Raw genomic sequence first — 57,671 nt, 5'->3', positions numbered from 1 at the left:
GTAGCGCTGCCGCTCCTTCAGCCAGGCGCCCGTGGTCCCCACCGACAGGGCGCCGTCCATGCGCGCCTTGAGCAGTTGCGCCGTGCGGTCGCTCAGGGGCGTGAGGTAGTCGCCGGTGAGCACGGTCAGCACCGTGAAGCCGAACCCGAGCAGCAGCAGGGCGCGCAGCGCCCGCCAGGGCCCCAGCCCGCTGGTGCGCAGGATCGTGTATTCCGAACTCTGGGCGAAACGCGCCATCACGAAGATGGTGCCGATCAGCACCGCGATCGGCAGCAGCTCGTACAGGTGGCTGGGCATGCGCAGGGCCACGTACAGCAGCGCCTGCGTCATGCGGTAAGGCTGGATGCCGCCCTTGCCCAGGTTGGGCAGTTCGTCGACGAAGTCGAAGAAGAAGAACAGCGCGAGGAAGCCGAGCGACACGAAGGCCACCGCCTGCACCACCTCGACGTAGATCAGCCGCCGGATCGTCTTCACGCGCCGCGCCCCCGCAGGCGGCGCAGCAGCGGCACGAAGCCCCAGTTGTTGTGCTGCTTGCCGAGCCACAGCAGCGCGGCGACGAAGGTCCCCCCGTGCAGCAGCAGCATGTAGGGCGCGAAGGGCACGCGGCCGGAGGCGATCCAGCTCTGGCCGAGGTTCAGCAGGTTGTAGTACACGACGAAGGCGAACAGGGCGAAGACGAGGTTGCCGCTGCGGCCCACCCGCGGGTTGACGCTGGAGACGGTGATGGCCAGCAGGATGAAGTTGAGCGCGGCCAGCGCGTTGCCGAGGCGCCAGGCCAGTTCGCCCTTGTTGCGCGGCGTGCGGTCGCGCACGAGTTCCAGCGTGGAGCGGGCCTTGGTGGGGCTTTCGTCCATGCTGGTGAGCGTGGTGCCCTTGACGCGGCTGCCGTGCAGCTCGAACTCGCTGATGCGCAGGCCCTCGCCGGCCAGCGAGTTCTCCAGCCGCTGGCCGTTGGACAGCAGCAGGAACTGGCTGTCGCCGATGGTCTCCACGCGGCCGCTGCGCGCGGACGTGACCGTCTCGCGGCCCTTTTCGCGGGTCGAGATGAAGATGTTGCGGCCCGACTTGTTGTCCGGCGTGTCCTTGTCCAGGAAGAACACGCGCTGGCCGCTGGCCGACTCCTGGAACTGGCCGGGCGCGACGCGCTCGAGGTCGCCGCGCTTGCCGTAGCGGTCCTTGAGTTCCTGCGTCTGCTGGTTGGCCCAGGGCCACACCACCAGCGACAGCAGCGCGATCACGGCCAGCACCGGCCAGGCGAAGCGGAACAGCGGCTTGACCAGCGAGGACAGGCCGCGGCCGGCGCTGAACCAGATCACCATCTCGCTGTCGCGGTACATGCGCGAGAGGGTGCCGACGATGGCGATGAACAGCGACAGCGTGAGGATGGTGGCGAGGTAACCGAGCACGGTGTAGCCCATCACCATCATCACTTCCTCGGGGTTCACGCTGCCGCGGTTGGCGAGGCTGAGGGTGCGGATCAGCGTCATCGTCACGATGATCGTGACCAGCACCACGAGCGAGGCGCCGAAACTGCGGGCCAGTTCCTTGCGAACGGTTGAATGGAATAACATCGGCGGCTGCGGGCGCGACACTCGCGTGGAACAACAACGGATTATGGACTTCGAACTCAAGACCCTGGACCTCGCGGGTGCGGCCGCGGAAAAGTGCGACGTGCTGGTGGTCCTCGTGCCCGAGAACTTCCAGGCCGGCAAGGACCCGGTTTCGGCCCTGGTGTCGGCCGCCCTGGCGGCCAAGGATCTCGAACCCAAGCCCGGCAAGCTGCTGCAGGCCTACCGCGCGCAGGGCATCGCGGCGCCGCGCGTGATCCTCGCCGGCGCGGGCGATGGCTCCGGCAAGCGGCTGCACAGCGCCGTGCAGGCTGCCGTCGCCTCGGTCAAGTCCTCGCCGGCCAGGCGCCTGGCGATCCTCGTGCCCCCGGGCAGCGGCGCCGACGGCGTGCGTGCCGCGGTCTGCGGCACGGCGGAAAGCAGCTATGTGTACATCACCACCAAGTCCAAGCCGGAGGCGCGCGAGTTGAAGAAGGTGGTGGTGTGCGTGGCCGACGCCGCCACCGATCGCGAAGCCTTCGTGCGCGCCCGTGCCGCGGCGGCCGGCATCGAATTCGCCCGCGAACTCGGCAACCTGCCGCCGAACTACGCCACCCCGACCCGCCTGGGCGAAGAGGCGACGAAGCTCGCCAAGGCGCACGGCTTCGGCGTCGAAGTGCTGGGCCCCAAGGAGGTCGCGCGCATCGGCATGGGCTCCTTCATGGGCGTGGCCAAGGGTTCGGCCGAGCCGCTGCGCTTCATCATCCTGCGCTACGAGGGCGGCGGCAAGGGCCAGGCGCCCATCGTGCTGGTGGGCAAGGGCATCACCTTCGACACCGGCGGCATCTCGATCAAGCCCTCGGCCGAGATGGACGAGATGAAGTTCGACATGGGCGGCGCGGCCAGCGTGCTCGGCACCTTCCGCGCCCTGGCCGAACTCAAGCCGCGCCTGAACGTGGTCGGCCTGATCCCGACCTGCGAGAACATGCCCGATGGCAGCGCGTACAAGCCCGGGGACATCCTCACGAGCCTCAGCGGCCAGACCATCGAAGTCCTGAACACCGACGCCGAGGGCCGGCTGATCCTGTGCGACGCGCTGACCTATGCGGAGCGCTTCAAGCCGCGCGCGGTGATCGACATCGCCACGCTCACCGGCGCCTGCGTGGTGGCCCTGGGCGGCGTGCGCAGCGGCCTGTTCGCCAGCGACGAGGACCTCGCGCAGCAACTGCAGCAGGCCGGCGAGGACGCCCTCGACCCGTGCTGGCGCCTGCCGCTGGACGAGGAATACGCCGAAGGCCTGAAGACCAACTTCGCCGACGTCGCCAACGTGGCGGGCCGCGCTGGCGGCGCCGTGGTGGCGGCCAAGTTCCTGCACCGCTTCACGCAGAACTATCCCTGGGCGCACCTGGACATCGCGGGTACCGCCTGGAAGGGCGGCAACAACAAGGGCTCGACCGGCCGGCCGGTCGGACTGCTGCTGGAATACCTGCTGGCGCAGTCCGCGACCGGCGCGCGCCCGGCCGGCAAGGACGCAGCCCCCGCCGCCAAGGGCAAGCCGTCGACCAAGGGCAAGAAGGGGCACGCCGCGGCGTGATCCCTGGCTCCTGCCCTCCAGCCCCTCGCCCCTGGGAATGACCGAGGTCGCCTTCCATTTCAACGTGCCGGACAAGCTCGCGTATGCCTGCCGGCTGGTGCGCAAGGCGACCGGCGCCGGTGCGCGCGTGGTGGTCACGGGCGAGCCGGAGCTGCTGCGCTGTCTCGATACCGAGCTGTGGACCTTCTCCCCGCTCGAATTCATCCCCCACGCCCATGCCGCTTCGGCGCCAGCGCAGGTGCTCGCCGCCTCGCCCGTGGTGCTGGCCGACGTGCCGCGCGGCACGCCGCACCAGGAGGTGCTGGTGAACCTGGGGGGGCCGGTGCCGGAGGGCTTCGAGCGATTCGAGCGCCTGATCGAGCTGGTGTCGCAGGACGAACCCGATCGCCTGCAGGCCCGCACGCGCTGGAAGCATTACTCCGATCGCGGCTATGCCATCACGCGGCACGACCTCGCCGGGCGGGAGGCGCGCTGATGGCCACGCGCATCCCCCCCAAGTTCGTGCCCACGCTGACCGAAGTGGTGCAGACCGGGCCCGCGCCGCTCGCTCCGGCGCTCGGCACGCTGCCCGCCCTGACGCAGGACCAGCTCGCCCAGCGCGTGCTGCAGCGGGTGGAACTGGCGCTCGACACGCGCCTGCGCGAGGCGATCGCCGCCGCGATCCTGGAGCACACCAGCGCGCTCACCCCCCTCTTGCGCGAGCGCGTGGAGAGCGTCGTGCGCGAAGTCGTGGCCGAAGCGCTCGCCGATGAAATGCAGGCACGTCAACGCGCGGCCGGCGCAAACGTTTGAGGTGAGGCAAGGTTTGCGTCGCGTGGGCGACGCGAAGCTAGCAATCCGCTGACGTCCTAGAGGTGTCCCTCTGGCCCGGGCCCGGGAATTGCGATATGGTCCGCGCCGTTGAGCGAACACAGTGGATCTCAACCATCACCCACACTGGAGGTTTCCATGCAATTCAAACTGAGATTGACGGTCGTCGTGGCGCTGGCTGCCGCATCCGGCATCGCGTCCGCGCAGGATCAGGTCGTCAAGATCGGTCACGTGGCGCCCATGTCGGGCCCGCAGGCCCACTATGGCAAGGACAACGAGAACGGCGTCCGCATGGCCATCGAGGATCTGAACACGCAGGGCGTCACGATCGGCGGCAAGAAGGTCAAGTTCGAGATCCAGGCCGAAGACGACGCCGCCGATCCGAAGCAGGGTACCGCCGCGGCCCAGAAGCTGTGCGACGCCAAGGTCGCCGGCGTGGTCGGCCACCTGAACTCGGGCACCACCATCCCCGCCTCGAAGGTCTACAACGACTGCGGCATCCCGCACGTCACCGGCGCGGCCACCAACCCCAACCTGACCAAGCCCGGCTACAACACCACGTACCGCATCATCGCCAACGACAACGCGCTGGGCGCGGCGCTGGCGCTGTATGCGGCCGACAAGCTCAAGCTCAAGACCGTCGCCATCATCGACGACCGCACGGCCTACGGCCAGGGCGTCGCCGAGGTGTTCAAGAAGACCGCCGAATCCAAGGGCATGAAGGTGGTGGAACAGCAGTTCACCAACGACAAGGCCACGGACTTCATGGCCATCCTGACCTCCATCAAGTCCAAGAACCCCGACGCGATCTTCTACGGCGGCATGGACGTCCAGGCCGGCCCGATGCTGCGCCAGATGGAGCAGCTGGGCCTGACCAAGGCGCGCTTCTTCGGCGGCGACGGCATCTGCACCGCCGAGATCGCCAAGCTGGCTGCCGGCGCCAAGACGCTGGACAACGTGGTCTGCGCCGAAGGCGGCGCCTCGCTGGACAAGATGCCCGGCGGCAAGGCCTGGAAGGACCGCTACGACAAGAAGTATCCGGGCCAGTTCCAGATCTACAGCCCGTACACGTACGACGCGACGTTCGTGCTGGTCGACGCGATGAAGCGCGCCAACTCCACGGACCCGAAGAAGTACATCCCGTTCCTGCAGAAGACGAACTACAAGGGCGTCACCGCCAACATCGTGTTCGAGAAGAACGGCGAGCTGAAGAACGCGGCCAGCACCCTGTACACGTACAAGGACGGCAAGAAGGCGGCGGTGCAGTAAGCACTGCGCACTTCGCGCGAAAGGCCGCCTCCGGGCGGCCTTTTTTCATGCGCATGCCGGCGCGCGGGAGTGCAAGCGCGGGTTCTGCTGATGCAGCGTAACGTGTTGTTTCGCCTCGGCTGGCCGCGCCGGACCGTGGGCCGTCGAACCGTGCTGATGGCACGCCGTCGCGCCGGCGCTTCAGTCCTGTAGGCGCCGGGGTTCTTTTCTTGTCGGTGCGCTCCTACAGGCCGCGCCAGCATTGGGTTTGCCGGGGGGTGGGCCTTCCTGTCGCGTTGAAGGCTTTTGGCGGAGGCGCTACCCTCCCAAGCTCTGTTGGCGTGCCAACAGTTGCTTACCTTTGGGGGATCACATGGAAGTTCTGGCGAAGCCGCCCACCGCTGAGCATCGAGACGGAGACTTGAGGCTGGTCTTGAAGGCGCTGTCTGCGTTCCGGCGCGGGGAGCAGGGGGTGTCCCTGCCCACCGAGTGGGACGGCCTGTTCGGCAAGATCGCGGCGGAGTTCAACGAGCTTTCGTCACAGACCTCCCGCACCCATCACAAGTTGCGCGCGGTCGCGAACGGTCCGCACAGCGGCTCGCGCGCGGGCCGCCGCGTGAACGACGACAAGCTCACCGGCTTCTGGCAGGAGAACGTCGCCAGCGTCAACCAGCTGCTGGACGAAGTGGAGCTCTCCGCCGACCGCACGCGCACGCTCCTGGGATCCCTGACGGAACTGAAGAAGGGCAACGTGCAGGCCGAACTGCCGCACGACTGGACCGGCCTGTTCGGCAAGGTGGCCGACTCCTTCAACGATGTCGTCTCCGAGAACGTGCGCATGTCGCAGGAACTCGCGCGCCTGTCGCGCGTGGTCGGCAAGGAAGGCAAGCTGAAGGAGCGCGCGGCCATGCCGGCGGCCGGCGGCTTCTGGCGCGACTCCGCCGAATCGATCAACTCGCTGATCTCCGACCTGGTGCACCCGACGTCCGAAGTGGCGCGCGTGATCGGCGCGGTGGCGCAGGGCGACCTGTCGAAGTCGATGGCGCTGGAGGCCGACGGCCGCGCGCTGGAAGGCGAATTCCTGCGCACCGCCATGACCATCAACAAGATGGTGCAGCAGCTGGGGACCTTCTCCGCCGAAGTGACGCGCGTGGCGCGCGAAGTGGGCACGGAAGGCAAGCTGGGCGGCCAGGCCGAAGTGCAGGGCGTGGCGGGTACGTGGAAAGACCTCACCGACTCGGTGAACTCCATGGCCGGCAACCTCACGGCGCAGGTGCGCAACATCGCGGAGGTGACCAAGGCGGTGGCCGCCGGTGACCTGTCCAAGAAGATCACCGTGGACGTGAAGGGCGAGATCCTGGAGTTGAAGAACACCATCAACACGATGGTGGACCAGCTGCGGTCCTTCGCCTCGGAAGTGACGCGGGTGGCGCGCGAAGTGGGTACCGAAGGCAAGCTGGGCGGCCAGGCCGACGTGCAGGGCGTGGCGGGTACCTGGAAGGACCTGACCGAGTCCGTGAACTTCATGGCCGGCAACCTGACCTCGCAGGTGCGCAACATCGCGGACGTGACCAAGGCGGTGGCCGCCGGTGACCTGTCCAAGAAGATCACCGTGGACGTGAAGGGCGAGATCCTGGAGCTGAAGAACACCATCAACACCATGGTGGACCAGCTGCGGTCCTTCGCCTCGGAAGTGACGCGCGTGGCGCGCGAAGTGGGTACCGAAGGCAAGCTGGGCGGCCAGGCCGACGTGCAGGGCGTGGCGGGCACCTGGAAGGACCTGACCGACTCCGTGAACTCGATGGCCGGCAACCTGACCGCTCAGGTGCGGAACATCGCGGACGTCACCAAGGCGGTGGCCGCCGGTGACCTCTCGAAGAAGATCACGGTGGACGTGAAGGGCGAGATCCTGGAGCTGAAGAACACCATCAACACGATGGTGGACCAGCTGCGATCGTTCGCCTCGGAAGTGACGCGGGTGGCGCGCGAAGTGGGTACCGAAGGCAAGCTGGGCGGCCAGGCCGACGTGCAAGGCGTGGCCGGCACCTGGAAGGACCTGACCGACTCGGTGAACTCCATGGCCGGCAACCTGACGGCGCAGGTGCGGAACATCGCGGAGGTGACGACCGCCGTGGCGGCTGGGGACCTCTCCAAGAAGATCACCGTGGACGTGAAGGGCGAGATCCTGGAGCTGAAGAACACCATCAACACGATGGTGGACCAGCTCTCCTCGTTCGCTTCGGAAGTGACGCGGGTGGCGCGCGAAGTGGGCACCGAAGGCAAGCTGGGCGGCCAGGCCGACGTGCAAGGCGTCGCGGGTACGTGGAAGGACCTGACCGAGTCGGTGAACTTCATGGCCGGCAACCTGACGTCCCAGGTGCGCAACATCGCCGACGTGACGAAGGCCGTGGCCGCCGGTGACCTGTCCAAGAAGATCACGGTGGACGTGAAGGGCGAGATCCTGGAACTGAAGAACACCATCAACACGATGGTGGACCAGCTCTCCTCGTTCGCTTCGGAGGTGACCCGGGTGGCCCGCGAAGTGGGCACCGAAGGCAAGCTGGGCGGCCAGGCCGACGTGCAGGGTGTGGCCGGCACCTGGAAGGACCTGACCGACTCGGTGAACTCGATGGCAGGCAACCTGACCGCCCAGGTGCGCAACATCGCGGACGTGACGAAGGCCGTGGCCGCCGGTGACCTGTCCAAGAAGATCACGGTGGACGTGAAGGGCGAGATCCTGGAGCTGAAGAACACCATCAACACGATGGTGGACCAGCTGCGCTCCTTCGCCTCGGAAGTGACGCGGGTGGCCCGCGAAGTGGGTACCGAAGGCAAGCTGGGCGGCCAGGCGGACGTGCAGGGCGTGGCCGGCACGTGGAAGGACCTCACCGACAACGTGAACTTCATGGCCGGCAACCTGACCTCTCAGGTGCGCAACATCGCCGACGTGACGAAGGCGGTGGCCGCCGGTGACCTGTCCAAGAAGATCACCGTGGACGTGAAGGGCGAGATCCTGGAGCTGAAGAACACCATCAACACGATGGTGGACCAGCTGCGTTCGTTCGCTTCCGAAGTGACGCGGGTGGCGCGCGAAGTGGGTACCGAGGGCAAGCTGGGGGGCCAGGCCGACGTGCAGGGCGTGGCGGGTACCTGGAAGGACCTGACCGATTCCGTGAACTCCATGGCCGGCAACCTGACGGCGCAGGTGCGGAACATCGCCGAGGTGACGACCGCCGTGGCGGCCGGCGACCTGTCCAAGAAGATCACGGTGGACGTGAAGGGCGAGATCCTGGAGCTGAAGAACACCATCAACACGATGGTGGACCAGCTGCGGTCCTTCGCCTCGGAAGTGACGCGCGTGGCGCGGGAAGTGGGCACCGAAGGCAAGCTGGGCGGCCAGGCCTACGTGCAGGGCGTGGCCGGCACCTGGAAGGACCTCACCGACAACGTGAACTTCATGGCGGGCAACCTCACGTCCCAAGTGCGGAACATCGCCGACGTGACCAAGGCCGTGGCCGCCGGCGACCTCTCCAAGAAGATCACCGTGGACGTGAAGGGCGAGATCCTGGAGCTGAAGAACACCATCAACACGATGGTGGACCAGCTCTCTTCCTTCGCCTCGGAAGTGACCCGGGTGGCGCGCGAAGTGGGCACCGAAGGCAAGCTGGGTGGCCAGGCCTACGTGCAGGGCGTGGCAGGCACCTGGAAGGACCTCACCGACAACGTGAACTTCATGGCCGGCAACCTGACCTCGCAGGTGCGCGGCATCGCCAAGGTGGTGACCGCCGTGGCCAACGGCGACCTCGAACAGAAGCTGACCGTGGAAGCCAAGGGCGAGATCGCCTCGCTGGCCGATACGATCAACTCGATGACCGACACGCTCGCGACCTTCGCCGACCAGGTGACCACCGTGGCGCGCGAAGTGGGCGTGGAAGGCAAGCTGGGCGGCCAGGCCAAGGTGCCGGGCGCCGCGGGCACCTGGAAGGGCCTGACGGAGAACGTGAACCAGCTGGCCGCCAACCTCACCACGCAGGTGCGAGCGATCGCCGAAGTGGCCACCGCCGTGACGCAGGGTGACCTGACGCGCTCCATCACCGTGGAAGCGCAGGGCGAAGTGGCCGCGCTGAAGGACACGATCAACGAGATGATCCGCAACCTGCGCGATACCACGCAGGTGAACACGGAGCAGGACTGGCTGAAGACCAACCTGGCCAAGTTCTCGCGCATGCTGCAGGGCCAGCGCGACCTCGTGGCCGTGGGCCACCTGATCCTGTCCGAGCTGGCGCCCGTGGTGGGCGCGCAGCAGGCCGAGTTCTACGTGCTGCGCTACTCGCAGGAGCAGCCCAAGCTGCGCCTGATGGCCTCCTATGCCTCCGACGGCCACGGCGCCTACGGCAAGGAAGTCGACCTGGGGCAGGGCCTGGTCGGCCAGTGCGCCTTCGACAAGAAGAAGATCCTGCTGACCTCCAGCTTCCCCGAGGCACTGAAGATCGCTTCGGGCCTGACGGAGACCACGCCGCTGAACGTGCTGGTGCTGCCGATCATCTTCGAGGGCCAGGTGCGGGGCGTGATCGAACTCGCGTCGGTCGAGCGCTTCAACCCGACCCACCAGGCCTTCCTCGACCAGCTGACGGAATCGATCGGCATCGTGATCAACACGATCGAGGCCAACATGCGGACCGAAGACCTGCTGGCGCAGTCCCAGTCGCTGGCGCAGGAACTCCAGTCGCGCCAGGAAGAACTGCAGCAGACCAACGAGGAACTGCAGGAGAAGGCCCGGCTGCTCGCCCACCAGAACCAGGAGGTGGAGCGCAAGAACGCGGAAGTGGAGCAGGCGCGCCAGGCCCTGGAGGAAAAGGCCAAGCAGCTCGCGCTGACCTCCAAGTACAAGTCCGAGTTCCTGGCCAACATGTCGCACGAGCTGCGCACGCCGCTGAACTCGCTGCTGATCCTGTCCGACCAGCTGTGCAAGAACCCGGAAGGCAACCTCACGCCCAAGCAGGTGGAGTTCGCCAAGACGATCCACTCGTCCGGCAATGACCTGCTGATGCTGATCAACGACATCCTGGACCTGTCCAAGATCGAGTCCGGCACGGTGGTGGTGGACGTCAACGAGCTGCGCCTGTCCGACCTTCAGCTTTACGTGGAGCGCACCTTCCGCCACGTGGCCGAGGCGAAGAACGTGGACTTCACCGTCCGCACCGGCCTGAACCTGCCGGGCTCCATGGTCACGGACGCCAAGCGCCTGCAGCAGATCCTGAAGAACCTGCTGTCGAACGCCTTCAAGTTCACCCACCAGGGCCATGTCACGCTGACGGTGGACGAAGTGTTCGCGGGCTGGAGCTCCGACAACGAGGACCTGAACCGCGCGCAGCAGGTGCTGGCCTTCTCGGTCTCCGACACCGGCATCGGCATCTCGCCGGACAAGCAGCAGATCATCTTCGAGGCCTTCCAGCAGGCCGACGGCTCGACGAGCCGCAAGTACGGCGGCACGGGCCTGGGACTGGCCATCAGCCGCGAGCTGTCGAAGCTGCTGGGCGGCGAGATCCGCCTCGTCTCCGCGCCGGGGCAGGGCTCGACCTTCACGCTGTACCTGCCGCTGGTCTACATGGCCACGCGCACGGCGCGGCGGGTGTCGAGCGACTTCCGCGGCGACACGACGATCACCCCGGTGCCCAAGCGCCTGCCGAGCAGCCAGCCGCAGAACTCGCAGCCGGCGCCGCTGGCCGAGGAACTGCAGCCGGACGTGGTGGAAGTGCCCGTCGAGCCCGAGGAGGTATTCGCCGCCGACAACGTGGCCAACGACGACCGCGACAGCATCCACCAGGGCGACCAGGTGCTGCTGATCGTGGAGAACGACCTGGCCTTCGCGCGCTTCCTGCTGGATGCCGCCCGCGCCAAGGGCTTCAAGGGCCTGGTGACCACGGTCGGCGCCGGCGCGCTGACGCTGGCGAACCACCACAAGCCCTCCGCGGTGACGCTCGACATGCACCTGCCCGACATGGCCGGCTGGCGCGTGCTCGATCGCATCAAGCACGACCTGTCGCTGCGGCACGTGCCCGTTTGCGTGATCTCCACCGACGACAGCAAGGACCGGGCCTTCAAGTCCGGCGCGCTCGCCTTCCTGGAAAAGCCGATCCGCTCCAAGGAGGTGCTCGATGGCATGCTGGAGAAGCTCTACACGTATGTCGCGCGCAGCGAGAAGAACCTGCTGCTGGCGCTCGACGACGAGGAGGTGCGCAACGAACTGCTGGCCCAGATCGAGGGCGAGCAGATCGACGTGACGGTGGTCGCCAGCACGCAGCAGATGCTGCAGGCGCTCGACGAGGGCCGCTTCGACGCGATCGTGCTGGAAGACGGCTTCGGCGGCGGCGATCCGCGCGACCTGCGCCGCGCCCTCTCGGCCCAGGACAGCATCGGGCCCCTGCCGCTGGTCCTGTACCGCGGCGACAGCGGTGTGCACCATGCGTGGCACTCCGACGAGAGCCTGATCGTGCACGAGGTGAGCGGCGAGGCGCGCCTGTTCGACGCGGCGCTGATCGCGCTGCACAAGAGCCTGGCGCGGCTGCCGGAGGTCAAGCGCAACGTGATCGACAACGTCTACGAGTCCGCCAAGCCGCTGGCCGGCAAGCGCGTGCTCATCGTGGACGACGACATGCGCAACATCTTCGCCCTGGCCACCGTGCTGGAAGAGCACGGCATGGACATCGTCTGGGCCGACAACGGCCGCGAGGCCATCAACCGCGTGGCCAACGACCCGGGCATCCAGGTGGTGCTGATGGACATCATGATGCCGGAGATGGACGGCATGGCGACCATGAAGGAGATCCGCAAGCTCCCGCAGGGCCGCAATCTGCCTATGATCGCGGTCACCGCCAAGGCGATGAAGGGCGACCGCGAGAAGTGCATCGAGGCCGGCGCCTGGGACTACCTGGCCAAGCCGGTCAACACGCCGGACCTGCTGGCGGTGCTGCGGGCCTGGCTGCAACAGTGACCCTGGGGACAGACCACGGCCAAGCGTGCTCTGTCCCCGACTGATTGGACCGTTGGGAGTACCGGTGACGACGAACACTGCGAGTGCGCAGGAGGCCTCCGACAAGGTCAACATCCTGGTGGTGGACGACCTGCCGGAGAAGCACGTCGTGTTCAGCACGATCCTGGAGGAGCTCGACCAGAACATCGTGAATGCCCGGTCCGGGCAGGAGGCCCTGAAGTACATCCTCGAGATGGAGTTCGCGGTCATCCTGCTGGACGTGAACATGCCCGACATCGACGGCCTGGAGACGGCCAGCCTGATCCGGCAGTACAAGAAGTCCGCCCAGACCCCGATCGTGTTCATCACGGCCTACGTGGATGAACTGCAGGCCCGGCGCGGCTACGCGCTGGGCGCGGTCGACTACATCCCGTCGCCCGTGGTGCCGGAAGTGCTGCGCTCCAAGGTGCGGGTGTTCGTCGAGCTGTTCCGCATGAACCGCCAGCTGCAGAAGCAGGCGGCGCAACGCGAGGAGCTGGCGCGCTCGGAAGCCGCCCGCACGGCGGCGGAGGAGGCCATCCACCGGGCCGACTACCTGGCCGAGGCGAGCCAGGTGCTCTCGCGGTCGCTGAACATCGACGACACGATCGCGGCGATCCTGAACCTCGCCGTGCCCATGCTGGGCGACCGCGCGATCCTGGGCATCCCCGACAAGGACGGCGGCGTGCGCCGGCTGGAAATGCATCCGGCGCCGCGGGCGGACGATCCGGAGGTGTTCACGCCCGAACTGCGCGCCGCCGCCGACCAGGTGATCCGCGACAAGCAGTTCCGCCTGTGGAAGAAGGAGGGCCGCGCGGCCGCGATCTGCCCGCTCACGGCGGGCGACGAGATCCGCGGCGCCATCGCGCTGCTGGGCGACTCGGCCCAGTTCGATTCCGGCCATGTGTCGCTGATCCGCGAGTTCGCGAGCCGTGCCTCCATCGCGATGGAGAACGCGCGACTGTACTCCGCGGTGCAGGAGGCCGACCGGCGCAAGAACGAGTTCCTGGCGATGCTCGCCCACGAGCTGCGCAACCCGCTGGCGCCGATCCGCAACGCGGTGCACATCCTGGCCGCGGCGGAAGCGCTGCCGCCCAAGCTGGCCTGGGCGCGCGACGTGATCGGCCGGCAGGCGGACCACATGACGCGGCTCATCGAAGACCTGCTGGATGTCTCGCGCATCGTGCAGGGCAAGGTGACCGTCAAGCCGGAAAGGCTGCAGCTGGCCACGCTGATCGAGCGTTCGGTGGAGGCCAGCTCGCCGCGGCTGGGCCAGCGCGAACAGGTGCTGGACGTGATGCTGCCCAAGGAGGCGATCGAGATCGAGGGCGACGGCGTGCGCCTGTCGCAGGTGCTGTCCAACCTGGTCAACAACGCCAGCAAGTTCTCGCCGGTCAGGAGCCGCATCCGGCTGGAGGCGAGCTACTCCGAGGGCGAACTGCAGATCGCGGTGAAGGACGAGGGCGCGGGCATCGCGCCGGAGTTCCTGCCGCACATGTTCGAGCTGTTCGCGCAGGCGGACCAGTCGCTGGACCGCTCGCAGGGCGGCCTGGGCATCGGCCTCACGCTGGTCAAGCACCTGGTGGAGCTGCACGGCGGCCGCGTGTGGGCCACCAGCGAGGGGCTGGGGAAGGGCGCGCAGGTCTACCTGGCCCTGCCCGCGAAGCCCGCCACCGAACCCGCGCAGCCGCTGCCTTCGGTCACGCACAAGCCGGTGCAGAGTCGCGCGGGGGTCTCGCGGATCCTCGTGGTGGACGACCTGGCCGCCTCGGCCGAGACGCTCATGACGCTGCTGGAGATGGAAGGCTTCGAGGTGCGGGTGGCGCACGAAGGCCAGACCGCGCTGGAGATCGCGCGCGAGTTCAAGCCGCATGTCGTGCTGCTGGACATCGGCCTGCCGGGCATGAACGGCTTCGAGGTCGCGCATGGCCTGCGCAACCAGCCCGAGTCCCAGGATGCGCTGCTGATCGCGCTGACCGGCTACGGCGAGGCCGAAAGCCGCTCGCGCTCGGCCCAGGCCGGCTTCGACTTCCACATGGTCAAGCCCGCGGACGTGAACCTGCTGCTGACGATGCTGGCCGACCCCGACGAGGCCCGCAGCAAGGTGGCGGCGACGGCCTGAGGGCCCGCGCGTGCCTGCTACAATCGCGGGCTCTGCTGGAGAGGTGGATGAGCGGTTTAAGTCGCACGCCTGGAAAGCGTGTGAGGGTTAACAGCCCTCCGCGGGTTCGAATCCCGCCCTCTCCGCCAGACAAAGAAGGAAAACCCGCCCCCGGCGGGTTTTTTTGTTTCTCCATGACCTCCGGGGCGGCTGCGTGAAGAACATCGAGATTGTCGGCAGCGAAGACAACGCGGCGAGCGAGCTGTTCGCGGCCACGGAGGAGGAGTTCGCCGTGTTCTTCCGCCCGGGCGAGAACATCGTCTTCCTGGAGCGGCTGGCCCAGCACGTCCCCAAGGTGCAGCTGTACGCCACCCTTGCGCGCGTGCTCGCGCGGCCCGTCGTGCCCGGGCCGGGCATCGCCACCCACGGCGTGCTGTTCTACGAGAAGCGCCCCGGGGAGGGCAGCCTGCTCTGAGCCCGCCTCACTTTGCCCCGAGATTCCAGACCGAGAGCGCCAGCACGACGAAGCCGACCACGGCCAGGCCTGCGTGCCCGAGCATCAGGCCCATCGGCAGCTCGCGCTTCTCCCAGTGGTAGCGCAGGTTCAGGACAAGCCCGCCCAGCACGGCGACGAGCAGCAGGGCCAGGCCGCCCCAGCCGCCGCCGGGCATTCCGCTGGTCAGCCCGGCGTACAGGATCAGCGTCAGGCCCGAGGCCGCCAGGAGGCCGTGCACCATCGCGATGAAGCTGGGCGGGTGGGGGCGGCCGCTGAAGCGCATGCCGGCCATCAGCAGCCCGCCGAGCGCGGTGACGGCCAGCAGCAGGATCGCGGTGCGAAGCATGGTCTGTGCATCCATTTCGGCTCTCCTTGGGTTGCCTGACAGATGCCGTGAGCGGGAGCCCCGTTCCCCCGCCGGTCAGGCCGGACCCTCGGCGGGCGCTGACCCGCCGAGGGAGCGAACTGTCTAACTGTCTAAACCGTAATTGGACAATAAGACAGTTAGATTAGACATATCTGTAACCATCGAGACAGTCGTCTACGCAGAGGGGATCAGGTGGGCGTCGCCGATGTTTCTCCGAAGTAAACGGCGGCGGGGTGCGGCCTTTTTCACGTGCCGCGCGTTGCCGTCTGGCAACCTTTGTCCAAAACATGTTTGACTAACTGTTGACCTGTGTCTACAGTTGTGTCTGAACTGTCCAGGAAGGGTTGTCTTGCTCACCAGCAAGGAGATCATCGAGAGAACCGGCATCTCGCGGGCCACTCTCAACAACTACATCGCCAGCGGCCTCATCGCCAGGCCGCGGGTGTTGCCGCCCGGGCCGGAGCACGGAGCGGCGCCGCGCATCGGCTACTTCCCGGACGAAACCATCGAGCGCATCGAGACCATCCAGCGCCTCAAGCGCGAGGGCTGGAGCATCATGCGCATCGCCAAGCACTTCACCGGCCGGCCCGAGACCGCCGCGCCGGCGTCCGCCGCGTCCACGGCCGAAGCGCCCGCGGACGGGGCGGCCGAGCGCACCCGCATCGAAGCCCCCGCCGCGCCTGCGCCGACCTCGACCGTGCCGGCGCCAGCGCCCGCGGCCGCGCGCAACCTCGGCGCCGCGGGCCTGGCACTCACCCCCGCCGATGCCGGCCAGCCGGCGTACCTGGTGAACGAGGGTTTCGGCGTCCTGTGGATGAACGAGCCGGCCGCGAGCTCCGCGCTGTCCCCGATGGCGCACCGCCCGGCGGCGGGAAATGTGTTCCGGCACCTGCTGGCCCTGGACGAGGCGCGCGGGCGCGACGCGCTGCTGCGCTTCCACCTGGAGGCCGCGCGCTCGCGCGGACTGCCGGCCGCGCAACTCCTCGACGGCCTGGATGCGGACGCCTCCGCCTCCATGCAGGCCCTCTACCGCCAGATCCCCCGGCCGGCGGCGCTGCCGCTGGTGGCGCAGTCGGTGCTGCCCGCCGCGGGAACGATGCCGGCCCGCCGCATCCACGCCGTGCACTTCCACGAGGGCGTGCTGTTCGCGGTGGGCGAAGCGCCGGACGAACCTGCTGGCGCGGCGCCGCACACGAAGGCCGCACCCCCGAGCCTCACGCCGGTGGCGGTGCTCGTCGCCGTGCTGCAGGACGCCGCGGACCTGTGGGTGCGCCTGAGCGCCGAGGAGTACTTCGAACTCCTGAACGAGGTGGGCGTGGAGCTGGACGCCATCTTCCGCGCGTACCAGGGCCGGCCCGGCCGTCCGGTGGGCGAAGCGCTGGTGTGCTATTTCCTGCCGCAGCCGCAAGGCAGCTACCTGTGGAACGCCATCGCGGCGGCGCACCGGGCCCGCGAGGCGATGCGGCAGGTCAGCCAGCGCTGGCGCGTGCGCAAGGGCTGGGACCTGGAACTGCGCATCAACGTCGGCATCGACGAGGGCCAGGACTGGCTGGGCAGCCTCGGCCTGCCCGGGCAGTCGGACCTGCGCGTCCTCGGCGACGCCGCCGACCGCGCCACGCATCTTTCGCGCTGCAGCCGCATGGGCGCGATCCTGCTCACGCGCAACCTGGTGGGCAAGCTCACGCGCGACGAGCGCCAGCAACTGACTTACGGGGTGCCTCGCCTGGAGGGCACGCACGGCGAGGCACCCCTTCTTTTCACCTTCGCGCGGCTGGGCGACCTGGCCGGCGCGGGTGCGGCGCCAGCCGCCGTGGCCGACGTGGCCGTGGCCGAACTGCTGGCCCTGCACGCGAGCGCAACCCATTCCCACGGCGGTTCCCGCTGAAGAAAAGACAAGAGTGAGGACGTCCCCATGAGCTGGTTCAATACAAAGGATCTGAGGAGCACCATATCGGCCATCTTCACGGTGAGCACCGCGCCGGCGCCCACGCCAGCGGAGCAGGCCGAGAAGCTGGACCTGATCCGCCGCAAGATGCTGGCGCTGGCCGTGCTCACCCACGGCGAGCGCTCGGAGGCGCTGGCCCGCCGCATCCGGTACGCCGCGACGGTGGAGTCCCTCTGGTACGCGCGCGGCGAATTGATGGGGCAACTGGCCAAGGTGGACGGCGAGCTGGCGGCGCGCGAGAAGGTGGATGCGCTCAGCGGCCTGTTCAAGGAACTGCTGCCGCGCGGGCTGCGTTCGCGCCCGAGCCCCCTGGACGGCAGCTACCGGTCCAGCCGCCCCGGCGAGGACTGAGCGGGCGCCGCCGGGGCCGGCCCGAGCGGCCCCGACGAGCGCGTGCCGGCCACCATCTTCATCGCCGAGGCGATGAGCCCCGACACCTCGCTCATGTTGGCGGGAATGACCAGCGTGGTGGTCGAATCCTGCGCCACCCGGCCGAACGCGTCGACGGCCCGTTCGGCCACCTTCAGCTGCACCGCCTGCTCGCCGCCCGGTTCGCGGATCGCCGCGGCCACCTGGCGGATCGCATCCGCCGTCGCTTCCGCCACCGCCACGATGGCCGCCGCCTCGCCCTGCGCCTTGTTGATCTCGGCCTGCTTGGCGCCTTCCGAGCGGGCGATGAAGGCCTCGCGCTCGCCGGTGGCGATGTTGATCTGCTCCTGCCGGCGGCCCTCGGAGGCCGCGATCAGGGCGCGCTTCTCGCGCTCCGCCGTGATCTGCGCCTGCATCGCATGCAGGATCTCCTTGGGCGGCGTCAGGTCCTTGATCTCGTAGCGCAGCACCTTCACGCCCCAGGTCAGCGCCGCCTCGTCGATGGCCTGCACCACCTGCGCGTTGATCAGGTCGCGTTCCTCGAAGGTCTTGTCCAGTTCCAGCCGGCCGATCACGCTGCGCAGCGTCGTCTGGGCCAGCTGCGTGATGGCGACGATGTAGTTCGACGAGCCGTAGCTGGCGCGCATCGGATCGGTCACCTGGAAGTACAGGATCCCGTCCACCTGCAGCTGCGTGTTGTCGCGGGTGATGCAGATCTGGCTGGGCACGTCCAGCGGGATCTCCTTCAGGCCGTGCCTGTACGCGACCCGGTCGACGAAGGGCACCAGGAAGTTCAGGCCGGGCGTGAGCGTGGCGTGGTACTTGCCCAGGCGCTCCACCACCCAGGCGTTCTGCTGGGGGACGACCTTGATCGCGCGCACCACGAAGATGACGGCGATGACGAACAGGACGAGGGCGACGGTCATTCTTCTTTTCCTTCTTCAGGTCTTTTCCACGACGAGGCGGCTGCCCGCCACCTCGCGCACGCGGTAGGTGCCGGGGCCCTGGGAGGTGCCGCCCAGGGGCACGACCGTCCAGTTCGTCCCGCGATAGCGCACGGTGGCCGTGTGGTCCGGCCCCCAGTGCTCCACGTGGACTTCCTCGCCCACGTCCAGGTTCCCGACCGGGTCGGCGTTGGCGAGGGCTCCGGCGGGACGGCGCCCCCGTTTCAGGTGCCAGGCGGCGACTGCGCCGCCGCCCACCAGGGCCGCCACCACCAGCTGGATCGCCTGGCCCGTGCCGGCATGGGCCGCGAGCGCACCGGCGGCCAGGCCGATGGCCAGCATCAGCAGGTAGAAAGTCCCCGTCAGGAGTTCGACAGCCACCGCCGCGCCGGCGAGCAGCCACCAGAGTGTGGAGTCGGCCATAAGCCCCCTTTGGGCGCATTGTGGCCAATTCCCCGACCGTGGGACAGTACGGGTGGCGCGGATTTCATACACTTCGCGCCTCATTCGCCTTTTTCGCCCCGCGACGCCCCTCCCCATGAAGTTCCGCTTCCCCATCGTCATCATCGACGAAGACTTCCGCTCGGAGAACACCTCCGGCCTCGGCATCCGCGCGCTGGCGGAGGCGATCGTGGCCGAGGGCTTCGAGGTGCTGGGCGTCACGAGCTATGGCGACCTGTCGCAGTTCGCGCAGCAGCAAAGCCGCGCCAGCGCCTTCATCCTGTCGATCGACGACGAGGAGTTCACGCCGGGGCCGGACCTCGATCCGGCGGTGGTGAACCTGCGCAACTTCATCGAGCAGGTGCGGCGCAAGAACGCGGACGTGCCGCTGTACATCTACGGCGAGACCAAGACCTCGCAGCACCTGCCCAACGACATCCTGCGCGAGCTGCACGGCTTCATCCACATGTACGAGGACACGCCGGAGTTCATGGCGCGCCACATCATCCGCGAGGCGCGGGCGTACCTGGAGGGCATCCAGCCGCCGTTCTTCAAGGCGCTGCTCGATTACGCGGAGGACGGCTCGTATTCCTGGCACTGCCCGGGGCACTCGGGCGGCGTCGCCTTCCTCAAGAGCCCGGTGGGCCAGATGTTCCACCAGTTCTTCGGCGAGAACATGCTGCGCGCGGACGTCTGCAACGCGGTGGACGAACTGGGGCAGCTGCTCGATCACACCGGCCCGGTGGCCGCTTCCGAGCGCAACGCGGCCCGCATCTTCAACGCCGACCACTGCTTCTTCGTCACCAACGGCACCAGCACCTCCAACAAGATGGTGTGGCACCACGAGGTGGCGCCCGGCGACGTGGTGGTGGTGGACCGCAACTGCCACAAGTCGATCCTGCACTCGATCATCATGACGGGGGCGATCCCCGTGTTCCTGCGGCCGACGCGCAACCACTTCGGCATCATCGGCCCCATCCCGCAGAGCGAGTTCACGCCGGAGGCGATCCAGGCCAAGATCCGCGCCAATCCGCTGCTCAAGGGGGTGGACCCCGAGACGGTCAAGCCGCGCATCCTGACGCTCACGCAATCCACCTACGACGGCGTCCTGTACAACACCGAGACCATCAAGTCGATGCTCGATGGCTACGTGGAGGCGCTGCACTTCGACGAGGCCTGGCTGCCGCACGCGGCCTTCCACCCGTTCTACGGCACCTTCCATGCCATGGGCAAGAAGCGCAAGCGGCCGCAGAAATCGCTGGTGTACTCCACCCAGTCCATCCACAAGCTGCTGGCCGGCATCAGCCAGGCCAGCCACGTGCTGGTGCAGGACGCCAACGAGAACAAGCTGGACCGCCACCTGTTCAACGAGGCGTTCCTGATGCACACGTCCACCAGCCCGCAGTACGCGATCATCGCCAGCTGCGACGTGGCCGCGGCGATGATGGAGCCGCCCGGCGGCACCGCGCTGGTGGAGGAGTCCATCCTCGAGGCCCTCGACTTCCGCCGCGCCATGCGCAAGGTGGACCAGGAGTACGGCAAGGACTGGTGGTTCAAGGTCTGGGGCCCGGACAAGCTGGTGGAGTCGGGCATCGGCCGCGCCGACGACTGGATCATCAAGGGCGAGGCGCGCTCGGCCAAGTGGCACGGCTTCGGCAACCTGGCCGAAGGCTTCAACATGCTGGACCCGATCAAGTCCACGGTCGTCACGCCCGGCCTGGACCTGAACGGCAAGTTCGCCAAGACCGGCATCCCGGCCTCGATCGTCACCAAGTTCCTGGCGGAGCACGGGGTGATCGTGGAGAAGACGGGCCTCTACAGCTTCTTCATCCTGTTCACCATCGGCATCACCAAGGGCCGCTGGAACACGCTGCTGTCCGCCCTGCAGCAGTTCAAGGACGACTACGCCAAGAACCAGCCGATGTGGCGCATCCTGCCGGAGTTCTGCCAGCAGTACCCGCGCTACGAGCGCATGGGGCTGGCGGACCTGTGCCAGTACGTGCACGAGATGTACGCCAAGTACGACATCGCGCGCCTGTCGACCGACATCTACCTGTCGGACCTGCAGCCGGCGATGCGCCCGGCGGACGCCTTCGCGCACATCGCCCACCGCAAGACGGAGCGGGTGGAGATCGACGAACTGGAAGGCCGCATCACCACCAGCCTGGTGACGCCGTACCCGCCCGGCATCCCGCTGCTGATCCCGGGCGAGGTCTTCAACCGCAAGATCGTGGACTACCTGAAGTTCGCGCGGGCCTTCAACGCCGAGTGCCCCGGCTTCGAGACCGACATCCACGGCCTCGTCGCGGAGGAGGATGCGACGGGCAAGGTGCGGTATTACGCGGATTGCGTCAAGAAGGATTCTTGACGGTACGCAAACAAAGGTGCGCACCTGTGCGGCGCATTGCCAACAGACTGGCAGCAAGGAAACCAGATACCGAACGCAGAGGGCGCAGAGAACACGCAAAGGACGCAGAAGACATCCACTTCAAATGGATGTCCTTCTGCGTCCTCTGCGTATCCTTTGCGCCCTCTGCGTTCGGCAGTCTTGTTTTCGACCCTGCCCAAACCCCGCGCTCAGCGCTGGTCTTCGACCCCGATCGCCACCTGGGAGAAACCGCCGTCCACGTAGGTGATCTCGGAGGTCACGCCGCCGGCCAGGTCGCTCAGCAGGAAGGCGGCGACGTTGCCGACGTCCTCGATCGTGACGTTGCGGCGCAGGGGCGCGGCGCTGGCAACGATGCTGAGGAGCTTGCCGAAGTCCTTGATGCCGCTGGCCGCCAGCGTCTTGATCGGGCCGGCGCTGATGCCGTTGACGCGGATGCCCCTGGGCCCCAGCGAACCCGCCAGGTAGCGCACCGAGGCTTCCAGCGAGGCCTTGGCCAGGCCCATGGTGTTGTAGTGCGGCACGATGCTCACCGAACCGAGGTAGGTCAGCGTCAGCAGCGCCGCCTTGTCGTTGAGGTAGGGCAGGGCCGCCTTGGCCAGCGCCGGGAAGCTGTAGGCGCTGATGTCCTGCGCGATCCGGAAGGCTTCGCGCGACAGGCCTTCGAGGAAATCGCCCGAGATCGACTCGCGCGGGGCGAAGCCGATGCTGTGGACGAAGCCGTCGAACTTCGGCCAGGTGGCCGAAAGGTCCTTGAACAGCTTGTCGATCTGCGCGTCGTCGCCGACGTCGCACTCGAACACGAGGGTGGAATCGAACTCGGCCGCGAACTCCGTGATGCGGTCCTTGAAGCGCTCGCCTACGTAGCTGAACGCCAGCTCCGCGCCCTGGTCGCGGCAGGCCCGCGCGATGCCATAGGCGATCGAGCGGTTCGACAGCAGGCCGGTGATCAACAATTTCTTGCCAGTGAGGAAGCCCATGGGTCTCTCGTTTGAAAATTCTCGGCAGAATTGTCGCATGCGAGGTTTGCCGATATTGCTGGCCCTGGCGTTCAGCCCGGCCGCCTGGTCCGCCCATGGCTATGCGCTGTGGGGCGACCTGAAGTATCCCCCGGGCTTCCCGGCCTTTGCCTACGTCAATCCGCAGGCCCCCAAGGGGGGCGAATTGCGGCTGGTGAGCAACCTGCGCTACTCGACCTTCGACAAGTACAACCCGTTCACGATCAAGGGCTCGCCGCCGGCCTACCTGCCCGCCCTGATGTTCGACAGCCTGCTGGCCGGCGCGGCCGACGAGATCGGCTCCGGCTACGGCCTGCTGGCCGAGGACGTGGACGTCACGCCCGATGGCCTGGCCGCCACCTTCCGCCTGCGCAAGGAGGCCCGCTTCCACAACGGGGACCCGGTGCTGGCGGCGGACGTCAAGTACACCTTCGACACCCTGCTGGGCCCCTACACCTCGCCGGCCTACAAGACCACGCTCGACGACCTCGCGGGCCTGGACGTGGTCGACGAGCGCACGGTGCGCTTCCGCTTCAAGCGCAAGAACCGCGAGATGCCGCTCACGGTGGGCGGCCTGCCGATCTTCAGCCGCAAGTGGGGCATGGTCGGCGGCAAGCCGAAGAGGTTCGACGAGGTGGTGATGGACGTCCCCATCGGCAGCGGCCCGTACCGGATCGGGCCGGTGAACTTCGGCAAGGACATCACCTACGTGCGCGATCCGAACTACTGGGGCCGCGACCTGAACGTGCGCCGCGGCACGTCGAACTTCGACCGCATCACGGTCAAGATCTACAAGGACAACACGGCGCGGCTGGAGGCCCTGAAGGCCGGCGAGTTCGACCTCATGCGCTTCTTTTCCGCCGGCGACTGGGCCCGGCGCGTCAACGGCCGCCGCTTCAAGACCGGCGAGCTGGTGAAGGCGGAGTTCCGCCACCAGCTGCCCTCGGGCTTCCAGAGCTACGTGCTGAACCTGCGCAACCCCAAGCTGCAGGACGTGCGCGTGCGCGAGGCGCTGGACCTGGCCGTGGACTTCGAATACATGAACCGGCAGCTGTTCTACAACTCGTACCAGCGGGTGCAGGGCCTGTTCGGCAACACGGAATGCAAGTCCACGGGCACGCCGCCGCCCGAGGAACTGGCGCTGCTGGAGCCCTGGCGCGGCAAGATTCCCGATGCGGTGTTCGGCCCGGCCTACCAGGCGCCGCGCACGGACCCGCCGAACACCCTGCGCGACAACCTGCGCAAGGCCCGCGAGCTGCTCAAGCAGGCCGGCTGGGAAGTGCGCGACGGCGCGCTGCGCAACCCCAAGGGCGAGCCGCTCGTGCTGGAATACCTCGATAGTGCGGAGGGCGGCGCGCGCACCGTCACGCCCTGGATTCGCAACCTGGAGAAGCTGGGCATCACCCTGAATTTCCGCACGGTCGATTTCGCCCTGTACCAGCAGCGCTTCCAGCGCAAGGAGTTCGAGATCATTTCGCTCGCCTACCCCGGCACCGCGACGCCCGGCCAGGACTACGTGGACCTGTTCGGCAGCAAGTCCGCCGACATCGAGGACTCCGGCAACCTCACGGGCATCAAGAGCCCCGCGGTCGACGAGCTGCTGCGCCGCATGACCAGTGCCAACACCAAGGCGGAAATGCTGCCGGCCTGCCGCGCGCTGGAGCGCGTGATCATGCATTCGCACATCCTGATCCCGCAATGGACGGCGCCCACCCACCGCATCGTCTACAACGCCTGGCGGCTGCAGCCGACGGCGACCATGCCGCCGTATTCGCAGGGCGAGGGCTGGGCCATCGACACCTGGTGGGCCAAGCCCCAGCAGGCACCCCTGTGAGCTGACATGGCTGCCTACATCCTCAAGCGCCTGCTGCTGATGCTGCCCACGCTGCTGGGCGTGCTGCTGGTCACCTTCCTCGTCACGCAGTTCGTTCCGGGCGGCCCGGTGGAGCAGTACCTGGCCGAGGCCCGCGCGAACACCGCCGGCGGCGGCGGCGAGGGCGGCGGCACCTTCGCCTACCGGGGCGGCCAGGGCGTGGACCCCAAGCGCATCGAGCAGATCAAGGCCCTGTACGGCTTCGACAAGCCGCCGCACGAACGCTTCTTCCAGATGCTGGGGCAGTACGCCCGCTTCGACCTGGGCAAGAGCTTCTTCCAGAACAAGGAAGTCGCCACCCTGATCAAGGAGAAGCTGCCCGTGTCGGTGAGCCTGGGGCTGTGGACCTTCTTCATCAGCTACCTCATCGCCGTGCCGCTCGGGGTGGCGAAGGCCGTGCGGGCCGGCTCGCGCTTCGACCTGGTGACCACGCTGATCGTGCTGGTGGGGTATGCCATCCCGGGCTTCGTGCTGGGCGTGGCGCTGCTGGTGATCTTCGGCGGCCAGCTCGGATGGTTTCCGCTGCGCGGCCTCACCTCCGGCAACTGGGACGAACTGAGCTGGGGCGCCCGGATCGTCGACTACCTGTGGCACATCACGCTGCCGGTGACGGCCATGGTGGTGGGCAGCTTCGCCGTGACCACGATGCTCACCAAGAATTCCTTCCTGGAGGAGATCCGCAAGCAGTACGTGCTGACGGCCCGGGCCAAGGGCCTGGACGAGCGCCGGGTGCTGTGGAAGCACGTGTTCCGCAACGCGCTGATGCCGATCATCGCGGGCTTCCCGGCGGCCTTCCTCGGCGCCTTCTTCACCGGCTCGCTGCTGATCGAGACGCTGTTCTCCCTCGACGGCCTGGGGCTCCTGAGCTACGAGAGCGTGATCCGGCGCGACTATCCCGTCGTCCTGGGCACGCTGTACCTCTTCACCGTGATCGGCCTGCTGACCAAGCTGGTCAGCGACCTCATGTACGTCTGGGTGGATCCGCGTGTCAAGTTCGACTAGTCCCTCGTTGCTGGCCGATCCCACCGCGGCGGGCCAGACGGCCGGTGCCGGCTCCGCCAACCCCACGCCGCCGGCCGTGTGGGTGCACGTGTCGCCCACGCGGCGCGCCTGGCGGCGCTTCCGCCGGAACCGCCTGGGCTTCGTCAGCCTCGTGCTGTTCCTGACGCTGGTGATCCTGAGCCTCTTTGCGGAGGTGATCTCCAACGACCGGCCGCTGCTGGTGCGCTACAACGGCCAGTACTACTCGCCGCTCGTCAACAGCTATCCCGAGACCACCTTCGGCGGCGACTTCCTGACCGAGACGGACTACCTCGACCCCTTCATCCGGCAGCAGCTCACCAAGGGCGACAACTTCGCGCTCTATCCGCCCAATCCCTACGGGGCGAAGACGCTGAACTACTTCGCCAAGGAGCCGAATCCCTCGAAGCCCACGCGCGACAACCTGCTGGGCACCGACGACCGCGGACGCGACATGCTGGCGCAGCTCATTTACGGCTTCCGCCTGAGCGTGCTGTTCGGCCTGGCCCTGACCTTCATCGGCGTGGTGCTCGGGGTGATCACGGGCGCCATCCAGGGCTTCTTCGCCGGCAAGACCGACCTGGCGTTCCAGCGCTTCATCGAGATCTGGGAGTCGATGCCGGAGCTGTACCTGCTGATCATCTTCAGCGCGATCTTCTCGCCCAGCGTGGCGCTGCTGCTGATCCTGCTGTCCCTGTTCGGCTGGACCGGCCTGTCGCAGTACGTGCGGGCCGAGTTCCTGCGCAACCGGCAGATGGACTACGTGCGCGCGGCGAGGGCCCTGGGCGTGGGCAACGGCCGGATCATGGCCAAGCACATCCTGCCGAACAGCATGACGCCGGTCATCACCTTCCTGCCGTTCCGGATGAGCGCCGCGATCCTGGCGCTGACCTCGCTGGACTTCCTGGGCCTGGGCGTGCCGCCCGGCACCCCGTCGCTGGGCGAGCTCCTGAGCCAGGGCAAGAACAACATCGACGCCTGGTGGATCTCGCTCACCACCTTCAGCGTGCTGGTGATGACGCTGCTGCTCCTGACCTTCATGGGCGACGCGCTGCGCGACGCCCTCGACCCGCGAAAGGCGGACGCATGATGCCCCCCGTCTTGCTCCCTCCCCCTCCGGGGGAGGGCAGGGGTGGGGGCGCTCCCCGATGAAACAGAACATGCCGCTCCCCCCGCTGCTCGAAGTCAAGGACCTGCGCGTCGCCTTCGGCCCCAAGGAGGTCGTCCACGGCGTCGACTTCTCCATCGCACCCGGGGAGAAGCTGGCGCTCGTCGGCGAGTCCGGCTCCGGCAAGACGGTCACGGCACTGAGCCTCGTGCGCCTGGTGCACAACGCCCGCATCACGGGCTCGGCCCGGCTGGCCGCGCGTGAACCGGGCGGTGCCCCCACCGAACTGCTGCAGGCCTCCGAGCGCGAGCTGCTCGGCATCCGCGGCCGCGACATCGCGATGATCTTCCAGGAGCCGATGACGGCCCTGAACCCGGTCTACACGATCGGCGACCAGATCGCGGAAGTGCTGCAGGTCAAGCAGGGCCTGTCACCGAAGCAGGGCTGGGACGCCGCCATCGAGGCGCTCGCGGCCACCGGCATCCCCGAGCCCCGGCGCCGCGCGTCCACCTATCCGCACCAGCTCTCGGGTGGCCAGCGGCAGCGCGCGATGATCGCCATGGCGCTGGCCTGCCGGCCCCGGCTGCTGCTGGCCGACGAACCCACCACCGCGCTGGACGTGACGCTGCGCCAGCAGATCCTCGACCTGCTGGCCGACCTGCAGCGCCAGAATGGCATGGCGGTGCTCCTGATCACGCACGACCTCAACCTGGTGCGGCGCTTCGCCGACCGGGTGGCGGTGATGGAGAACGGCAGCCTCGTGGAGCAGGGCCCCGTGGCGCGCGTCTTCGAGCAGCCGCAGCACCCCTACACGATCAAGCTGATGAAGAGCCGGCCCGAGCGCGACGTGCAGGAGCCGCGCAGCGGCGAAGCGCCGGTGATGCAGGCGCGGGAACTGCGCGTGTCCTACCCGGTGCCCATTCCGGGCTTCCGCGGCTGGTTCCGCAAGGGCGAATTCGTGGCCGTCCACGGCGCGCAGTTCCACGTGCCGCCCGGCGGCACGCTGGGCATCGTCGGCGAATCGGGCTCCGGCAAGTCCACCATGGCGCTGGCCGCGCTGGGGCTGATCCCGCACCAGGGGCAGCTGGACGTGGTCGGCACGCGCTGGGGTCCCGACAGCGTGAAGAACCGTTCGATCCGGCGGCTGGTGCAGGTGGTGTTCCAGGACCCGTTCTCGTCGCTCTCGCCGCGCATGACGGTGGAGGAGATCGTGGGCGAAGGCCTCCTGGTGCACCAGCCGGCGCTGACGCTGGAGCAGCGGCGCGAGCACGTCTACCGGGTGCTGCAGGAGGTGGGCCTCACCGAAGCGCAGTTCCCGGGCCTGCTCGGTCGCTACCCGCACGAATTCTCCGGCGGCCAGCGGCAGCGGCTGGCGATCGCGCGGGCGCTGATCGTGCAGCCGCAGGTGCTGGTGCTGGACGAACCCACCAGCGCGCTGGACGTGACGATCCAGCAGCAGGTGCTCAAGCTGCTGCAGCGGCTGCAGCGCGAGCGGGGCCTGAGCTACCTGCTGATCACGCACGACGTCGACGTGATCTGGGCGATGGCGCACGACGTGCTGGTGATGAAGGACGGGCAGGTGATCGAATCGGGCACCGTGGACGAGGTGTTGCGCAGGCCGCGGGATCCGTATACGCAGACCCTGGTCGCTGCCGCGAGCTGAGGCCGGCCCCTTGGTGATCCGCAGGCTGGCGGTGGAGCGAAAGCGAAACCCCAGCGCTGGCATCGCTCGCGCAACGCCGGGGTTCCTTCGTCACCGCCAGCCTACGGGACATCCGCTGGCATCACAGCGCCATCCAGATCCCGGCCGCGCCGGCGAGCGCCAGGCTCGCCCCCCACACCCGATCCAGGTTGAACCACGCCCGCCGCAGGAACTGCAGCCCCAGCCAGCGGTACACGGCATAAGCCATCCCCACCCCCGCCAGCAGCATCGCCAGCGTGTGCACGCCCGCGACCGCGAGCGCCGTCGCGACGTCCGAGCGCGCCAGCGTGTCCATCACCCGTCCGTGCGCCCGTTCGATCCCACCGGCCGACGGCGGCGGCGCCTCGCACAGCCGCAGCATGAAGGGCACCAGCATCAGGCCCGCGCCATGCGCCGTCGCCATCAGGAAGGACCACCACGCCAGCCGCGACGGCGGGATGCGCGCCAGCGCGCGCGGATGCCGCGTGTCCACCATCTTCCACAGGCCGAACAGCAGCACCAGGGCACCCGCGCCGATGCGCAGCGGCCGGCTCCATTCCACCAGCCAGGCCAGCGCGGCGAGCGGCACCAGCACCACCGCCATCGCCGCGAAATGGCCGCCGCCCAGCGGCAGCGCCGTCACGAGGACCGCGCCGCCGCGCCGCGCGGTCAGGCCGTTGGCCACCGCCAGCGGCCAGCCCATGGCGGGGTTGAGCCCGTGGTATGCGCCCAGGACGATCACGGTCGTCCAGAGCGCCGCGCTCGCGTTCAAGCCGAGGGATAGCAGAACGAGTCGGTGGAGCAGTCGCCGCCCTGCAGCCGCACCTGGTGCGCGCCGTACTCCTTGCCGAAGTCCACGTGGAACTCGCGGTCCACGCTCAGCCCGCCGCCCGCGCCGACCTTGCACATGGCCTGCACGCCGGGGATGCCGTCCGGATAGAACTGCGTGTCCCAAGTGCTGTACAGCGAGTTGGTGAAGTAGACGCGCTGGCCGTCGCGGCTGATCTCGATCATCTGCGGGCCGCCGCCGAAGGCGCGCCCGGTGGGATGCTTCTCGTGCCGCGCGACGCCGCCGATGCGCACGCTGCCGGCCAGTTCGGGCTTGAGCGGATCGCGCACGTCGTACTGCCGCAGTTCGCCGGTGCCCCAGCAGGCGACGTACAGGTACTTGTCGTCCAGCGACAGGTCGATGTCGCTCACCAGCGGCGGCACGGCACCGAAGCCTTTCAGCAGCGCCGGCAACTGGTCGGCCGGGGCGGGCTCCGGCGGGATGGTGGCCGTCTTGCGCGCGTGGAACTTGCCGTTCTCGCGCCACCAGGTCCACACCGAGGCTTCGAGGTTGGTCGTGTCCACCACCACGCCGAGGAAGCCGTATTCGCGCGTCGGGTCGTGCGCGGGGCGGATCTCCAGCGCCATCTGGTGGTTGGCGCCCAGGTCGATGGTCTGCACGTGCTTGCGCTCGCGCAGGTTCCAGAAGTGCAGGGCGTGGCCGTACTTGTTGGCCAGCAGGTCCTCCGCCACCAGGCCGTTCTCGAACTGCGGCGGCAGCGCCCATTCGCTGGACACCATGTAGTCGCGCGGCAGGTTCCACCAGAAGTCGTAGTGGCGCGTCTGCGGCCCGCGGTCGATCTCCCAGCGCCCCAGCACCTCGAAGGTCTGGCAGTCCATGATGAAGATGCCGGGCGGGCCTTGCGTGCCATCGGGGCCCGCGCCGCCCAGCGTGCTGACGTAGATGCCTTCCGGCCCGCAGTGCACGGTGTGCGGCCGCGAATAGCCGGTCTTGCGCAGGATCTCGTCCGGCTCGATGGTCTTGACCAGCTTCGGCGCGGTGGGGTCGGGCTGCGTGTCGAACACGTACATGCGCGAGGAGCGCATCCCAGGCACGATCAGGTAGCGGCGCTGCAGGAAGGCGTGCCCGGTCAGGGGCGACAGCGCGGAGCTGCAGGCATTCCAGCCGAAGTGGTGCAGCTCGTCGCCCTTGTTCGGCAGGTCGACGCGGCGCAGCACGCTCGAATAGGTCGGCGACGACGGATCGAGGTCGACCACCGCCAGCGCATCGGGGCGCGAGCGGTCCGGCGAGAGCAGCGCGGTGTAGCAGATGTGTTCGGCTTCGGCCTCCATCGCCAGCTTGGGCGAGGGATGGAAGGTCGGGTCCGGTCGCAGGGTTTCGATCATGGGGTAGCTCCTCGTCGAGGTGACCCGCCGCCGCGGCATCCGCGACGGCGGCGCGGCCATGCTCCGCCCGTGCACCCCGTGAAGCAAGCACCCGGAAGGTGGAAGGGTCATGGCCCCGCTGCACTGCACAACAGCACGGCCCGTTCGGGCCTTGCGAGCGCCGGCGCATGGGAGTACTTTTGCCATCCGTTGCCGAGGAGACAAGGTGAAGTCCTGCCCGTTCAGCGCTGCCGTTCCCACCCCGTCGTCCTCGAGTTCCTGGCTCTACCTGCTCGAGCGATTCGACGTCGGCGTGGTCAACGTGGACCGCGAACTGCGCGTGACCGGCATGAACGACTTCGCCCGGCGCAGCCTGCCGGTGCAGGAGAAGCTGCCCTTCGGCAAGATCGTCACCTCCTTCCACCCGGAGGCCGCCAAGGCCAAGCTCAAGTTCCTGCTGGGCCAGGCGGAATGCCCGGTGAACAACGCGCCGCCGATGGCGCTGATGATCAACATCCCCGACCGCGTGCTGCTGATCAAGGTGTCGAAGATCGGCGACGCCCAGGGCGCCACCACGGGCTACACGCTCGTCTTCTACGACATCACCGAGGTCGTGAGCCAGAAGGTCGAGGAGGGCCACGAGCGCGGCGCGGCCGACGCGCCGGAGCGGCGGCGGCTGCGCAAGATCCCCACGATCAAGAAGAACCGCGTGCTGCTGGTGGACGTGCCCGCCGTGTCCTTCATCCGCTCGGAGGGCCACTACACCTGGGTGCACACCAGCCAGGGCGCGCAGTTCTGCAACCTGGCGATCAGCGACCTGGAGTCGCGGCTGGATCCGCAGCTGTTCCTGCGGGTGCACCGCAGCTACATCGTCAACCTGGCGCAGGTCGACGAGATCGTGCGCGACGACGGCCGCATCACGCTGCGCATGATGGGCTCCACGCCCGCCGACATCCCGGTGTCGCGCGCGAGCGCTCCGCACCTGATGGAGCAGCTCGGCCTGGGCGACTCGCTGGCCCACGCGGCACGCGACTGATTCGCGTTCGTGCAAGCGCGCTGCCGTTCGTGCAGCGTTTCCCCGGTTTGGTTCGGTGCCGCGCTCGGCACTCGGCGCTTTTCCTACAGTCGCCCGAACCACGTCCGGCGTCAGAGGCGTGAGAGGAGACAAGCGTGATCCCCAGCCCCTTCGAATACCACGCCCCCACCAGCCTGCCCGATGCGATCGCGCTGCTCGGCCGCTACGGCGACGAGGCCAGGCTGCTGGCCGGCGGCCACAGCCTGCTGCCGATGATGAAGCTGCGCTTCGCCCAGCCGGCGCACCTGATCGACCTGGGCCGCATCCCCGACCTGCGCGGCATCGCGGACGTCGGCGGCGAGATCCACATCGGCGCGATGACCACCGAGAACGAGCTGGTCTGGTCCAAGTTGCTGGCCGAGAAGCTGCCGCTGCTGGTGGAAGGCGCCCGCGCCATCGCCGACCCGCAGGTGCGCTACCGCGGCACGATCGGCGGCGACATCTCGCATGGCGACCCCGGCAACGACCATCCCGCGCTCATGCTGGCGCTGGACGCCTCCTTCGTGCTGCGCGGCCCGAAGGGCGAGCGCACGGTGAAGGCGGCGGACTTCTTCTTCGGCCTCTATGCCACCGCGCTGGAGCCGGGCGAGGTGCTCACGCGCATCCAGGTCCGCGTGCCGCCGGCGGGCACGGGCTATGCCTACGAAAAGCTCAAGCGCAAGATCGGCGACTTCGCCACGGCCGCTGCCGCCGTGCTGCTGCGCATCGACGGCGGCAAGGTCGCCAGCGCCAGCATCGCGCTCACCAACGTCGGGGCGACCCCGCTGAAGGCGACGGCGGCCGAAGAGTTCCTGGTCGGCCAGGCCCTGGACAAAGCCAGCCTCGCCGAGGCCGCGCGCCTCGCCATGGACATCTGCGACCCCGTGGCCGACCAGCGCGGCGATGCCGACTACAAGCGCGCGATGGCCGGCGAGATGACGCGCCGCGCCCTGCTGAAGGCGCAGTCCCGCGCCGCCGCCTGACGAACGACCCCACGAGGAGACAAGCATGGCCCAGAAGACCCTGGTGTCGTTCACGCTGAACGGCAAGGAAGCGGACGTGGCGGTGGAGCCGCGCGAGCTGCTGATCCACACGCTGCGCGAGCGGCTGCTGCACACCGGCCCGCACATCGGCTGCGAGACCTCGCACTGCGGCGCCTGCACGGTCGACATCGACGGCATGAGCGTCAAGTCCTGCACCATGCTCACGGTGCAGTGCCAGGGCGCCTCGATGCTCACCATCGAGGGGCTGGAGCGCAACGGCGCGCTGCATGCGCTGCAGCAGGCCTTCCACGAGGAACACGGCCTGCAGTGCGGCTACTGCACGCCCGGGATGATCACGCGGGCCTACCGGCTGCTGCAGGAGAACCCCAACCCGACGGAAGAAGAGATCCGCTACTGGATCGCCGGGAACCTGTGCCGCTGCACGGGTTACCAGAACATCGTCAAGGCGGTGCAGGCCGCGGCCCGGAAACTCGCGGCTCAGCCGGCCTGAAGGAGAGCACCATGGGCGACATGTCGGAACTCCAGCAAAGGGAAGAAGCGCTCCAGGGCATGGGCACGTCCCTGCTGCGCAAGGAAGATGCGCGCTTCATCCGCGGGCAGGGCAGCTACGTCGACGACATCAAGCTGCCGGGCATGCTGTTCGGCGCGCTCGTGCGCAGCCCCTACGCGCATGCGCGCATCCGCGGCATCGACAAGAGCAAGGCGCTGGCCTCGCCGGGCGTGGTGGCGGTGCTGACTGCCGACGACCTGAAGCCGGTCAACCTGCACTGGATGCCCACGCTCGGCGGCGACGTGCAGGCGGTGCTGGCGGACAAGAAGGTCTGCTTCCAGCTGCAGGAAGTGGCGATGGTGCTGGCCAGCGACCGCTATGCGGCGGCCGACGGCGCGGCGCTGGTCGAAGTGGATTACGAGGAACTGCCCGCGATCGTCGACCCGAAGAAGTCGATGGACAGCGACGCGCCCACCATCCGCGAGGACATCGCCGAGAAGAAGGACGTCGGCCACGGGCCGCGCACGCACCCGAACCACATCTTCACCTGGGAGGCGGGCGACAAGGCGGCCGCGGACAGCGCGTTCGAGAACGCGCCGATCACGGTGCGCGAGGAGATCCTGAATCCGCGCGTGCATCCGTGCCCGCTGGAAACCTGCGGCTGCGTGGCCTCGTTCAACAAGGCCACGGGCTACCTCACGGTCTACATGACCACGCAGGCGCCGCACCTGGTGCGCACCGTGCTGGCCATGCTCTCCGGCATCGCGGAAAGCAAGATCCGCGTGGTGGGCGGCGACATCGGCGGCGGCTTCGGCAACAAGGTGCCGGTGTATCCCGGCTACGTGGTGGCGATCGTCGCCTCCATCGTGACGGGCGTGCCGGTCAAGTGGATCGAATCGCGCATCGACAACATCTCCACCACCGGCTTCGCCCGCGACTACCACGGCGTGGGCGAGCTGGCGGCGGACACCGACGGCCGCATCAAGGGCCTGCGCTTCACCGCGCTGGCCGACCACGGCGCCTTCAACTCGCATGTGTCGGCCTCGAAGTTCCCGGCCGGCCTGTTCTCGATCTGCACCGGCTCCTACGCGATCCCGAATGCGTATTGCCGGGTGGACGCGGTCTATACGAACAAGGCGCCCGGCGGCGTGGCCTACCGCTGCTCGCTGCGCGTGACCGAGGCCGTCTACCTGATCGAACGGATGATCGACGTGCTGGCCCAGAAGCTGGGCATCGACAAGGCGGAGATCCGGCGGCGCAACTTCGTGGCCAAGGAGCAGTTCCCGTACACCACCTCCATGGGCTGGACGCTCGACAGCGGCGACTACGCCCCGGCGCTGGAGAAGGTGCTGCAGGCCGTCGACTACGAAGGGCTGCGGCGCGAACAGGCCGAGAAGCGTGCCAAGGGCGAGCTGATGGGGATCGGCATCTCCACCTTCACCGAGATCGTCGGCGCCGGGCCGACCAAGGCCTGCGACATCCTGGGCATCGGCCTGTTCGATTCCTGCGAGATCCGCGTGCACCCCACCGGCGGCGTGATCGCGCGCCTGGGCACCATGAGCCAGGGGCAGGGCCACGCCACCACCTACGCCCAGATCATCGCCACCGAGCTGGGCCTGCCCGCCAGCGACATCGTGGTGGAAGAGGGCGACACCGACAAGGCACCGTACGGCGCGGGCACCTGGGGTTCGCGCTCCACGCCCGTCTCCGGCGCCGCCACGGCCAAGGCCGCGCGCAAGATCAAGGAAAAGGCCATGCAGATCGCCGCGCACCTGCTGGAGGTGGGCGAGGGCGACCTCGAATGGGAGGTGGACCGCTTCCGCGTCAAGGGCAACCCCGAGGCCTGCAAGACCATGAAGGAGATCTGCATGGCCGCGCACACCGGCAACATCCCCGACGGGATGGAGCAGGGCCTCAACGCGGTGGCCTACTACGACCCGCCGAACCTGACCTATCCCTTCGGCGCCTACGTGTGCGTGGTCGACATCGACAAGCACACCGGCGAAGTGAAGGTGCGCCGCTTCTACGCCCTGGACGACTGCGGCACGCGCATCAACCCGATGATCATCGAGGGCCAGATCCACGGCGGCCTCACGGAAGCCTTCGCGGTGACCATGGGCCAGCAGGTGCCGTTCGACGACAACGGCAACCACCTGGGCAACAGCCTCATGGACTACTTCCTGCCCACGGCCGTCGAGACGCCGCGCTGGGAAACCGACCACACCGTCACGCCGTCGCCGCACCACCCGCTGGGCGCCAAGGGCGTGGCCGAGTCGCCGCACGTCGGCGGCATCCCGTGCATCAGCAACGCCGTGATCGATGCCTTCGCGCACCTGGGCGTGACGCACATGGACATGCCGCACACGGCGTACCGCGTCTGGCAGCAGTGCCACGCGCTGGGCATCGACCGCCACTGAATGAACCGTCACACACGCCAAGAGGTCCCTCGGGGAGACAACGGATGAAGGTGCAACTGGAGAAGTCGTTCGCGCTGGCCGGGCCCGCGGCCGCCGCCTGGGTGCTGCTGCAGGACCTGGAGGCGGTCGCTGCCTGCATGCCGGGCGCGCGCATCACCGAACGCGTGGACGAGCGCCACGTCAAGGGCACGGTCACGGTGAAGCTCGGGCCCGCGAGCCTGGTGTTCCGCGGCGAGGTGGAGGTCAAGGACGTCGACGACGCGGCCCGCAGCCTGTTCCTGGTCGGCCGGGGCACGGATACCACCGGCACCTCGGGGGCCGCCATGGACCTGCGCGCGCACATCGAGGAGGAGGGCAGCACGGCCTGCCGCCTCGTGGGGGCCGCGGAGGTATCGGTCAGCGGCAAGGCGGCGACCTTCGGCGGGCGGATGATGTCCGCGGTGGCCGACCAGGTGCTGCAGCAGTTCGCCGCCAACTTCGCCGAGAAGCTGCGCAGCGTGCCGGTGCCGCCGCAGGCCGAGGCTATACCCGAACCGGCTGCTGCGCGGGCCGACGGGGCGGCGCCCGCCACGCCGGCCGCGCTCTCCGCCGCTGCGGCCGCGGTGCCCGCCACTCCGGCCGCGGCGCGCGAGCTCAATGGCCTGGCGCTGCTGTGGGCCGTGTTCCGCGACTGGCTGCACCAGCTCTTCCCGGCCCGCCGGGCCTGAAGGCGCCGTGTGACCGACGGGCGCATGAACGAAGTCGGCGCCTTGCAGGGCGAGCTGGCGCGCGCCGGCTACATCGCCGAGCCTGCGCTGGCGGCCGCGCTGCTGCTGATGCTGGACCTGCAGCGGCCGCTGCTGCTGGAGGGCGACGCCGGCGTGGGCAAGACCGAGATCGCCAAGGCCCTGGCCACCGTGCGGGACACGCGCCTGATCCGGCTGCAGTGCTACGAGGGCCTGGACACGCACGCGGCCATGTACGAATGGAACTACCAGCGCCAGCTGCTGGCGATCAAGCTGCTGGAACAGGACGGCCGCAGCATGGAGCAGAAGGAGCAGGACATCTTCTCCGAACGCTATCTCCTCAAGCGCCCCTTGCTGGAGGCGATCACCTGCGCGGTGCCGCCGGTGCTGCTGATCGACGAGGTCGACCGCGCGGACGAAGCCTTCGAAGCCTACCTGCTGGAGCTGCTGTCGGACTTCCAGCTCTCGATTCCCGAGCTGGGCACCGTGCGCGCGACGAGCCGGCCGCTGGTGGTGATCACCTCCAACGGCACCCGCGAGCTGTCGGACGCCTTGCGCCGCCGCTGCCTGTACCAGTACATCGACTATCCGGACCCGGAGAAGGAACTGGCCATCGTGCGCCTGAAGGCGCCGCAGGCCGCGCCGGGACTCGCGCGCCAGATCGTGTCCTTCGTGCAGGGCGTGCGCCGCATGGAGCTGCAGAAGAAGCCGGGCGTGGCCGAGACGCTGGACTGGACGGCGGCGCTGCTGCGCCTGGGCATCTCGGTGATCGAGCGCGATGGCGCCGAGCGCATCCTGGAGACGCTGGGCGCCCTCATCAAGACCCGCGACGACCGCGCCGCCTTCCCCCGCGAAGCGGTCGCGCGGCTGGCGGCAGCATGTTGAACGACGCGCCGTCCCTCGCAGCGCGCGCTGGCGACCGCCTCGCCGGCTTCCCCGCCTTCCTCCACGCCAACGGCTTCGGCGTCGGCGCCACCGATTCCGTCCAGGTCCTGCGCACCGCCCGCGACGTCGGCGTGCTCGATGCGCAGGTCCTGCGCTGGAGCCTGAAGGCCCTGCTGTGCGGCCGCTGCGACGAGTGGCGGCGCTTCGACGGACTGTTCGACGCCTGGTTCCTGCCCGCCAACCGCTGGGCCGCGCCGCAACAGCGGCTGGTCGAGACCGGCGTGCAGCAGGCCGCGAGCCGCCCGGGAGGCGATGCCGGGACGAAGCAAGCCGGCGACCCGCTCAAGCCCCGCGACGCCGCCAGCCACGCCGAATCGCTCTCGTCCACCGACTTCCGCGACCTCGCGCGCGAGCACACGCTGGACATCGAAGCCCTCATGCGCCGGTTCGCACGGCGCCTGAAGCACCTGCGCCTGCGGCGGCAGGCCCGCGCCCACCAGCACAAGCGCCTCGCGCTGCAGGCCACGATCCGCCGCAGCGTCGAAACCGGCGGCACGCCCATCCGGCTGGCGTGGCAGGCGCCGCGCCGCGTGCGGCCGCGCCTCGTCCTGCTGCTGGACGTCAGCCGCTCGATGGCCGCCTACAGCTTCTTCTACCTGCGCCTGGCGCGGGCGCTGAGCGCCGAACTCGCGGACGTCCACACCTTCATCTTCCACACGCGCATCACGGCGGTGTCCGAGGCGCTGCGCGACCCCGATCCCTGGCGCGCGCAGGAGCGGCTGCACCTGCTGGCACAGGGCTGGGGCGGCGGCACGCGCATCGGCGAGAGCCTGGCGCAGTTCAACGCCGGCCACGCGGCGCGCCTCGTGCACTCGCGCACCGCCCTGGTCGTGATGAGCGACGGCTACGACACCGGCGACCCGGCGCTGCTGTCCGGGGCGCTGGCGCAACTGCGCCGGCGCGCGCGCCGCATCGTCTGGCTCAACCCCCTGTGCAAGCGGCCCGGCTTCGCGCCGGTGAGCCAGGGGATGCGGGCGGCGCTGCCGCACCTGGACCTGCTGGCGCCGGGGGGCGACCTGGCCAGCATCCGCGCCGTCCTGCCCGAACTCCTGGAGGCACTGCAATGAACACCGACCTCTCCGGCATCCGCTTTTCCGCCGTCGTCCTGGCGGCGGGGCAATCCTCGCGCATGGGCGGCGCCAACAAGCTGCTGCTGCCCTTCGAGGGCGAAGCGCTGGTGCGGCGCACCGTGCGCACCGTGCTCGCCGCCGGCATGCAGGAAACGGTGGTCGTCACGGGCTGGCAGGGGCGCGAGGTGATGCGCGCCGTGCTGGACCTGCCGGTGACCTTGCAGGCGAACCTGCGGTACGAAGACGGGCAGATGCGTTCGGTGGCCGCCGGCGTCGCGGCATTGACGATGGCCACCGACGCGATCCTCGTCTGCCCCGGCGACCTGCCGCTGCTGCGCACCGGGGACCTGCACGAACTGATGGACGTGTACCTCGCGCATCCGGCCAGCTCCATCGTCATCCCGCGCCACCAGGGCGAGCGCGGCAACCCCATCGTCTTCGCGGCGGCCTACGCCCCCGAGGTCGCCGCCGGCCGGCGCCTGATCGGATGCCGCAAGCTGGCCCAGCAATATCCGGAGGAGACCTTCTGGCACGAGGCCAGCCACGACCGCTTCACCACCGACTGCGACACCCCCGAGGCCTACCAGCGCCTGCTGGAACGCCTGGGCCTGCCGCAAGCCGCGGAGGTGTGAACAATGAGCCCCCACGCTCCGCACTTCGTGTCGTCGCTGCCCCCCGGGGGGGCCGTAGCCCTCCTAGGGGCGGCCCGTCGGAGGGCCAAATGAACGGCACCGCCTGGGCCGCGCTCGGCGCCGGCCTGATCCTCATCGGCCTGCTCGCCCTGGCGAAGCTGCGCCCCAGCCGCAGCGGCCTCAACTCCCCGCAGTGGATGCTGCTGCTCGGCGCCGTCGGCATGCTGGCCGGCATGGCGATCGACGCCCATTCCGGCGGCCTGGAAACGCTGTCCGCCCTGTGCACCGGCCCGGCCGATCTGGGCGCCATGGTGCTGGTGCACGTGACCCAGCTGCCGCTGGCGCACATCGGCATGGTCGCGGGCGGCCTGGTGGTGCTGCCGCTGATGCCGCGCTTGCGCCGCGGCTGCCGCCGCCAGCTTTGCGCGCAACTGGGGCAGAACCTCGTCTGCTCCGCCTGGATGGTGGTGGGGATGGCGGCGGGCTCGCTGGCGATGCTGGAACTCGCCGGCTGGGCCCAGGCCGTGCGCGAGCCGGCGGCGGTGCTGGCCGGCATGTTCGCGGGCATGGTGTGGGGCATGGTGGCCAGCGTCACGCTGGTGCAGGCGCTGGTGCGGCTGAGCCTGGGCCCGCGCGCGCACCCGGGCGGCGGCCCTTGAAATCTCGCGCGTCGCAACCACCTCTGTGCAGATCCCCAGTCCGCGGGCCGGCGCGTGTCGCCACCTGCGCCAGGGGGGCCGGATGCGAGCCAAAGCCTTGCGAGTGAAGGGTTTGGCCGCTACAATACCGGCTTCACGACCAAACGGGCGGGTATCTACCGCCCGTTTTTTTTGGCGGATCGACCCACGACCTTGGCAAGTACTACGTCCCTCGGGGATATCGTTACGCAGACGGTGGCCGGACTCGGCTACGAACTGGTGGAGCTGGAACGCTCCGCCGGGGGCACGTTGCGCGTGACGATCGACTTCCCCTGGAATGCGGACGAGGAAGAGCGCCACGTCAACGTCGAGGATTGCGAGCGCGTCACGCGCCAGCTGCAGTACACGCTCGAGGTCGAAGAGGTGGACTACAAGCGCCTCGAGGTCTCCTCGCCGGGGATCGATCGGCCCCTGCGCGGCGAGAAGGATTTCGAACGCTTCGCGGGTGAGGTGGTCGATATCACCCTGAGGGCGCCGATGGGGTCCGCTGCCGCGGGCCAGGTGGCCGCCAACCGCCGCAAGTTCCGCGGCACGCTGGGCAAGGCGCAGGCAGGCTGGGAGATCACCTGGAGCGACGAGCCGCCCCCGCAGCCGGGGGTGAAGCGCTCGAAGAAGAAGGAGCCTGCACCGGTGCAGGTCCTGGGTTTCACGCTGGACGAGGTCAAGGATGCCCGTCTGGCACCGATTGTCGATTTCAAGGGGCGCAGGCGCGCCGGGGTGCAGGAGTAGGGACATGAATCGCGAACTGTTGATGCTGGTGGACGCCATCTCGCGCGAGAAGAACGTGGAACGCGATGTCGTGTTCGGCGCGGTCGAGGCCGCGCTGGCGCAGGCCACCAAGAAGCTCTACCAGGGCGAAGTCGACATCCGCGTGGCGGTCGACCGCGACACCGGCGACTACGAGACCTTCCGCCGCTGGCTGGTGGTGCCCGACGAACAGGGGCTGCAGAACCCCGACGCCGAGGAACTGCTGATGGACGCCAAGGACCGCGTCGAGGGCGCGGAAGCCGGCGAGCACATCGAGGAAGCCATCGAGTCGCTGCCGATCGGCCGCATCGGCGCCATGGCCGCCAAGCAGGTGATCCTGCAGAAGATCCGCGACGCCGAGCGCGAGATGCTGCTGAACGACTTCATGTCGCGCGGCGACAAGATCTTCGTGGGCACCGTCAAGCGCATGGACAAGGGCGACATCATCGTCGAGAGCGGCCGCGTCGAAGGCAGGCTGCGGCGCGGCGAGATGATCCCCAAGGAGAACCTGCGCAACGGCGACCGCGTCCGCGCCATGATCATGGAGGTGGACCTGACGCTGCGCGGCGCGCCCATCATCCTGTCGCGCTCGGCCCCCGAGTTCATGATCGAGCTGTTCCGCCAGGAAGTGCCCGAGATCGAGCAGGGCCTGCTGGAAATCAAGAGCTGCGCCCGCGATCCCGGCTCGCGCGCCAAGATCGCCGTGATCTCCCACGACAAGCGCGTCGACCCGATCGGCACCTGCGTGGGCGTGCGCGGTTCGCGCGTGAACGCGGTGACGAACGAACTCGCCGGCGAGCGCGTCGACATCGTGCTGTGGTCCGAGGACCCGGCGCAGTTCGTGATCGGCGCGCTGGCGCCCGCGAACGTGAGCTCCATCGTCGTCGACGAAGAGAAGCACGCGATGGACGTGGTGGTGGACGAGGAGAACCTCGCCATCGCCATCGGCCGCGGCGGCCAGAACGTGCGGCTCGCCAGCGAGCTCACCGGCTGGAAGATCAACATCATGGACGCGAACGAATCGGCGCAGAAGCAGGCCGAGGAGCAGCAGGGGCTGCGCTCGCTGTTCATGGAGAAGCTGGATGTGGACGAGGAAATCGCCGACATCCTGATCGTGGAAGGCTTCACCAGCCTGGAGGAAGTGGCCTACGTGCCCATCTCCGAGATGCTGGAGATCGAGTCCTTCGACGAGGACACGGTCAACGAACTGCGTACGCGCGCCAAGGATGCGCTGCTGACGATGGAGATCGCGCGCGAGGAAAGCGTCGAGGAAGTCTCGCAGGACCTGCGCGACCTCGAAGGCCTGAGCCCCGCCCTGATCGGCAAGCTGGCGGAAGCCGGCGTGCACACGCGCGACGATCTGGCCGACCTGGCCGTCGACGAACTTACGGACATCACTGGCCAGTCCGCGGAAGAGGCCAAGACCCTGATCATGAAGGCGCGCGAACACTGGTTCACGGGCCAGGCGGCCACGGCCGCCCATGAGTAAAGGGAGGAAGACGAGCAGAACATGTCTAGTACCACCGTCGCCGAGTTCGCGAACGAACTCAAGAAATCGACCGAGACGCTGCTGGAACAGTTGCGCAGCGCCGGCGTGACCAAGACCGCGCCGACCGACTCGCTGACCGACGCGGACAAGCAGAAGCTGCTGGGGTATCTCCAGGCCAGCCACGGCACCGCCACGCCCGAACGCAAGAAGATCACCCTGGTGAAGAAGTCCACCAGCGAGATCAAGCAGGCGGACTCGAGCGGCAAGGCCCGCACGATCCAGGTGGAGGTGCGCAAGAAGCGCACCTTCATCAAGCGCGACGAGGGCTCCGACACCGCCGTGGTGGAGGCGCCCGAGGTCGCCGCGCCGCCGCAGCCCCAGGGCCCGGACGACGCCGATCTGGCGCGCCGCGAGGAAGAGGCGCGCCGCCAGGCCGAACTGATCCGCCGCCAGGAAGAAGAACTGGCCGCCAAGCGCCGCGAGCGCGAGGAACAGGAAGCCCGCGAGCGCGCCGCCGAGGAGGCCCGGGCCGCCGAGGAGAAGGCGCGCCAGGAAGCCGAGGCACGCGCGGAAGCGTATTCCGCCGCCAAGGCCGGCGCGACCGCGGCGAAGGCCGCCGAGGCGGAAGCGGCACAGGCCGTCGCCAAGGCGCAGTCCGAAGCGCGCGAGAAGGCCGCCGCGGACGCCCGCGAGAAGGCCGCGGCCGAATCGAAGAAGCGCGCGGACGAAGAGGCTGCGCGCGCCAACGACCTGCAGGAGCGCCGCCGCAAGGCCGAGGCCGAGGCCGCCGCGATCCGTTCCATGATGGCCCAGCCCAAGAAGGTGCTGGTGGCCAAGAAGCCGGAAGAAGCCAAGCCGGTCGCCAAGGCGCCGGAACCCGGCAAGCCGGGCGTCAAGGGCACGCTGCACAAGCCGCCGACCCAGGCCCGCGCCCCCGGTGCGCCCGCGCCCGCAGGCGCGCCGGCCGCGCCCGGCGCCGGCAAGGAAGTCAAGTCGGCCAAGCTGTCCTCCAGCTGGGCCAACGATCCGGCCAAGAAGAAGGAAATCAAGACCCGCGGCGATGCGTCCGGCGGCGTCGGCCGCAATTCGTGGCGCGGCGGCCCCCGGGGTGGCGGCCGCAGGGGCGACCATCGCGATCGCGACGACCACCAGCAGTCCGCACCGGTGGAACAGCGCGTCATCGAAGTGCACGTGCCGGAGACCATCACGGTCTCCGAACTCGCGCACAAGATGGCCGTGAAGGCCTCCGAGGTGATCAAGGTCCTCATGAAGATGGGCCAGCTCGTCACCATCAACCAGTCGCTGGACCAGGACACGGCCATGATCCTGGTCGAGGAAATGGGCCACAAGGCGGTCACGGCCGCCCTGGACGATCCGGAAGCCTTCACCGAGGAGGAAGTGTCCGGCCAGGCGGCCGAGTCGCTGCCGCGCGCGCCGGTCGTGACCGTCATGGGCCACGTCGACCACGGCAAGACCTCGCTGCTGGACTACATCCGCCGCACCAAGGTGGCGGCGGGCGAAGCGGGCGGCATCACGCAGCACATCGGCGCCTACCACGTCGACACGCCGCGCGGCACCGTCACCTTCCTCGACACCCCGGGCCACGAGGCGTTCACCGCCATGCGGGCCCGCGGCGCGCAGGCCACGGACATCGTGATCCTGGTGGTCGCGGCGGACGACGGCGTGATGCCGCAGACCAGGGAAGCCATCAAGCACGCGAAGGCGGCGGGGGTGCCGATCGTGGTCGCGATCAACAAGATCGACAAGCCCGATGCCCACACCGACCGCGTCAAGCAGGAGCTGGTGGCCGAGCAGGTCGTGCCGGAAGAGTACGGCGGCGAGTCGCCGTTCGTGCCCGTGTCCGCCAAGACCGGCCAGGGCATCGACGAACTGCTGGAGCAGGTGCTGCTGCAGGCCGAAGTGCTGGAACTGAAGGCGCCGACGGAATCGATGGCCAAGGGCCTCGTGATCGAGGCGCAGCTGGACAAGGGCCGCGGCCCGGTCGCCACCGTGCTGGTGCAGACCGGCACGCTGAAGGTCGGCGACGTGGTGCTGGCCGGCCAGACCTTCGGCCGCGTGCGCGCCATGCTGGACGAGGACGGCAAGACCATCAAGTCGGCCGGCCCGTCGATGCCGGTGGAAATCCAGGGCCTGACGGAAGTGCCGCAGGCCGGCGACGAGTTCATGGTGATGTCCGACGAGCGCCGGGCGCGCGAGATCGCGACCTACCGCGCGGGCAAGTTCCGCAACACGAAGCTGGCCAAGCAGCAGGCCGCCAAGCTGGAGAACATGTTCTCGGACATGACCGCCGGCGAGGTGAAGACGCTGCCGATCATCATCAAGGCCGACGTGCAGGGTTCGCAGGAAGCGCTGGCGCAGTCGCTGCTGAAGCTCTCCACCGAGGAGGTGAAGGTGCAGATGGTGTACACCGCGGTGGGCGCGATCAGCGAGTCGGACGTCAACCTGGCGATCGCCTCCAAGGCCGTCATCGTGGGCTTCAACGTGCGCGCCGACGCCGGTGCGCGCAAGCTGGCCGAAGGCAACGGCATCGACATCCGCTACTACAGCATCATCTACGACGCCGTCGACGAACTGAAGACGGCGATGTCCGGGATGCTGGCGCCGGAGAAGCGCGAAGAGGTCATCGGCTCCGCCGAGATCCGCACGGTGTTCGTGGCGTCCAAGATCGGCACGGTGGCCGGCTGCATGGTCACCTCCGGCACGGTCACGCGCAGCGCGCACTTCCGCCTGCTGCGCCAGAACGTGGTGATCTACACGGGCGAACTCGAGTCGCTCAAGCGGATGAAGGACGACGTGCGCGAAGTCAAGGAAGGCTTCGAGTGCGGCGTCAAGCTGAAGAACTACAACGACATCAAGGAAGGCGACGTGCTCGAATTCTTCGAGGTCAAGGAGATTGCGCGGACGCTGTAAACAGCCGAAAGCGGACAGCCGAAAGCGGACAGCCGGACGCAGAGGACGCGAAGGGTACGCAAAGGACGCGAAAGAACATCCATCAAAGGGATCTTCCTTTCCTGCATTCCTTTTGCGCCCTCTGCGTACCCTTTGCGTCCTCTGCGTCCGGAAGTTCGGTTTCCCTGCCAGCACGCGCACTGACCCACCATGCCCAAGAAGTCCACCAAGCCCAACCGCGGTTTCCAGATCGCCGACCAGATCCAGCGCGATCTGACGGAGCTGATTGCGCGCGAGTTGAAGGACCCGCGGGTGGGCATGGTCACGATCAGCGCGGTGGAGGTCACGCCGGATTACGCGCATGCCAAGGTGTTCTTCACCATCCTCGTGGGTGACCCGCAGGAGACCGAGGACGCCCTGAACCACTCGGCCGGGTTCCTCCGCACCCACCTGTTCAAGCGCCTGCACATCCACACCGTGCCGACGCTGCACTTCCACTTCGACCGCACCACCGAGCGCGCGGCCGACATGAACGCACTGATCGCCAAGGCGGTCTCGTCCCGTTCCAAGGACGACTAGCGAATGAACGCGCCACGCACCAGGGTGCAGCGGCGCCCTGTGCATGGGGTGTTGCTGCTCGACAAGCCGCTGGGTCTCTCCAGCAACGACGCGCTGCAGAAAGCCAAGTGGCTGCTGCGGGCGGAAAAGGCCGGCCATACCGGCACGCTCGACCCGATGGCCACCGGCGTGCTGCCGCTGTGCTTCGGCGCGGCCACCAAGTTCAGCCAGATCCATCTCGATGCCGACAAGACCTACGAGGCCGTCGCGCAGCTGGGCGTGCGCACCGCTTGCGGCGACAGCGAAGGCGAGGTGATCGAACGGCGCGAGGTGCCGGCGATCGGCCCCGAACGCCTGGCCCAGGTGCAGGCGCAGTTCACCGGCCCGATCACGCAGGTGCCGCCGATGCACAGCGCCTTGAAGAAGGACGGCAAGGCGCTCTACGAATACGCCCGCGCGGGCCTCGAGGTGGAGCGGGAAGCCCGCAAGGCCACCATCTTCGACCTGCAGCTGGGCCTGCTGGCGCCCGATCGCCTGAAGATCGTGGCCAAGGTCAGCAAGGGCACCTACATCCGCACGCTCGGCGAAGACATCGGCGCGGCGCTCGGATGCGGCGCGCATCTCGTGGCGCTGCGAAGAATTGCCACCGGGCCGTTCGACCTCGCCCAGTGCATCACGCTGGCGGAACTCGAGGCGCTGGCGGAATCAGACAGGGTCCACCGGCTGCTGCCGGTCGAAGCGCTGCTGCCGGGTCACACGCCGGTCACGCTCGGCACGGAAGATGCCGGACGCTTCCTGAGCGGCTTGCGCCGGCGTGGAATCTGGGAAGACGCCGCCGAGGTGGCGGTCTTCGCTCCCTCCCCCTCCGGGGGAGGGCTGGGGTGGGGGCACTCCCGGGCCGAAGCGGGGCCCCCCCCCCCCCCCCCCCCCCCCGGGGGGGGGGGGGGGCGGGGCGCGGGCCCCCCCCCCCCCCCCCCCCCCCAAAAGGGCCCCCCCCCCCCCCCCGGCCCCCCCCGCCCCCCCCGCCCGGCCCCCCGCCCCGCCCCCCGCCCCGCCCCCCCCCCCGGGCCCGCCGCCCCCCCGCCCCGCCCCCCCGCCCCCCCCCCCCCCCCCCCCCCCCCCCCTCCCCGCGCCACAGTGAAGAAGAGGCGCCGAAAGCGCCCCCCTCCCAGCCTCCCCCCAGAGGGGGGAGGAGCAGGACAGCCGCCCCCGAGCGGGAGCGAGACCGTCAGTTCGTTTCCGACAACTGGTCCAGGATCGCCGGATTCTCCAGCGTCGACGTGTCCTGCGTCACCTTCTCACCCTTGGCGATCGAACGCAGCAGGCGGCGCATGATCTTGCCGCTGCGCGTCTTGGGCAGGTTGTCGCCGAAGCGGATGTCCTTGGGCTTGGCGATCGGGCCGATCTCGTGCGCCACCCAGTTGCGCAGCTCGTTGGCGATCTTCTTGGCTTCCTCGCCGGTCGGGCGCGGGCGCTTGAGCACGACGAAGGCGCAGATCGCCTCGCCGGTGAGGTCGTCGGGACGACCCACCACCGCCGCTTCCGCCACCAGGTCGGTCTTGCCCACCAGCGCCGACTCGATCTCCATCGTGCCCATGCGGTGGCCCGACACGTTCAGCACGTCGTCGATGCGGCCCGTGATGCGGAAGTAGCCCGTCTTGGCGTCACGCACGGCGCCGTCGCCGGCCAGGTAGAGCGTGCCGCCCATCTCCTCGGGGAAATAGCTCTTCTTGTAACGCTCCGGGTCGCCCCAGATCGTGCGGATCATCGCGGGCCAGGGACGCTTGACCACCAGCATGCCGCCGGAGCCGTTCGGGATGTCGTGGCCCGCCTCGTCGACGATCGCGGCCATGATGCCGGGCAGCGGCAGCGTGCAGGAGCCCGGCACCGTCGGCGTCGCGCCGGGCAGCGGGGTGATCATGTGGCCGCCGGTCTCGGTCTGCCAGAACGTGTCCACGATCGGGCAGCGCTCGCCGCCGACGTTCCGGTGGTACCACATCCAGGCTTCCGGGTTGATCGGCTCGCCCACCGTGCCCAGGATGCGCAGCGAGCTCAGGTCCCAGTTCTTCGGGTGCACCTTCGCGTCGGTCTCGGAGGCCTTGATCAGCGAGCGGATCGCGGTGGGCGCCGTGTAGAACACGCTCACCTTGTGCTTCTCGATCATCTGCCAGAAGCGGCCGGCGTGCGGGAAGGTGGGGATGCCTTCGAAGATCACTTCCGTCGCGCCGGCGGCCAGCGGGCCGTAGGCGATGTAGGTGTGGCCCGTGACCCAGCCGATGTCGGCCGTGCACCAGAACACGTCCTGCGGCTTGATGTCGAAGGTCCATTCCATCGTGAGCTTGGCCCACAGCAGGTAGCCGCCGGTGGAATGCTGCACGCCCTTGGGCTTGCCGGTGGAGCCGGAGGTGTAGAGGATGAACAGCGGGTGCTCCGCGTTCACGGGCTCGGGCTTGCACTCGGTGGACTGGCCCTTGACCGCTTCGTCCCAGGTCTTGTCGCGGCCGGCCACCATGTTGCAGGCGGTGGGGGTGCGCTGGAAGACGATGACGGACTTGATCGTGTCGCAGCCGCCCATGTCGAGCGCCTCGTCGACGATGGACTTCAGGCCCAGTTCCTTGCCGCCGCGCATCTGGAAGTTGGCCGTGATCACGGCCACCGCGCCGGCGTCGATGATGCGTTCCTGCAGGGACTTGGCGGAGAAGCCGCCGAACACCACGCTGTGCGTGGCGCCGATGCGCGCGCAGGCCTGCATGGCCACCACGCCTTCGACGCCCATGGGCATGTAGACGATGACGCGGTCGCCCTTCCTGATGCCCTGCGCCTTCAGCGCGTTGGCGAACTGGCTCACGCGCGCCAGCAGCTCCTTGTACGTGACCTGCGACACCTTGCCGTCATCGGACTCGAAGATGATGGCCGTCTTGTTCTCGACCGGCGTGCCGATGTGGCGGTCCAGGCAGTTGGCGCTGGCGTTGAGCTCGCCGTCGGAGAACCACTTGTAGAACGGCGCGTTCGACTCGTCGAGCGTCTTCGTGAACGGCTTGGTCCACTGCAGGTTGTCGCGGCCCAGGCGCGCCCAGAAACCCTCGAAGTTCTGCTCCGCCTCCTTGCACAGCGCCTCGTACGCGGCCATGCCGGAAATGCGGGCGGCCTTGACCGTGGCATCGCTGGGGGGGAAGACGCGGTTTTCGACGAGGGTCGACTCGATGGCGCTCATGCTCTTTGTCTCCGGAAAGGATGGGGAAATTGGGCCGTAATGTCCGGTTCGGCACTTACGGCCCACTGACTGGCGGGTAGCTTACAGAGGGCGGCGGCGGGCGCCAGAGTGCAGTCCCTACAATCGCGCGGTTCACGACCACTCATCCCCGCATGGAACGACTTCCCGGTACCAGCCCCGCCTCCCCCCTGCGCCCGCTGCCCAACCTCATCTTCGCCAGCCGCTGGCTGCAGCTGCCCCTCTATCTCGGCCTCATCGCCGCGCAGGCGGTCTACGTCGTGCACTTCCTGCTGGAACTGTGGCACCTGATCGAGGCCGCGGCCGGCAGCAAGGCCGCCCTGCAGCAGCTGATTTCGAGCATCGGCTACCGCGTCACCACCGAGACGACCGCGCTCAACGAGACGATCATCATGCTGGTGGTGCTGGCGCTGATCGACGTGGTCATGATCTCCAACCTGCTGATCATGGTCATCGTGGGCGGCTACGAGACCTTCGTCAGCCGCATGAACCTCGAGAGCCACCCGGACCAGCCCGAGTGGCTCAGCCACGTGAATGCCTCGGTGCTGAAGGTCAAGCTGGCCACCGCCATCATCGGCATCTCCTCGATCCACCTGCTCAAGACCTTCATCAACGCCGACAACTATTCGGACAAGGTGCTGATCGCGCAGACGGTCATCCACATCACCTTCCTGCTCTCGGCGATGGCGATCGCGTTCACCGACCGCCTGATGGCGCCGCCGCGGTACCACGGGGCCGATGAACACTGAGGCCAGGCGCCCGCCACGGCGGGCCCAAAGTGTCGACAATCGGCACGGCAACGTCGACAGCCTTGCTATGATTGACGACATCGCCGCCGCTGGCCGGCGGCGATCCATCGCATGACGAGCGTCCCGCCCATCGCCACCGCCGAAAGCCTTTCGCGCAGCATCGCGCAGCAGTTGCAGCAGCTGATCTACGCCGGCGAGTTCAAGGCGGGCGACCGGCTGAACGAAGCGGCGCTGGCGGTGCGCATGGGCACCAGCCGGGGCCCCATCCGCGAGGCGATCCGCATCCTCACGGGCACCGGGCTGGTCACGCCCGTCGTCAACCGGGGCGTGTTCGTGCGCCAGGTGTCGGTGCGCGAACTGCTGGAGATCTACGACCTGCGCGCGCTGGTGTTCGGCTTCGCCGCGGCGCGGGCGGCGGAGAACATCACGGACGAAGAGCGGGCCCGCTTCCAGGCGCTGCTCGAAGGCATGGAGCAGGCTTCGCAGGCCGGCGACGGCGGCGCGTACTACGAGCGCAACGTGCAGTTCCACGCGCTGGTGCTGCGGCTCGCCCACAACGAGCGGGCGCACCAGCTCTATGACAGCTACGTGAAGGAGCTGCACCTGTACCGGCGGCAGAACTTCAACACCGCGGGCAACATGCGGCGCTCGAATGCTGAACACCGCAGGCTGTACGACGCGATCGCGAAGGGGAATGCGGCCAAGGCCAAGCAGTTCGCCGAGGAGCATATCCAGGCGGGCAAGCAGCGGCTGCTGGCGGGGTCTGCGTAGGCTGGTGGTGAACCGCGAAGCGCGTGAACCCCAGCGCTGCTGGTGGTGAAGCGCGAAGCGCGTGAACCCCGGCGCTGCTGGTGGTGAACCGCGAAGCGCGTGAACCCCAGCGCTGCTGGTGGTGAACCGCGAAGCGCGTGAACCCCAGCGCTCCGCTGCGCTCGCGATCGCTGGGCTTCCTCCGTCAGCGCCAGCCTACGAACACCGCCAGCGCGCGAATGCACGCGTCAAGCGTGCGCCCTGCGCGCCGCAGCCATCCGCGCCGCGATCCGCACCGCCTGCTCCAGCGCTCCCGTATCCGCCTTCCCCTGCCCCACGATGTCGAACGCCGTGCCGTGCGCGGGCGTGGTGTAGATCGTGCGCAGGCCCGCGGTGACCGTCACGCCCTTGTGGAAGCCGAGCAGCTTGGTCGCGATCTGGCCATGGTCGTGGTACATCATGACCACGCCGTCGTACTCGCCCTTCAGGGCCTTCAGGAAGATCGCGTCGGAGGAGACCGGGCCGCTCACCGCGATGCCCTCCTCGGCCAGGCCGCGCACCGCCGGCGCGATGAGGCGGATCTCCTCGTCGCCGAACAGGCCGCCCTCGCCGCAATGCGGGTTGAGCGCCGCCACGCCGATGCGCGGCCGCGCCAAGCCGCGCGCGCGCAGCGTCGCATCCGCCAGCCGCACGGCGGCAGCGATGCGCTCGGGGGTGATCAGGTCGAGGGCCTTGCGCAAGGCGACGTGCGAGGTCACGCGGAAGGTGGAGAACTGCTCGATCACGTTCATCTCGCCGAAGAAGCCCTCGTGGGCGTTCCAGGCCGCGAACATCTGGTGCTCGTCGGGGTAGTTCCAGCCACCGGCGTGCAGTGCCGCCTTGGACAGCGGCGCGAAGGAGACGGCGTCGAGCCGGCCCTCCTGCGCGAGCCGCGTCATGTGCAGCAGCGTCTCCCCGCACAGGCGCCCGGACTCGGCGGAGTTCTCGCGCCGCGGCAGCGTGGCCGGATCGGTGTTGCCCAGGTCCAGCACCGGGATCTCGTCGCGCGACCAGTCGATCGCCTCCACGCTGGCGCAGGCACGCCAGGGCGGCTGCACGCCCGCCTCGCGGCACCCCAGCGCGAAGACACGCGCATCGCCGATCACGACGATGCGTGCCACGTCACGCAGGCGGCCGCCCGCGAGCAGCTTCGCGGTGATCTCGGGGCCGATGCCGGTCATGTCGCCGGGCATCAGGCCGACGATCACGTCATTCCCGCGCAGGCGGGAATCCAGGGCTTGCGCTTCCGCGCTGCGCGCGCCCTGGGCCCCCGCCTGCGCGGGGGTGACGCCATTTGCGGGAGGGTTCACGCCTGCAGCGCCGCCATCAGCGTCGCGATCTTCGGCAGCGATTCGAGCTCGCGCACCATGGCCACGACCTCCTGAGCGCGCGCCTGCGGGAAGCGCGCGAACTCGGCGTTCTCGCGGAACTTGCCGGCCACCTCGTCGTAGGTCATCGGCATCGCGGGACTGCCCTTGCCGAAGTCGGCGCTGCCCCTCACCTTGCGGCCGCCGGCCAGCTCGATGTCGATCAGCGTGGTCATCTTGTGGTAGCCCGCGTCCTCGGCCTCCTGGTCGACGACGAAATCCACCTTCTCGATCATCTGCTGCACGTCCGGGCGCAGCACGACGGCGTCGGTGAACTCGTTGAGCCCCGCGCGCCCTTCCAGCAGCAGGATGGCCATGCAGAACTCCATCGAGAACTTGGCCTGCAGTTCGTTGCGCGGACGATGGTGGATCAGCGCATTGGGCATGTTGTGGTTGGTGCCGACGCGCACCCGCACGACGTCCCTGGCCTCGATGCGGTGCTCGCGGATCAGGCGCAGCATCTCCGTCATGCCCGGGTGCGTGAGCGAGCCGGAGGGATGCGGCTTGATCGACACGCCCGGCTCCGCGAAGGTCCACGGCCGGCCCAGCCGGCCCGCGATCGCCTTGCTGTCGTAGCCGCCGCCGGCGGCGCTGAAGAAGCCGCGCGGCGCCTCCAGGATGCGGTCGGTGGCGGTCCAGCCGTAGGAGGCGAACTGCGCCGCGGCCACGCCGCTTTCCGAGGACCGGCCGGCGTGGAACGGCTTGGTCATGGTGCCGAAGTTCTCGCGCAGGCCCGCCGACTGGCTGCCGGCGATCGACAGCGCGCGCGCCGTCGCCTCCTCGTCCAGCCCCATCAGCCGCGCCGCCGCCGCCGCGGCCGCGAAGGTGCCGCAGGTCGCGGTGGAGTGGAAGCCGGTCTGGTAATGCCGCGGGTTGATGGCCTCGGCGATCTTGCACTCCACCTCCACCCCCAGGTGGTAGGCCAGCATGGCCTGCGCCCCGCTGGCGTCCATGGCCTCGCCCATCGCCAGCGCCGCCGGCAGCGCCGGCGCGGTGGGATGCGTGAGCAGGCCGTAGACGCGGTCGGTCGCCACCGCGAGCTGCGTGTCGTCGTAGTCGTCGGCGTGGATGCCCACGCCGTTGGCGAAGGCGGCGAAGCGCGGCGCGACCTTGATGCGCGTGCCGATCACCGTGGCGGGGCCGGGGCCGAGCTGCAGTTCACCGAGGTGGCGCCGCACCAGTGCGCCGAGATGGCTGGCACCGCCCGACAGCGCCAGGCCGATGCCATCGAGGATGGATTTCTTGCCGAGCGCCACCACGTCCTGCGGCAGCTCGGACAGCGTGGTGCTGCAGATGAAATCGGACACGTAACGGGTCAGGTGCTCCGTCGCCTGTTGCTCGATGATGCTCACGCGATGCTCCTCGTGTTGACGTTGGTGTTCAGTGCGCCAGCGCGCGGCAGTGCTCCGGCGGCAGGTGCAGCCAGACGCTCTCGCCGGGCGGGATGCTCAGGCCGGCGGGCGCCACCGCGCGCACCGTCTCGCCGTCCGGCAGGCTGACCAGGTAGTCGCGGTGCGAGCCCAGGTAGATCTGGCGGGCCACCGTGCCCTGCACGGTGTTGGTTTCCGTCTCGGGCTTGCCGCGGCTGAGGCGCACGTCGTGGTGCCGCACGGAGACCGCGGCGCTCTCGCCGGTCTGGAACTCGCCGGAGCCGCAGCGCAGCACCAGGCCGTTGCCGCAGGCCACGCCGTCCGCGCCGTCCCAGCGGCCGCGCAGCAGGTTGGTGCCGCCTATGAAACGCGCCACGAACTCGGTGCGCGGGCGCTGGTAGATCTCCTCCGGCGTGCCGGCCTGCTCGATCACGCCCTGGTTCATCACGACGATCAGGTCGGCGGTGGTCATCGCTTCGGCCTGGTCGTGCGTGACGTACACGGTGGTGTAGCGGTACTTGTCGTGCAGCCGGCGGATCTCGAAGCGCATTTCCTCGCGCAGGTTGGCGTCGAGGTTGGAGAGAGGCTCGTCGAGCAGCAGCGTTTCGGGCTCCACGACGAGCGCGCGCGCCAGCGACACGCGCTGCTGCTGGCCGCCGGAGAGCTCGCCCGGGTAGCGCTGCGCGAGCTGCGAGAGCCGGGTCGCCGCGAGGATCGTGTCGGCGCGCTGCTGCGCCTCGCCCTTGGCCAGGCCCCGCAGCTTCAGGCCGTAGGCGACGTTGTCGAACACCGTCATGTGCGGCCACAGCGCGTAGCTCTGGAAGATCATCGACATGTTGCGACGCTCCGGCGCCTCGCTCGCGCCCGGTGCCGAGATGCGCCGGCCGCCGACGCGGATCTCGCCCGCATCGGGTTCGATGAAGCCGGCGATCAGCCGCAGGGTCGTCGTCTTGCCGCAGCCGGACGGCCCGAGCAGGCACACCAGCTGTCCCTTGTCGACCGCAAGGGACAGGTCCTTGACCACCGCCGCGCCGGCATAGCGCTTGGACAGTCCGTCGAGTTCGAGGAAGGGCATTCTTCGTCTTCAGCGCGGCGCCGGCAGGCGCGGGCCGCCCAGCAGGGGCAGGCGGTTGGCGAGCACGACCACCGCGAAGGACACCACGAGCAGCATGATCCCCAGCACGGAGATCGCGCCCATGTCGCCGCTTTCGTTGAGGTCGTAGATGATCACGGACACCAGCTTGGTGTTGGCCGTGGTGAGCAGGATGGTGGCCGACAGCTCGCGGATGGTGCCGATGAAGACGAAGCACCAGGTGGCGATCACGCTGCTGCGCAGCAGCGGTGCCGTGATCAGGCGCAGCGTCTTCAGGCGGCTGGCGCCGAGGATGCGGCTGGCCTCCTCCAGTTCCGGGTGGATGCCGTGGAAGGCCGCCGACATCTGCTGGTAGCCCGCCGGCATCTCGATGGTGAGGAAGGCGACCAGCAGGATCCACAGCGTGCCGTACAGCATCAGCTGCGGATGAGAGTAGGTGAGGAACAGGCCGACGCCCAGCACGATGCCGGGGATCGCCACCGGCGCGGTCGCCAGCATGCCGATCCAGTGCGAGCCCGCGACGGGCTTGCGCGAGACCATGTAGGCCGCCAGCAGCGCGAGGCCGGTGCCGATCGTCGCGGTGGCGAACCCGAGCAGGAAGGTGTTGCGCATCGCCAGCCGGGTGGCGGAGAACTCGAAGAACACGAAGCGGAAGTGGTGCAGCGTGAGACCCTCCACGCCGTTCTTCGTCAGCGCCGCCTTCGCGAGCGCCGCGTACGGCAGGATCACCGTGAGCGACAGCACCACGACGGCGAAGGCCAGGGCCACGGGCGTCCAGCCCGCCAGGCGCGTGACGCGCGGCTCGCCGCTCTTGCCCCCGAGCACCGTGTAGCCCTTGCGCCCGAGGATCCACGACTTGCCCTGCAGCAGCAGCACGGTGACCAGCAGCAGCGGCAGCGAGGCCGCGGCGGCCAGGCCCGGCTTGGGCGGGTACTGGAACAGGCTCCAGATCTTGGTCGTGATCACGTGGAAGCCGGCCGGCAGCGCGACGATGGCCGGCGAGCCGAACATGGTCAGCGCCTGCAGGATGGCGATCAGCGCGCCGGCCAGGATCGCCGGCAGCACCAGCGGCAGCGTGATGCGGCGCAGCGTGGTCCAGCCGCGGCCGCCGAGGATGGACGACGCATCCTCCAGGTCGGACGGCACGCGGTCCAGGCCGTTGGCCACCAGCGTGAACACGTAGGGAAAGGTGTAGCAGGCAATGGCGAACACCAGCCCGCCGAAGCTGTAGATGTCGACCAGCGCGTCGTACGGCTGCGCGCCGGTGAGCTGGCGCCAGAGGACGTTGAGGAGGCCGCTGTTCGGCGCCGCGAGGATCTCCCACGCGATCGCGCCCAGGAAGGGCGGCGTGACGAAGGAGGCGATGACCAGCGCCCGCACGACGCGGCGGCCCGGCAGGTCCGTGCGCGCCACCAGCCAGGCGAGCGGCGTGGCGATGGCGCAGGAGAGCACGCCGACCGCCAGTGCCATTGCCACGGCGATGCCGAAGGCCTTGCGCAGCGGGTGGTCGGTGACGAGCGTCGCGAAGTTGGCCAGCGTGAGCTGGCCCTCCTTGTCGACGACGCTGTAGTACCCCAGCCAGGCGAGCGGCAGCACCACCAGCACGACCAGCACCGCGGCCAGCGCGTAGAACGCCGGCTTGAGCAGGTCGATACGGAACTGCGGCCTGGCGATCGCGACCGGTACGTCCGGCAGGGCGACCGACATCGCTTCAAGTCCCGAAATACTCTTCGTACTTCTTCTTGATCGTCTCGGCTTCGAGCTTCGAAGGATCCGAATTCAGCAGCTTGATCTGCGACAGCGGCACGCGCCCGGCCTTCTCCTTCACCTCGGGGTGGAAGGAGCGCAGGCCGCCCACGTCGCTATTGAGCTGCTGCGCCTCGCGCGTGAACATGAAGTGGTAGAACAGCTTGGCCGCGTTCGGGTTGGGCGCGTTCTTCAGGATCGCCGCGTTGCCGATCACGAGCGGCGTGCCTTCCGGCGCGTACACCGGCTCGATCGGCACGCCGCTTTCCTTGAGCAGGAAGACGTTGTATTCGTTGCCGTCGGCCATCACGGGGCGCTCGCCGGCCGCCAGCTTCTTGGGCGGCTCGGTCGAGGACTGGACCTGCATGATCTTCTGCTTGCCCAGCTGCTCGAAGTACTTCCAGCCCAGGGGCGACTGGCTCAGCGCCTGGGTGCCGGTCATGATGGTGCCGCTGTAGCCCGGGTGCGCCTTCACGATCTTGCCGGCCCACTTCGGGTCCAGCAGGTCGGCGTGCGACTTCGGCGCCTGGTCCTTGGGCACCAGCTTCGTGTTGTAGGCGATGACGGAGAGGTGGGCGCGGTAGGCCGCGTACTGGCCGTCGGCATCCTTGTAGTCCTTGCCCCAGAACTTCGCCACGTCGGCGGGCACGGCCGGCAGCAGCCAGCCCTGCTTCTTGAAGTGCAGGAAGTGCACGGCGTCGGAGGTCTCGACGACGTCGGCGCTGTAGATCCTGCTGCCGTACTCCTGGTTGATGCGCTGGAAGATGCGCTCGGCGCCGGAGCGTTCGACCTGCACCTTCATGCCCGGGTACTTGGCCTCGAAGGCGCGGGCGAGCTTCTCCGCGACCTGGACGTCGGTGGCCGAATACCACACGACCTTGCCCTCCTTCTGCGCGGCGGCCACGAGCTGCGGCGTGGCTTCGTAGGGGGCGGGAGCTTGGGCCGAGGCCACGCCCGGGACGAGCGCGGCCGCGATCGCCAGCGCGGCGACGGCAGACTTCACTGACATGCAGGTCTCCTTGCTGCGGCTTCACGCTGGCCGCTGGAGGACGATAGTGGAGAGCGTTTCCGCAAGTGTCAACAGTTCAGACCATAACGTCGACAGCTGTTGCATACATTAGGCCGCAATGAAAACCCGAACTACCGGACGCAGAGGACGCGAAGGGTACGCAGAGGACGCAAAAGAAACCCAATGGAAAAGTGTCTTCTTTGCGTCCTCTGCGTACCCTTTGCGTCCTCTGCGTCCGGAAGTTCGGTATTCAGGGGCGCCCCACCATGTCCTCCGCCCGCACCCACTGGTCGAACTGCTCCGCCGTCACGTGGCCCGAGGCGATGGCGGCTTCGCGCAGGCTCGTGCCTTCCCGGTGCGCCTTCTTGGCGATCTGCGCCGCCTTGTCGTAGCCGATGTGCGGGTTCAGCGCCGTCACCAGCATCAGCGAGCGGTCCACCAGTTCCCGGATGCGCTCGCGGTTCGGCTCGATCCCCGCCGCGCAATGGTCGTTGAAGCTGCGCATGCCGTCGGCCAGCAGCCGCACGCTCTGCATGAAGTTGTGCGCGATCATCGGCCGGAACACGTTCAGCTCGAAGTTGCCCGAAGCCCCGCCGAAGTTGATCGCCACGTCGTTGCCGAACACCTGGCAGCACAGCATCGTCAGCGCCTCGCTCTGGGTCGGATTGACCTTGCCCGGCATGATCGAGGAACCGGGCTCGTTCTCCGGGATGGACAGCTCCCCGATGCCGCTGCGCGGCCCGCTCGCCAGCCAGCGGATGTCGTTGGCGATCTTCATCAGGCTGGCCGCCAGCGTCTTGAGCGCGCCATGCGCATGCACCAGCGCGTCGGCCGCGGCCATCACCTCGAACTTGTTGGCGGCGGTCACCAGCGGCAGGCCCGTCAGCCGCGCGAGTTCCTCCGCCACCTTCTCGGCATATCCCTTCGGAGCGTTCAGCCCGGTGCCCACGGCGGTACCCCCCAGCGCCAGTTCGCACAGGTGCGGCAGCGCGCCATGCAGGTGCCGGTCGGCCTGTTCGAGCTGCGCGACGTAACCCGAGAACTCCTGGCCCAGCGTGAGGGGCGTGGCGTCCTGCAGGTGGGTGCGGCCGATCTTGACGATGTCGCGGAACGCCTCCGATTTCGCCGCCAGGGTTTCCCTCAGGTGCGCCAGCGAGGGCAGCAGCTTGTTGCGGATCGCATCCACCGCGGCCAGGTGCATGGCCGTGGGATAGACGTCGTTCGACGACTGGCTCTTGTTGACGTCGTCGTTCGGGTGGACCTTGCGGCCCTCGCCGCGGCTGCCCCCCAGCAGCTCGCTCGCCCGGTTGGCCAGCACCTCGTTGACGTTCATGTTGGTCTGGGTGCCCGAACCGGTCTGCCACACCACCAGGGGAAACTCCTGGTCGTGGCGGCCCTGCAGCACTTCGTCGGCCGCGGCGACGATCGCCGCCGCCTTCTGCTGGTCCAGCAGGCCCAGCAGGTGGTTGACGACCGCCGACGA

The 57,671-nt window shown here is 68.6% G+C and carries 44 protein-coding genes, 1 tRNA gene and 1 pseudogene (2 of these 46 running past the window's edge); 31 read left to right on the top strand and 15 right to left on the bottom strand.

Going from position 1 to position 57,671, the window contains the following annotated elements; all coding sequences use genetic code 11:
- Together lptG and lptF are read right to left on the bottom strand one after the other, a co-directional pair.
- Window positions 1-474: the 5' end (the start) of an LPS export ABC transporter permease LptG gene (gene lptG / locus WG923_RS05420; protein WP_340349916.1), read on the bottom strand. Its footprint begins 627 nt before the window's first position; the window shows 474 of its 1,101 coding nt (coding positions 1-474); it begins with the start codon at window positions 472-474; its stop codon lies beyond the left edge, outside the window.
- Entirely contained in the window at window positions 471-1,571 is a 1,101-nt protein-coding gene (lptF, locus tag WG923_RS05415; protein ID WP_340349915.1) for an LPS export ABC transporter permease LptF, read from the bottom strand. The genes lptG and lptF overlap by 4 nt, the downstream gene beginning before the upstream one ends.
- A gap of 43 nt (window positions 1,572-1,614) precedes the next feature.
- Here lptF and WG923_RS05410 point away from each other — a divergent pair, with 43 nt between their 5' ends.
- From WG923_RS05410 to WG923_RS05375, 8 genes are all read left to right on the top strand, one after another.
- Complete coding sequence (locus WG923_RS05410; protein ID WP_340349914.1) at window positions 1,615-3,141, top strand: leucyl aminopeptidase; 1,527 nt, start codon at window positions 1,615-1,617, stop codon at window positions 3,139-3,141.
- Between the two features lie 37 nt (window positions 3,142-3,178).
- On the top strand, window positions 3,179-3,616 hold the full coding sequence (locus WG923_RS05405) for a DNA polymerase III subunit chi (protein WP_340349913.1): 438 nt from the start codon (window positions 3,179-3,181) through the stop codon (window positions 3,614-3,616).
- Window positions 3,616-3,933 (top strand): hypothetical protein, encoded by a 318-nt coding sequence (locus WG923_RS05400; protein ID WP_340349912.1) that lies wholly within the window; start codon window positions 3,616-3,618, stop codon window positions 3,931-3,933. Before WG923_RS05405 ends, WG923_RS05400 begins: the two co-directional genes overlap by 1 nt.
- Window positions 3,934-4,089: 156 nt before the next feature.
- Window positions 4,090-5,220 (top strand): branched-chain amino acid ABC transporter substrate-binding protein, encoded by a 1,131-nt coding sequence (locus WG923_RS05395; RefSeq protein WP_340349911.1) that lies wholly within the window; start codon window positions 4,090-4,092, stop codon window positions 5,218-5,220.
- Between the two features lie 817 nt (window positions 5,221-6,037).
- Entirely contained in the window at window positions 6,038-12,193 is a 6,156-nt protein-coding gene (locus tag WG923_RS05390; RefSeq protein WP_445322899.1) for a HAMP domain-containing protein, read from the top strand.
- 64 nt (window positions 12,194-12,257) lie between these two features.
- Window positions 12,258-14,333: a hybrid sensor histidine kinase/response regulator gene (locus WG923_RS05385; protein WP_340349910.1), complete on the top strand. Its 2,076-nt coding sequence runs from the start codon at window positions 12,258-12,260 to the stop codon at window positions 14,331-14,333.
- A 37-nt stretch (window positions 14,334-14,370) separates the two neighbouring features.
- Window positions 14,371-14,461: transfer RNA gene (locus WG923_RS05380), tRNA-Ser, on the top strand.
- A gap of 65 nt (window positions 14,462-14,526) precedes the next feature.
- Entirely contained in the window at window positions 14,527-14,787 is a 261-nt protein-coding gene (locus WG923_RS05375; RefSeq protein WP_340349909.1) for a hypothetical protein, read from the top strand.
- A gap of 7 nt (window positions 14,788-14,794) precedes the next feature.
- Here WG923_RS05375 and WG923_RS05370 read toward each other — a convergent pair whose 3' ends face one another.
- Window positions 14,795-15,169 carry a hypothetical protein gene (locus WG923_RS05370; RefSeq protein WP_340349908.1) on the bottom strand — a complete coding sequence of 125 codons (375 nt, stop codon included), beginning with the start codon at window positions 15,167-15,169 and terminating at the stop codon, window positions 14,795-14,797.
- Between the two features lie 355 nt (window positions 15,170-15,524).
- Here WG923_RS05370 and WG923_RS05365 point away from each other — a divergent pair, with 355 nt between their 5' ends.
- Complete coding sequence (locus WG923_RS05365; RefSeq protein ID WP_340349907.1) at window positions 15,525-17,060, top strand: MerR family transcriptional regulator; 1,536 nt, start codon at window positions 15,525-15,527, stop codon at window positions 17,058-17,060.
- 27 nt (window positions 17,061-17,087) lie between these two features.
- Entirely contained in the window at window positions 17,088-17,471 is a 384-nt protein-coding gene (locus WG923_RS05360) for a hypothetical protein (RefSeq protein WP_340349906.1), read from the top strand.
- On the opposite strand, the gene WG923_RS05355 is transcribed toward WG923_RS05360, so the two are convergent.
- Entirely contained in the window at window positions 17,441-18,415 is a 975-nt protein-coding gene (locus WG923_RS05355) for an SPFH domain-containing protein (protein ID WP_340349905.1), read from the bottom strand. The genes WG923_RS05360 and WG923_RS05355 overlap by 31 nt on opposite strands.
- Window positions 18,416-18,430: 15 nt before the next feature.
- Entirely contained in the window at window positions 18,431-18,856 is a 426-nt protein-coding gene (locus WG923_RS05350; RefSeq protein ID WP_340349904.1) for an NfeD family protein, read from the bottom strand.
- A gap of 115 nt (window positions 18,857-18,971) precedes the next feature.
- Here WG923_RS05350 and WG923_RS05345 point away from each other — a divergent pair, with 115 nt between their 5' ends.
- A complete protein-coding gene (locus WG923_RS05345; RefSeq protein WP_340349903.1) occupies window positions 18,972-21,242 on the top strand; it encodes an arginine/lysine/ornithine decarboxylase in 2,271 nt (756 codons plus the stop codon).
- Between the two features lie 209 nt (window positions 21,243-21,451).
- On the opposite strand, the gene fabI is transcribed toward WG923_RS05345, so the two are convergent.
- Window positions 21,452-22,240 (bottom strand): enoyl-ACP reductase FabI, encoded by a 789-nt coding sequence (gene fabI, locus WG923_RS05340; protein ID WP_340349902.1) that lies wholly within the window; start codon window positions 22,238-22,240, stop codon window positions 21,452-21,454.
- Window positions 22,241-22,277: 37 nt separating this feature from the next.
- Between fabI and WG923_RS05335 the strand changes: the two genes are divergently transcribed.
- The 4 genes from WG923_RS05335 (at window position 22,278) to WG923_RS05320 (ending at window position 27,922) form a co-directional block, all read left to right on the top strand.
- On the top strand, window positions 22,278-24,092 hold the full coding sequence (locus WG923_RS05335; protein WP_340349901.1) for an extracellular solute-binding protein: 1,815 nt from the start codon (window positions 22,278-22,280) through the stop codon (window positions 24,090-24,092).
- A 6-nt stretch (window positions 24,093-24,098) separates the two neighbouring features.
- Window positions 24,099-25,133: a microcin C ABC transporter permease YejB gene (locus tag WG923_RS05330; protein ID WP_340349900.1), complete on the top strand. Its 1,035-nt coding sequence runs from the start codon at window positions 24,099-24,101 to the stop codon at window positions 25,131-25,133.
- A gap of 76 nt (window positions 25,134-25,209) precedes the next feature.
- A complete protein-coding gene (locus WG923_RS05325; RefSeq protein ID WP_340350081.1) occupies window positions 25,210-26,241 on the top strand; it encodes an ABC transporter permease in 1,032 nt (343 codons plus the stop codon).
- Window positions 26,242-26,311: 70 nt separating this feature from the next.
- On the top strand, window positions 26,312-27,922 hold the full coding sequence (locus WG923_RS05320) for an ABC transporter ATP-binding protein (RefSeq protein ID WP_340349899.1): 1,611 nt from the start codon (window positions 26,312-26,314) through the stop codon (window positions 27,920-27,922).
- 121 nt (window positions 27,923-28,043) lie between these two features.
- On the opposite strand, the gene WG923_RS05315 is transcribed toward WG923_RS05320, so the two are convergent.
- Both WG923_RS05315 and WG923_RS05310 read right to left on the bottom strand, forming a co-directional pair.
- Window positions 28,044-28,712, bottom strand: a complete 669-nt coding sequence (locus WG923_RS05315) for a hypothetical protein (protein ID WP_340349898.1) — start codon at window positions 28,710-28,712, stop codon at window positions 28,044-28,046.
- Window positions 28,709-30,115, bottom strand: coding sequence for a selenium-binding protein SBP56-related protein (locus tag WG923_RS05310; protein ID WP_340349897.1), 1,407 nt, complete (start codon window positions 30,113-30,115; stop codon window positions 28,709-28,711). Before WG923_RS05310 ends, WG923_RS05315 begins: the two co-directional genes overlap by 4 nt.
- Before the next feature lie 205 nt (window positions 30,116-30,320).
- Between WG923_RS05310 and WG923_RS05305 the strand changes: the two genes are divergently transcribed.
- The 14 genes and pseudogenes from WG923_RS05305 to truB all read left to right on the top strand — a co-directional run.
- Window positions 30,321-31,130 (top strand): LytTR family transcriptional regulator, encoded by an 810-nt coding sequence (locus WG923_RS05305; protein ID WP_340349896.1) that lies wholly within the window; start codon window positions 30,321-30,323, stop codon window positions 31,128-31,130.
- Between the two features lie 134 nt (window positions 31,131-31,264).
- Complete coding sequence (locus tag WG923_RS05300; RefSeq protein ID WP_340349895.1) at window positions 31,265-32,131, top strand: FAD binding domain-containing protein; 867 nt, start codon at window positions 31,265-31,267, stop codon at window positions 32,129-32,131.
- Between the two features lie 25 nt (window positions 32,132-32,156).
- Complete coding sequence (locus tag WG923_RS05295; protein ID WP_340349894.1) at window positions 32,157-32,642, top strand: (2Fe-2S)-binding protein; 486 nt, start codon at window positions 32,157-32,159, stop codon at window positions 32,640-32,642.
- An 11-nt stretch (window positions 32,643-32,653) separates the two neighbouring features.
- Window positions 32,654-35,059 (top strand): aerobic carbon-monoxide dehydrogenase large subunit, encoded by a 2,406-nt coding sequence (locus tag WG923_RS05290; RefSeq protein WP_340349893.1) that lies wholly within the window; start codon window positions 32,654-32,656, stop codon window positions 35,057-35,059.
- 44 nt (window positions 35,060-35,103) lie between these two features.
- A complete protein-coding gene (locus WG923_RS05285) occupies window positions 35,104-35,766 on the top strand; it encodes an SRPBCC family protein (RefSeq protein WP_340349892.1) in 663 nt (220 codons plus the stop codon).
- A gap of 24 nt (window positions 35,767-35,790) precedes the next feature.
- A complete protein-coding gene (locus WG923_RS05280) occupies window positions 35,791-36,669 on the top strand; it encodes an AAA family ATPase (RefSeq protein WP_445322897.1) in 879 nt (292 codons plus the stop codon).
- Window positions 36,663-37,796, top strand: a complete 1,134-nt coding sequence (locus WG923_RS05275; protein ID WP_340349890.1) for a vWA domain-containing protein — start codon at window positions 36,663-36,665, stop codon at window positions 37,794-37,796. The genes WG923_RS05280 and WG923_RS05275 overlap by 7 nt, the downstream gene beginning before the upstream one ends.
- Window positions 37,793-38,431: a nucleotidyltransferase family protein gene (locus tag WG923_RS05270; RefSeq protein WP_340349889.1), complete on the top strand. Its 639-nt coding sequence runs from the start codon at window positions 37,793-37,795 to the stop codon at window positions 38,429-38,431. Before WG923_RS05275 ends, WG923_RS05270 begins: the two co-directional genes overlap by 4 nt.
- 89 nt (window positions 38,432-38,520) lie before the next feature.
- Window positions 38,521-39,090: a hypothetical protein gene (locus tag WG923_RS05265; protein ID WP_340349888.1), complete on the top strand. Its 570-nt coding sequence runs from the start codon at window positions 38,521-38,523 to the stop codon at window positions 39,088-39,090.
- Between the two features lie 192 nt (window positions 39,091-39,282).
- Window positions 39,283-39,858, top strand: a complete 576-nt coding sequence (rimP, locus tag WG923_RS05260; protein ID WP_340349887.1) for a ribosome maturation factor RimP — start codon at window positions 39,283-39,285, stop codon at window positions 39,856-39,858.
- A 4-nt stretch (window positions 39,859-39,862) separates the two neighbouring features.
- The gene (gene nusA / locus WG923_RS05255) at window positions 39,863-41,365 is read left to right on the top strand and encodes a transcription termination factor NusA (protein WP_340349886.1); all 1,503 of its coding nucleotides are present in this window, start codon (window positions 39,863-39,865) and stop codon (window positions 41,363-41,365) included.
- Between the two features lie 21 nt (window positions 41,366-41,386).
- Entirely contained in the window at window positions 41,387-44,296 is a 2,910-nt protein-coding gene (gene infB, locus WG923_RS05250) for a translation initiation factor IF-2 (RefSeq protein ID WP_340349885.1), read from the top strand.
- Between the two features lie 189 nt (window positions 44,297-44,485).
- The gene (rbfA, locus tag WG923_RS05245) at window positions 44,486-44,854 is read left to right on the top strand and encodes a 30S ribosome-binding factor RbfA (protein WP_340349884.1); all 369 of its coding nucleotides are present in this window, start codon (window positions 44,486-44,488) and stop codon (window positions 44,852-44,854) included.
- A 3-nt stretch (window positions 44,855-44,857) separates the two neighbouring features.
- Window positions 44,858-45,724 (top strand): annotated as a pseudogene (truB, locus tag WG923_RS05240) (tRNA pseudouridine(55) synthase TruB); the annotation flags it as partial.
- 337 nt (window positions 45,725-46,061) lie between these two features.
- On the opposite strand, the gene acs reads toward truB, so the two are convergent.
- Window positions 46,062-48,047 (bottom strand): acetate--CoA ligase, encoded by a 1,986-nt coding sequence (gene acs, locus WG923_RS05235; RefSeq protein ID WP_340349883.1) that lies wholly within the window; start codon window positions 48,045-48,047, stop codon window positions 46,062-46,064.
- A 152-nt stretch (window positions 48,048-48,199) separates the two neighbouring features.
- On the opposite strand from acs, the gene WG923_RS05230 reads away from it, so the two are divergent.
- Both WG923_RS05230 and WG923_RS05225 read left to right on the top strand, forming a co-directional pair.
- A complete protein-coding gene (locus WG923_RS05230; protein ID WP_340349882.1) occupies window positions 48,200-48,814 on the top strand; it encodes a YqhA family protein in 615 nt (204 codons plus the stop codon).
- 111 nt (window positions 48,815-48,925) lie between these two features.
- The gene (locus WG923_RS05225) at window positions 48,926-49,585 is read left to right on the top strand and encodes a GntR family transcriptional regulator (RefSeq protein WP_340349881.1); all 660 of its coding nucleotides are present in this window, start codon (window positions 48,926-48,928) and stop codon (window positions 49,583-49,585) included.
- Between the two features lie 227 nt (window positions 49,586-49,812).
- On the opposite strand, the gene WG923_RS05220 is transcribed toward WG923_RS05225, so the two are convergent.
- The 6 genes from WG923_RS05220 to fumC form a co-directional block, all read right to left on the bottom strand.
- On the bottom strand, window positions 49,813-50,913 hold the full coding sequence (locus WG923_RS05220) for a PdxA family dehydrogenase (protein WP_340349880.1): 1,101 nt from the start codon (window positions 50,911-50,913) through the stop codon (window positions 49,813-49,815).
- Entirely contained in the window at window positions 50,910-52,322 is a 1,413-nt protein-coding gene (locus tag WG923_RS05215) for an MmgE/PrpD family protein (protein WP_340349879.1), read from the bottom strand. Before WG923_RS05215 ends, WG923_RS05220 begins: the two co-directional genes overlap by 4 nt.
- 28 nt (window positions 52,323-52,350) lie before the next feature.
- A complete protein-coding gene (locus WG923_RS05210; RefSeq protein ID WP_340349878.1) occupies window positions 52,351-53,415 on the bottom strand; it encodes an ABC transporter ATP-binding protein in 1,065 nt (354 codons plus the stop codon).
- A gap of 9 nt (window positions 53,416-53,424) precedes the next feature.
- Window positions 53,425-55,140 carry an ABC transporter permease gene (locus WG923_RS05205; RefSeq protein WP_340349877.1) on the bottom strand — a complete coding sequence of 572 codons (1,716 nt, stop codon included), beginning with the start codon at window positions 55,138-55,140 and terminating at the stop codon, window positions 53,425-53,427.
- A gap of 4 nt (window positions 55,141-55,144) precedes the next feature.
- A complete protein-coding gene (locus tag WG923_RS05200) occupies window positions 55,145-56,188 on the bottom strand; it encodes an ABC transporter substrate-binding protein (protein WP_340349876.1) in 1,044 nt (347 codons plus the stop codon).
- A 250-nt stretch (window positions 56,189-56,438) separates the two neighbouring features.
- On the bottom strand, window positions 56,439-57,671 hold the 3' portion of the coding sequence (gene fumC / locus WG923_RS05195) for a class II fumarate hydratase (RefSeq protein WP_340349875.1). Its footprint extends 156 nt past the window's final position; 1,233 of the gene's 1,389 nt are visible here — the last part of the coding sequence; its start codon lies off the right edge, out of view; the stop codon is at window positions 56,439-56,441.

Source organism: Ramlibacter sp. AN1133 (assembly GCF_037890035.1).
GTDB lineage: Bacteria > Pseudomonadota > Gammaproteobacteria > Burkholderiales > Burkholderiaceae_C > Ramlibacter.
Note: the sequence above shows the minus strand (reverse complement) of the source record. Positions and strands in the feature narration are given on the sequence as shown.

Coding starts and splice junctions, on each gene's coding strand:
- lptF (WP_340349915.1), bottom strand. CDS start 1,571: ATGTTATTCCATTCAACCGTTCGCAAGGAACTGGCCCGCAGTTTCGGC.
- WG923_RS05410 (WP_340349914.1), top strand. CDS start 1,615: ATGGACTTCGAACTCAAGACCCTGGACCTCGCGGGTGCGGCCGCGGAA.
- WG923_RS05405 (WP_340349913.1), top strand. CDS start 3,179: ATGACCGAGGTCGCCTTCCATTTCAACGTGCCGGACAAGCTCGCGTAT.
- WG923_RS05400 (WP_340349912.1), top strand. CDS start 3,616: ATGGCCACGCGCATCCCCCCCAAGTTCGTGCCCACGCTGACCGAAGTG.
- WG923_RS05395 (WP_340349911.1), top strand. CDS start 4,090: ATGCAATTCAAACTGAGATTGACGGTCGTCGTGGCGCTGGCTGCCGCA.
- WG923_RS05390 (WP_445322899.1), top strand. CDS start 6,038: ATGTCGCAGGAACTCGCGCGCCTGTCGCGCGTGGTCGGCAAGGAAGGC.
- WG923_RS05370 (WP_340349908.1), bottom strand. CDS start 15,169: ATGGATGCACAGACCATGCTTCGCACCGCGATCCTGCTGCTGGCCGTC.
- WG923_RS05360 (WP_340349906.1), top strand. CDS start 17,088: ATGAGCTGGTTCAATACAAAGGATCTGAGGAGCACCATATCGGCCATC.
- WG923_RS05355 (WP_340349905.1), bottom strand. CDS start 18,415: ATGACCGTCGCCCTCGTCCTGTTCGTCATCGCCGTCATCTTCGTGGTG.
- WG923_RS05350 (WP_340349904.1), bottom strand. CDS start 18,856: ATGGCCGACTCCACACTCTGGTGGCTGCTCGCCGGCGCGGCGGTGGCT.
- WG923_RS05345 (WP_340349903.1), top strand. CDS start 18,972: ATGAAGTTCCGCTTCCCCATCGTCATCATCGACGAAGACTTCCGCTCG.
- fabI (WP_340349902.1), bottom strand. CDS start 22,240: ATGGGCTTCCTCACTGGCAAGAAATTGTTGATCACCGGCCTGCTGTCG.
- WG923_RS05335 (WP_340349901.1), top strand. CDS start 22,278: ATGCGAGGTTTGCCGATATTGCTGGCCCTGGCGTTCAGCCCGGCCGCC.
- WG923_RS05330 (WP_340349900.1), top strand. CDS start 24,099: ATGGCTGCCTACATCCTCAAGCGCCTGCTGCTGATGCTGCCCACGCTG.
- WG923_RS05320 (WP_340349899.1), top strand. CDS start 26,312: ATGCCGCTCCCCCCGCTGCTCGAAGTCAAGGACCTGCGCGTCGCCTTC.
- WG923_RS05310 (WP_340349897.1), bottom strand. CDS start 30,115: ATGATCGAAACCCTGCGACCGGACCCGACCTTCCATCCCTCGCCCAAG.
- WG923_RS05295 (WP_340349894.1), top strand. CDS start 32,157: ATGGCCCAGAAGACCCTGGTGTCGTTCACGCTGAACGGCAAGGAAGCG.
- WG923_RS05290 (WP_340349893.1), top strand. CDS start 32,654: ATGGGCGACATGTCGGAACTCCAGCAAAGGGAAGAAGCGCTCCAGGGC.
- WG923_RS05285 (WP_340349892.1), top strand. CDS start 35,104: ATGAAGGTGCAACTGGAGAAGTCGTTCGCGCTGGCCGGGCCCGCGGCC.
- WG923_RS05280 (WP_445322897.1), top strand. CDS start 35,791: ATGAACGAAGTCGGCGCCTTGCAGGGCGAGCTGGCGCGCGCCGGCTAC.
- WG923_RS05275 (WP_340349890.1), top strand. CDS start 36,663: ATGTTGAACGACGCGCCGTCCCTCGCAGCGCGCGCTGGCGACCGCCTC.
- WG923_RS05270 (WP_340349889.1), top strand. CDS start 37,793: ATGAACACCGACCTCTCCGGCATCCGCTTTTCCGCCGTCGTCCTGGCG.
- WG923_RS05265 (WP_340349888.1), top strand. CDS start 38,521: ATGAACGGCACCGCCTGGGCCGCGCTCGGCGCCGGCCTGATCCTCATC.
- nusA (WP_340349886.1), top strand. CDS start 39,863: ATGAATCGCGAACTGTTGATGCTGGTGGACGCCATCTCGCGCGAGAAG.
- infB (WP_340349885.1), top strand. CDS start 41,387: ATGTCTAGTACCACCGTCGCCGAGTTCGCGAACGAACTCAAGAAATCG.
- rbfA (WP_340349884.1), top strand. CDS start 44,486: ATGCCCAAGAAGTCCACCAAGCCCAACCGCGGTTTCCAGATCGCCGAC.
- acs (WP_340349883.1), bottom strand. CDS start 48,047: ATGAGCGCCATCGAGTCGACCCTCGTCGAAAACCGCGTCTTCCCCCCC.
- WG923_RS05230 (WP_340349882.1), top strand. CDS start 48,200: ATGGAACGACTTCCCGGTACCAGCCCCGCCTCCCCCCTGCGCCCGCTG.
- WG923_RS05225 (WP_340349881.1), top strand. CDS start 48,926: ATGACGAGCGTCCCGCCCATCGCCACCGCCGAAAGCCTTTCGCGCAGC.
- WG923_RS05210 (WP_340349878.1), bottom strand. CDS start 53,415: ATGCCCTTCCTCGAACTCGACGGACTGTCCAAGCGCTATGCCGGCGCG.
- WG923_RS05205 (WP_340349877.1), bottom strand. CDS start 55,140: ATGTCGGTCGCCCTGCCGGACGTACCGGTCGCGATCGCCAGGCCGCAG.
- WG923_RS05200 (WP_340349876.1), bottom strand. CDS start 56,188: ATGTCAGTGAAGTCTGCCGTCGCCGCGCTGGCGATCGCGGCCGCGCTC.